The following is a 57,671-nucleotide window of genomic DNA, read 5'->3' on the forward strand; positions in this document are numbered from 1 at the left end:
GACCATCGAGCAGCTCGGCCTGTTCGGATCCCAGGTTCGCGCGACCATCAGCCTCGGGCTCGCCGAGGAGGGGCCGAAACAGAACAGTCAGTGGCGCAGCGCGGTCTCGCGAGTCATCGCTGCGGCGCGCGGCGCTCGCTCGGGCAACGCCGGGCCCGTGCACTTCGATATTCCACTGCGTGAACCTCTGGTTCCCGCCCTCGGCGATCCGGGGGCGCGGCCCGAAGGGCGTCCGGACGGGATGCCGTGGACGTCGACCACCCAGGCGACGCTGGACGTGCCGGTCGAGCTGGACCTGACAATCGACACCGTGGTCGTATCCGGGCACGGCGGCGCCGTTCGTCCTGAGCTTGCCGGCTTGCCGACCGTCGCCGAGCCGACCGCGCCGCTGCACGGAATTGCGTTGCACCCCTTGGCTCTGGCGCAGTTGAAACCGCGTCAGGCCGTCATCACCGGTCGTCCGACACTGCACCGCCAGGTCTCGGCGCTGCTTGCCGACCCCGCCGTCGACGTCATCGCGCTCACCACCGGACCGCGTTGGCCCGACGTCTCGGGCAACGTGTTGGCCACCGGCACCCGAGCGGTCACCACCGGTGCGCCCGACCCCGCCTGGATCGCCCGTTGCGCCACCCTGTCCGACAGGGCCGAACTGGCTGTGCACGAACAACTTCGAGAGCATCCCAAGCCGACGGGGCTGCACGTGGCCGACGTCGTGATGTCTGCGCTGCAGCCCGGCGATCAGCTGGTGCTCGGAGCTTCCAACCCTGTGCGCGACGCAGCACTCGTCTCGACTCCGATCCCGGGCGTGAAGGTCCTCTCCAATCGCGGCGTTGCCGGCATCGACGGCACCGTCTCGACGGCCATCGGTGCCGCGATGGCCGGAAAGCGGCGCACCATAGCGCTTCTCGGGGACCTGACGTTTCTGCACGACGCAGCGGGCATGCTCATCGGAACCGGCGAGCCGCGTCCCGACGATCTGACGATCGTCGTCGCCAACGACGACGGCGGCGGTATCTTCGAGCTGCTCGAGCAGGGGGATCCGCAGTATGCGGGCGTGTTCGAGCGAGTATTCGGTACGCCACACGGAATGGATCTCGGAGCGTTGTGCGCGGCCTACCGTGTGGAGCATCGCTTGGTCGAGTTGTCCGAGCTGGCAACCGAACTCACCGCGCATGCCGAGGGGATCAGGGTGTTGGAAGTGACCACGGAGCGATCGGGATTGCGGGATCTGCATGCGGCAATTCGCGCCCGGTTGTAGTAGGGGCGAGAGAGCGTGCCCGATCGGATGTTCGAGCATCCCCGGCTGACGGCCATCTACGATGCGCTCGAAGGCGATCGCTCCGATCTGGACGTGTACGTGTCTGCGGCCCAGGATGTCGATGCTCGCGATGTGCTCGATATCGGTTGCGGAACAGGGGCTTTGGCGCTGCTCCTGGCCTCTCGTGGGATAGCGGTCACCGCACTCGATCCGGCGGCCGGATCACTGGAGGTGGCCCGACGCAAACCGGGTGCCGAACAGATTCGGTGGGTTCAGGGGTACGCCGGGGACCTACCGGCACTCCAGGTCGATCTGGTGACGATGACGGGCAACGTCGCGCAGGCCATCGTCGACGACGACGACTGGTCGCTCACGCTGGCGCGAATCCACGATGCACTGCGTCCGGACGGATGTCTGGTGTTCGAGACTCGCATACCTGCTCGCACGGCCTGGACCGAGTGGAACAGACGAGACTCCTTCGCAGTGCGCGAGATTCCGGGTGTGGGCCGGGTGGAGAGCTGGCTGGAGACCACCGAGGTGAACGGGCCTGTGGTGAGTTTTCGGTGGACGTACGTCTTCGTCAGTGACGGTGAAGTTCTGACGTCGGATTCGACGCTGCGGTTCCGCGAGCGCGACGAGGTGGAGAGCGCCCTCGTCGAGCACGGGTTCACGATCCGCGAGGTCCGCGATGCTCCCGACCGGCCGGGTCGAGAGATGATCTTCTACGCCCGCAAGGATTCGGGCATCGGCATCGGCTAGCTCTGTTGCGCCGCAACCCATTCGAGAGTTTCGCCGGTCTCCTGATCGATCATGTCCTTGATCATCTTGTTGATCAGGTCCTCGATCTTGCCGCCGACGAGTGGAATCTTCACCGTCGATTCGCCCTTGACGATCAACTTCGCACCGGTTCCGTCGGGTCGAAGAGACAGCGTGCCGTTCACCTTCGCCGGTAGACCGGTGGTGCCGCCGATCAGCGTTCCTTCGGCGTGGTCGCCCTCGAGCGGTCCCCAATGATCGGTGCGGGAGACGATCAGCTTGCCCTTGATGACCTTCGTGACGAATCCGGGGAGTTCGGAGGTGCCGACCTCTTCGGTGATGTCGACCGTCAGACCGCCGTCGGCGTGCTTGGTCATCTCGTACCCGTCCGTCTTCTTCGCCTTGGCGAAGCGGGCTGCCCACTGGTCCTCGCTGGTGAGTGCAGCGTGCACTTCAGCGGGAGGATTGGGCGATTCGACGGTGAATTCGAAGCTGCGAGACATGAGAGCAGACGCTACCCGAGCCGAGCCCGATCGGCTGCGAAGTAATCTGTCGAAGTGACCGACACAGCCCGAGGAAGCCGAACCCTGCGCAGGACCCGGCTCGTCGTGCTCGTGGTCGCCACTTCGATTTCGGTGCTGGCGGTGTTGCTGGTGGTCGGAGCCTGGCGAAACGACGTCACCATCGATTCCGACAAGGGCACCGCCACCGCCGAAGTACTGTCGGCAGGCAAGCTGCGGTCCGCCGTCAGCTTCATCACTCCGGACGGCGTGACGCACAACCCGGCGCTCGGCGTCCTGTATCCCACCAACCTCGTCGCGGGCCAACGCATCGAGGTCGAGTACTACAAGGCCGATCCCGACGACGTCGAATTGCTGGTGCGGGTCGCAGGCCGTGACGCCACCGTCGCCATCGTTCCGGCCGGATCGGTCATCGTCGTCACATGGTTGATAGCCGGGCCTGTGTTGTTCTGGCTCCGTCGCAAGGAGGCAAAGTATGCGTAACGCCAAGCAGTGGGGCATCGCCGCTCTCGCCGCGGTGGCCGGGTTCGCGTTGGTGAATTTCGGCAACATCGCGTCGTCGATCGTCGTGATGGTGCTTGCCGTGGTGTTCCTACTCGTTCTGACGACTCCGGTGCTGTATCCGCGTTCTCTGTCCGACGACGCCTCGCGAGAGCTCGCGGCAGAGAAGTCGGTGCCGTTGATCTACTGGCGCCCGGGCTGCATCTTCTGCCTGCGACTGCGGGTGGCGCTGCTGCTACGCGGGAAGAAAGCAGTGTGGACGAGCATCCGCCAGGATCCTGCTGCGGCAGCGCGGGTTCGGTCGGTCAACGACGGCAACGAGACGGTCCCGACGGTGTTCGCCGCGTCCGAGCACCGCACCAACCCCGATCCGTCGTGGGTGCTCACGCAATTCGTGTGACGTTGGCCCATACGTAACGTTGTCCATACCTGGTCGACGGCGAGGCCGCCCACACTGAGGATCGTGCGAGTAGCCATCGTTGCGGAATCGTTCTTACCCAACATGAACGGCGTCACCCACTCGGTGATCCGTGTCCTCGAACACCTCGACAAGACCGGGCACGATGCCATCGTCATCGCCCCGGACAATCCGTCCGGCCCGAAGGCTGCGACGTGGCACGACAACGTTCCGGTGCATCGGGTGCCGTCCGTGATGGTTCCGAAGGTGAGCTCGTTGCCCGTCGGGGTCCCCGGACTCGGCATGGTGTCGGCATTGCGCGAGTTCGCCCCCGACGTCGTGCATCTGGCCTCGCCGTTCCTGCTCGGGGCCGGTGGCCTGGCCGCCGCCAACCGATTGGACGTGCCCGCCGTTGCCGTCTATCAGACCGATGTCGCCGGTTTCGCCGCGAGTTACGGCCTGGGCCTGACGTCCAAGGCGGCGTGGCGCTGGACCAGGAGACTGCACCGCGGGGCGGCCCGCACCCTGGCACCGTCCACCTCCGCCGTCGACGCTCTGGAGCTGCACGGCATCCCGCGCGTCCATCGTTGGGCCAGGGGAGTGGACGCCGTCCGCTTCGCACCCTCTGCCAAGTCGCAGACGCTCAGGAGCCAGTGGGGAGCAGGCGAGAAGCTGATCGTCGGCTTCGTCGGCAGGCTCGCCCCGGAGAAGCATGTCGAGCGGCTCGCCGTCCTCGCCGCAGACCCGTCGATCCAGCTGGTGATCGTCGGCGGCGGACCCGACACTGCAGCGCTGCAGAAATTGATGCCCACCGCGATCTTCACCGGTCAACTCGGTGGCGTCGAACTCGCGCAGGCGTACGCCAGTTTCGACGTCTTCGTGCATCCCGGCGAACACGAAACCTTCTGCCAGGCAGTGCAGGAAGCACTTGCCAGCGGAGTGCCCGTCATCGGACCCGACGCCGGCGGCCCGCGCGATCTGATCTCGCATTGCCGCAACGGCTATCTGCTGCCGGTCGAGAGGTTCACCGAGCTGCTGCCCAGCGCCGTCGGAGCGCTGGCCGAACCCATCGCCCGCACCCGCTTCGGCGACGCCGCTCGTAAGTCGGTTCTGCACCGCACCTGGCCGGCCATCTGCGACGAGCTGATCTCTCATTACTACGACGTGCAAGGCATCACAGCGCCGCGGGTGCAGAAGATTGCTTGAGTAGTCTGGACCTCGTGGCCCAGACATCACGCGCAACCCTGGCAAAAGAGCCCCACGAGGTGGCGTCGATGTTCGACGGCGTCGCCCGTCGATACGACATCACCAACACGGTTCTGTCGTTCGGGCAGGACCGCAGTTGGCGCAAGCTCACTCGTCGAGCGTTGGCTCTCGAACCCGGAGAGCGGGTACTCGACCTTGCAGCAGGTACCGGGGTCTCGACCGTCGAGCTCGGCCGCAGTGGAGCCTGGTGCGTGGCCACCGACTTCTCCAAGGGCATGTTGCAGGCGGGATTGCAACGCGGCGTTCCGATGGTAGCGGGTGACGCGATGGCGCTGCCTTACGCCGACGCCAGTTTCGATGCGGCCACCATCTCGTTCGGCCTCCGCAATGTCTCGGACTTCGACGCCGGACTGCGCGAGATCGCCCGCGTCACCAAACCCGGTGGACGCCTTGTGGTGTCGGAATTCTCCACCCCGGTATTCGGCCCGTTCCGCACCGTGTACATGGAGTACCTGATGAAGGCGCTTCCGAAAGTCGCTCGTGCAGTGAGCAGTAACCCCGATGCCTACGTCTACCTGGCCGAGTCCATCCGTGCCTGGCCCACGCAGGAACAGTTGGCGCAGCGCATCGCCGATGCCGGCTGGACGGATGTGCAGTGGCGCAACCTCACCGGTGGAATCGTGGCGCTGCACAAGGCAACTCGACCGTAGAGCGGTTCACGAAAATGGCGGCCGGGAGTCGATTTTCAGTGACCCGGTTCCCGATGCCCGCCAGGTGCGGGCGACGAGGTCACTGTCGGCCTCGGTGATGAGGTTGCCCATGCAGCGGACGGCAACTTTCATCAGGGCCCGCGAGCGCATGCCCACCGGTCCCGCTGCGGGCAGGAATCTCGGCACGGTCAACAGACCGGCGAGGCGTCGCGCAATGGAGAACGCCTGTCCGTAGTGCTCGCGCAGCAGGGTCGGCCAGGCGTCGGTGAGGTCGGGGTGATCGAGCAGGTCGATCACCATGCGGCCGCCCTCGAGTCCGTAGTCGATGCCCTCGCCGTTGAGTGGGTTCACGCACGCTGCGGCGTCGCCGATGATGGCCCAGTTGATGCCCGCGACACCGGAGACGGCACCGCCCATCGGAAGCAGCGCCGACGCCACCGCACGCAGTTCGCCTGTCAACGCCCATTCCGGACGCCGCTGTTGGGTGTAGAGGTCGAGTAACGGGCGCAACGCGCCGGGTGCCGGTTTCTTGGCCGTGGCCAGGGTGCCGACGCCGATGTTGATGTTCCCGTCGTTCAGCGGGAAGACCCAGCCGTAACCGGGCTGCAGAGTGCCTGCGGCATCACGTAATTCGAGGTGCGAGCTGATCCACTCGTCGTCGCTGCGTCCCGAGGTGATGTACGCGCGAGCCGCGACGCCGAAGGCGGTGTCCCGATGCCACTGCCGCCCGAGTTGCTTGCCCAGGGTGGAGCGGACGCCGTCGGCAACGATCAGTGTGCGGCAGGAGATCTCGTGGGTGCCTGTGGCGGTCTGCAACGTCACCGACCGGACGGAGTTTCCCTCTCGGGTGACGGCAACGGCCTTCGACCCCTCGGCCATGACCGCCCCGGATTCGACGGCAACCGCGCGAATTCGATCGTCCAATTCGGTTCGGGGAACGGCACTTCCGACAGTGGGCAGGGATTTGCTCGGCCACTCGAGCTGCAGTTCCTGGCCGAATCCGCTCAACCGCAGACCGCGATTGCGTGCTTTGCCGCGCACCCATTCGCCCAGGCCGAGCTGATCGAGTTCGGCGACGGCGCGAGGCGTCAGGCCGTCGCCGCAGGTCTTGTCGCGAGGAAAGACGGCTGCGTCGACGAGGACGACGTCGCGGCCGGATCGCGCTGCCCACGCCGCCGCGGACGATCCTGCAGGGCCCGCGCCCACGACCAGAACGTCGGTCGTGGTGGGTGGGGCCGGCTGGGGAGTGCTCACGTACTCCAGTATCCGGATTTACACGAACGGGTGCGTCGAGGGCCTCCGGTTAACGCCGTGTGAACGCTTGTTTCATAGATTCAGAATCTATGGACGGATCGTTCACGACGGGTCTAGCGTCTCTCACGTGCACCGACCGATCCTCCTACTCGACTTCGACGGCACCGTCTGCCTCGGCGACGACCCCGTGCGGGCGTACGCAGACGCTGTCGCCGACGGCCTCGACACGGCCTCTGCCGAAACACTCCGCGCCGGGTTGACGGCTTTCCTCGAGACCGGTGCGGGGGAGTACCTCGACGGCTACTCCGCCGTCCAGCACCTGTCGATGGGCGTCGATGCTGCCACCCTTGCCGCGGCGTACGCGCACTCCCGCGAACGCCTGGCGGCGGGCGAGCTCGAGGTGTGGGCTCCCGCCGGGCTCGCGGCATTCCTCGGCCGTGTGTCCGCCGAGGTCGTGCTGGCTACCAATGCCCCACAGCGCGGCGTGATGGAAACCCTCGAGCGTCTCGGTCTGACCGGGCGCATGGACCGTGTGTTCACCGATGCAGGTAAGCCCGAGAAAATGCCCGAGCTGGTGGAGTCGCTACTGGACACGCGGCCACCGCATCTACTGGCCAGCGTCGGCGACATCTGGCGCAACGATCTCGACGCGCCGCATCGTCGCGGCGCCGTCACCGCCTACATCGACCGTCACGGTCATCCTCGGCCGGAGGCGACGTTCTGCGCCTCGACGTTTCAGGCCATGTACGACGAACTCCTCGAATGGTCCACCGATCCAGCAGCATTCGCACTCACCCATGAAGGACAGTCATGAGAATTCGTACGCCCTTGCTCGCGGTGGTTGCCACCGGACTGCTCACTGCCTCGCTCGCCGGGTGCGGTGCCCGCGACGAGTCCACCACCGAGTCCTCGGCTGCGTCGCCCTGCACCGGGTCCAGCGCTGCAGACGCTGCCGACCCGTCCGAGCTGACGCTCGCACTCGTCCCCTCGGGGGATGCCAACAAGCTCGTCGAAACCGTCAAGCCACTGCAGGACGCACTGACCGAGCGCCTCGGCATCCCCGTCCGCGGCGTCATCACTCAGGACTACCAGGCGGCGGTGGAGGCCATCGGTGCGAACCAGGCGCAGATCGGCATGCTGCCACCGCTGCAGATGGTGCAGGCCTGCAACAAGTACGGTGCCGAGCCGGCTCTGCAGACGGTGCGTAAGGGCAAGACCACGTACGCGGCGCAGTTCTACACCAACAACCCCGACAAGTACTGCGACGACGCACCCGTCACGGGAGCCAACGGCCTGCTGTACTGCAACGGAACCGAAGGTGGCACGGGCCCAGCAGGACTCGACTCGCTGAGCAAGATGAAGGATGCCAAGACCGTCATGCTGCAGTCAGCGTCCTCGGCCGGATTCGTCTTCCCCTCCGCCGCGCTGAAGGCGGTGGGCATCGACTCCACCACCGACCTCGACCTGACGCAGGTCACCTCGCACCCGGCGGCGGTGCTGTCGGTGAACAACGGCGACGACGAGGTGGGTGTGTCGTTCTGGGACGCCCGCGAAACCGTCGTGAAGGACACCCCCGATGTGGCGAAGAATCTGGTGGTCTTCGCGCTGACCAACGAAATCCCCAACGACGGTGTCTCGATCAGCAGTTCGCTCAGCCCTGATCTACAGCAGCGCATCTCGGACGCGATGGAGGATTACGCGTCCACCCCCGAGGGCGTCGAGGCTCTGACGGCGATCTACCAGATCACCGGACTCGACAAGGCCGATCCCGCTGCGCTCCAGCAGGCGCAGACCGAGGCGGACTCCATCGGCCTGGGGAACTGATTCGGATGAGCGGCGACAGCATCGCATTCGACGACGTCTCGGTCACCTATGCGGGCGGCCACACCGCGCTCGACGGCGTGACGCTGGAGATTCCGGCGGGCCAGATGGTTGCCGTCGTGGGGTTGTCGGGCGCAGGAAAGTCCACGCTGATTCGCACCATCAACGGCCTCGTTCCGGCCACCTCCGGCACCGTGACCGTCGGTGATCGTGCTGTGAACAGCTTGAGCAACAAAGGTTTACGGGATCTGCGCGGCGACATCGGCATGATCTTCCAGGGCTTCAACCTCGCCAAGCGCACCAGCGTGTTGAACAACGTGATGATGGGCCGGCTGCACAGCTCGCCGATGTGGCGAACACTGCTCGGTGCGTGGTCGGCGGAGGACACCGAGTTGGGAATGCAGGCGCTCGAACGAGTCGAGATCGTCGGCAAGGCTTATCAGAAGGCGTCGTCGCTCTCCGGTGGGCAACAACAACGTGTTGCCATCGCGCGAGCATTGGCGCAGCAGCCGCGGGTGATCCTCGCGGACGAACCGGTGGCCTCGCTCGATCCGCCGACCTCGCACGTCGTCATGCGGGATCTGCAGCGCATCAACGCAGAGCTCGGCATCACCGTCGTCGTCAACCTGCACTTCCTCGATCTGGCCAGGCGCTATGGCGACAGGTTGATCGGACTGCGCGACGGCAAGGTCGTGTTCGACGGCCATGGCCGGGACGCCGACGAAGCGGTGTTCGAGAGTATCTACGGTCGCTCGCTGACCGCCGAGGACGTGCTGGAAGCCAAGGCCGAACTGTGAGTGCGCCGCTGGCAACTCGCCCGGTCAAGCCGCGGTCGGCCTGGAAAACCGTTGTGGCATTCGCCATTGTCGCTGTCATCACGGTCTGGGCCGGGATCGGTGTCGGTGCCGACCTCGGCGACATCATCGACAACTGGGGCAACGCGACCGGCAAACTCGTGCAGCTGATGCAGCCCGACTACTGGTTCTTCCCCGAAACCGTTGACGCGATCCTCGAGACGCTACAGATGGCCGTCATCGCGACCGCCATCGGTGCCGCCGTCTCCTTTCCGCTCAGTTTTGCGGCCTCACATGTCACCAACCCGAATCGACCGTTGCTGACGGTCGTGCGCGGAATCATGAATGTCGTTCGCGCCGTACCTGATCTGTTGTACGCGGCGGTGTTGGTCGCGGTGGTCGGGACCGGAGCGTTGTCGGGAATTCTGGCGCTGATCGTGTTCAACGTCGGCATCATCGTCAAGCTCGTCTCCGAGGCACTCGACTCCGTCGATCGCGGTCCGCAGGAAGCGGCCCTCGCTGCCGGAGGCACCTGGATTGCGGCCGATCGCAGTGCTGTTGCGCCGCAGATCTTTCCGGCGTTCGTCTCGCAGAGTCTCTACACGTTGGAGCTGAACGTCCGAGCCTCGGCGGTCATCGGACTCGTCGGCGCAGGTGGCCTCGGCATGCTCATCGACAACGTCCGCACCTTCTACAAGTATCACCAACTCAGCCTCATCATCCTCGAGATTCTCGTCATCGTCCTGGCGCTGGAACTGATCTCGTCCTGGGCCCGTCGAAAGTTGGTCGGATGAGCGTCATCGACCGCACCACCCGCGTCACCCCGGCTCGGCCGCGCAAACCACGCAACCCCCTGCGCACCGCGGTGTGGGTCGGCATCGTCGCACTGTTCGCACTGTCGTTGTACGGCATCGAGATTCGCTGGGACAGGCTGCTGGAGCTACCGCAGAACCTGGTGCGCTACGCGGGGCTGATGTTCGTCCCGCCGGACGTCTCCGCGCTGGGCAAGGCCGTCTCGGCCACCATCGAGTCGGTGCAGATGGCGTGGTTCGGAACGGTGCTCGGCATAGTCGTGTCGTTTCCGCTGAGCTTCCTCGCGGCCGCGAACATCGGGCCGCTCTGGCTGCGGTGGCCGCTGCGCGTGGTGTTCGCGGTCATCAGGGCGGTGCCCGAGGTGGTCATCGCAATTCTCATCCTCTCGGTCACCGGGCTCACCGCGTTCACCGGAGCGCTCGCCATTGCCATCGGCTCGGTGGGCACCCTCGGCAAATGGGGATACGAGGCCATCGAAGGTGCCGAGAAGGGGCCGATCGAAGCGGCTCGGGCCGCAGGTGGTTCGACGGCGCAGATCGTGCGGTGGGGACTGTGGACCGATGTCGCCCCCGAGGTGTTCGCGTTCTGGCTCTATCGCTTCGAGATCAATGTTCGTGCGTCGGCCATCCTGGGTTTGATCGGTGCAGGCGGTATCGGCAGCATGCTGGTCGACAATGTGCAGTACCGGCAGTGGGGTGCTGTGGGCATGCTGCTGATCGTCGTCGTGGTCATCACCGTGATCATCGATCAGATCTCCGGGCGGGTGCGTCGCCGCATCATCGACGGACACTGGGGCAGGAGCGGAGCCCGCGGAGCGACCAGATGGGGCAGGAGCGCAGCCCGCGGAGCGACCATATCGGGCCGGCAGAGAAAAGGTACGAGCAAGATATGAGCATGGATCTCGCGCCGGGTGGAGTCGTCCCGCACATCAGATCGATCATTCCGTCGTTGCTGCCGGCCGAGCGGGCCGTCGCCGAAGTCTTTCTCGAACGTCCCGCCGATATCGTCGAGATGTCCTCGCAGCAGGTCGCCGATGCAGCAGGCGCATCGCGGGCCTCGGTGGTGCGCACCTGTCAGAGTCTCGGCTTCGGCGGCTATCAGCAGTTGCGGGTGCTGCTCGCGCGTGACGCGGCGCGCGCGCTGCCCACCCAGGAGCGTTCGGCAGACGGCCCCTTCGCGATCGTCACGGAGACGTTCGCCCATGTCGGTGAGTCCATTGCGGCGATGACGGCTCTGCTCACCGCCGAGGACGTCACGCGCGCCGTGTCCACCCTCGCCGGTGCCGAGTCCATCGTGGTCATCGGAAACGGGCTTTCGGCTGCGCTGGCTGCCGATACCGATGCCCGGATGCGCTCGTTGGGTCTGCGCTCGCACGCTCCCACCGACTCCATCGCCCAGCAGGTTGCCGTTCGGCTTCTCACCGACCGTGATGTCGCCCTGATCATCAGTGGATCGGGCGCGACGAGCGCTTCGACCAAGGCCGCGCAGGCTGCTCGGGAACGAGGGGCAATTGTGGTGTCGGTGACCTCGTTCGCTCGCTCGACTCTCGCGGCCGCGTCGGACATCGCTCTGGTGGTGGGCATGCGAGATCTCAGTTTCCAGCGCGAACTCGCTGTCACCAGCCGGATTCCGCACGTGATCCTGCTGGAGGGACTGATGGCGGCGCTGACCGACGCGTTGGGGGACAGGGCGTCGGCAGCGATGGCCGCGACCCTCGAAGTCATTTCCGGCAACCTGGGTGAGTGAAGCGTCACCTGTGGTCGGTGACACCGTCGCACCGGTGTGCACGCTAGGTTCACTACGGTAGAAGGCGAGCAGCGGCGCTTGAGCTGCTCCCGCCGGCACGTCGACGACAGGACAGGGACCAACATCGTGAGTACAGACGACGCTGCCGTAGCAACGGTCGTTGCCGGAGTCGACCTGGGTGACCCGGAGCTCGCGCGATCCGTCGCCGACGGCCTCGCACGCGTCGAAGAGCTGATGATCAGCGAACTCTCCGATGGAGAAGAGTTCCTGACCGAGGCCGCGCTGCACCTGGCCAAGGCCGGCGGAAAGCGATTCCGGCCCCTGTTCACGGTGCTCACCGGCCAGCTGGGACCGTCACCGACAGACCCCGCGATCGTCACCGCCGCCACGGTCGTCGAACTGGTTCATCTCGCGACGCTCTATCACGACGATGTCATGGACGAGGCGTCGATGCGCCGCGGTGCGGAGAGCGCGAACTCACGCTGGGGCAACAGTGTGGCGATTCTCGCGGGCGACTACCTGTTCGCGCATGCGTCGCGGCTGGTGTCCACACTCGGTCCCGACGCCGTCCGCATCATCGCCGAGACCTTCGCCGAACTCGTCACCGGGCAGATGCGCGAGACGATCGGAGCCAAGGGCACCGAGGATCCCGTCGCGCACTACCTGAAGGTCGTGTGGGAGAAGACCGGATCGCTGATCGCGTCGTGCGGACGCTTCGGCGGAACGTTCAGTGGCGGCGACGCCGAGCACGTGGGACGCCTCGAGCGCCTCGGTGACGCCGTCGGCACCGCCTTCCAGATCTCCGACGACATCATCGACATCTCCTCGGCCACCGAGCAGTCCGGCAAGACCCCCGGCACCGATCTGAGGGAGGGCGTACACACTCTCCCGGTGCTCTTCGCGCTGCGCGAGGAGGGTGCGGACGGCGACCGGCTGCGCGAGATCCTGGCCGGCCCGGTCACCGAGGACGCCTTGGTCACCGAGGCCCTCGAGCTGTTGCAGCGCTCGCCGGGAATGGTCTCGGCCAAGAAGACGCTCGGTGAATACGCAGCTCGAGCCCACGCAGAGCTCGCGCAGTTGCCGCAGGGACCGGCCAACGATGCACTCGGCCGGTTGGTGAACTACACCGTCGAACGCGTGGGCTGACGACCTGGGCAAGGCCCGGGAACCGCAGCTCGGGGTCTTTTCGTTGAATCGGGTAGTAACACCCGGTACGAGGAGGCACTTCGGACATGAACGGTTATGCGAACGGCGCGAAGACTTTCGGCCTGTTGGTCGGAATGTCTGCACTCATCGTCTTCATCGGATCGCTGTTCGGTAACGCGACCATTCTGGTCGGCTCGATCGTCTTGGCCGTCGGGGTCAACGGCTATGCGTATTTCAACAGCGCGAAGATGGCCTTGCGGTCGATGCATGCGGTGCCGGTGACCGAGATCGAGCAGCCGGCAATGTATCGGATCGTGCGCGAGTTGGCGACGGCCGCTCATCAGCCGATGCCCGCGTTGTACGTGAGTCCGACCAACAATCCCAACGCTTTCGCCACCGGTCGAAACCCCCGCAACGCGGCCGTGTGCTGCACCGAGGGCATTCTGCGGATCCTCGACGAGCGGGAACTGCGCGCGGTGCTCGGCCACGAGCTGTCGCACGTCTACAACCGCGACATCCTGATCTCGTCGGTTGCCGGTGCGATGGCGTCGGTCATCTCGGGTCTGGCGAACCTGGCCTTCTTCGCCAACGTCTTCGGCGGACGCGGCAACGGGGGAGCGAACCCGCTCGCGCTGCTGCTGGTGTCGATGCTGGGGCCCATTGCGGCCAGTCTGGTTCGCCTGGCGGTCTCTCGCTCGCGTGAGTACCAGGCCGACCAGTCCGGTGCCGAGCTGACCGGCGATCCTCTGGCGCTGGCGTCGGCGCTCCGCAAGCTCGAGCAGGGTGTGCAGCTGGCACCGCTGCCGCCGGAGCCGCGGCTGGCGGCGGAGTCACATCTGATGATCGCCAATCCGTTCCGGATCGGTGACAAGGCGGGTGCGCTCTTCGCCACCCACCCGCCGATGGCCGACCGCATCGAGCGACTCGAACGGATGGCCGGCCACCGGCCGTATTGAGCGGCTGCGCCGCATGTGAGCGAAACTTCGACCACTGCTACGAAGGCCGGAGTGGAGCCTGCGGAACGACCGCAGGCTCAGCACTCACATGCGGCGCAGGAGTGGAGCCTGCGGAACGACCCAGGTGAGAAGCCGCTCTATCGGTAGTTGACGAACTGCAGTGCGATTCCGAAATCCTCGTTCTTGAGCAACTGCTGGATGGCCTGCAGGTCGTCGCGCTTCTTGCTGCTCACGCGCAGCTCGTCGCCCTGGATCTGCGCTTTGACGCCCTTGGGGCCGTCGTCGCGAATCTTCTTCGAGATCTTCTTGGCGTTCTCGGTGGTGATGCCCTGTACGAGCTTGCCGGTGACCTTGTAGACCTTGCCCGACGCGGCAGGATCGTTGGTCTCGAAGGCCTTGAGCGAGACGTCGCGTCGAATCAGCTTCTCCTTGAACACGTCCAGGGCAGCTTTGACCTTCTCCTCGGATTCGGACGTGATGACGATGGTCTCGGACTCGCCGCTGCCGGACCATTCGATGCTGGTGTCGGATCCGCGAAAGTCGAAGCGGGTCGCCAGCTCCTTCGCGGCCTGTCCCAGAGCGTTGTCCACTTCCTGGCGGTCGACTTTGCTCACTACGTCGAAGGACGAATCAGCCACTTCTCACACTCTCCAGTCGAATCGAAATATTTGATGTGGCGATGGGGTCGGCTCACATCCTGCAGGGACTTTATCGGCCCGCTACCGACCGTATCCACCCGGTTTGCGTTCCGGGGGGACGTTCGTTGTATTCTTCTCACCGCGCCGAAGAGCAGTACGAGCTTCGATCGCAGCACGGCAGATTGCCCGAGCGGCCAATGGGAGCGGACTGTAAATCCGTCGGCTTATGCCTACGTAGGTTCGAATCCTACATCTGCCACACCTGGAACCCCGGCGAGTGTTTCTCTCGCTGGGGTTTCCATGTGAAGAGGACAAGGATGGGTCGCTGACCACGCAATTTGGTACTGGGCGCTCGGAATGTGTAACCTCTTGAAGGCTTCAGCGCACGGCAACGTGAACTGATCCCGCCCCCTTAGCTCAGTCGGTAGAGCGTTTCCATGGTAAGGAAAAGGTCAACGGTTCGATTCCGTTAGGGGGCTCGCTGGATTGGATTGCTCGACGTCGCGTTCCTCACGTGGGATGGTAGACGATGAGCACCTGAGGCGGTGTAGCTCAGTTGGTAGAGCAAACGACTCATAATCGTTGCGTCGCCGGTTCAAGTCCGGTCACCGCTACACAGTAGGCAAGCACGACCAGTAGCACCCATGAACAGTCCTGATTGACCCAGATCAGATTTACCCGAAAGTAGGCGTCCAGTGGCCTCCTCCACCGATGTGCGGCCCAAGATCACCTTGGCCTGCGAGGTTTGCAAGCACCGCAACTACATCACCAAGAAGAACCGTCGGAACGATCCCGACCGTATCGAGTTGAAGAAGTTCTGCTCCAACTGCGGAACGCACCGGGCTCACCGCGAATCTCGCTAGATTGCACGGCTCGCTGGTTCGCAGTTCCGATCTCTAATCGGCGCCCGGCGTTAGGTCGCATTTTCTTCCCCTAACGGCTCTTGCGTCCAGGGTAGAAAAGGTCTCCACCGTGTCACAAGCTCCACATGACGTCCCGACCATGGATGCGTCCGCACACGCGGCGTCCATGGTCGGTTCTCATTTCCGCGTCGACGACTTCTACGAGGTCGGCCGCGAGAAGATTCGTGAGTATGCGCGTGCCGTCCAAGATTCTCATCCCGCGCACCACGACGAGGACGCAGCGAAGGGCCTCGGTTACGACGGTCTCCTCGCGCCCTTGACCTTCGTTTCGCTGCTCGGCATCATGTCGCAGACCCGGATGTTGCAAGAGGTCATCACCGGTTACGACCCCAGCCAGATTCTGCAGACCGATCAGCGGCTGGAATTCCATCGACCGCTCCAGGTCGGTGACCGGATCTTCTGCGACGTGTATCTCGAGTCGTTCCGGCAGATGAGCGGCAGCGACATCATGACCACCAAGAACATCATCACCGACCAGAATGGCGACCTCGTGCAGACCACGTGGACGACCATTGTGGCTCGTACCGGTGGCGAGATCGACGAGAACATCGCTCACGCGGTCAAGGAAGTGATCAGGCATGGCGCTTCGTAGCTTCGACGACGTCTCGGTCGGCGACGCCCTGCCCGAGCGGATCGTGTCTCTGACCCGCGGCGACCTGGTGAACTATGCCGGTGTGTCCGGCGATCCCAACCCGATCCACTGGAGCGACGAAGTAGTCGAGATGGCCGGACTGGACAACGTGATCGCGCACGGCATGCTCACGATGGGTCTCGGCGCAGGCTTCGTCACATCGTGGCTCGGCGATCCGGGTGCGGTCATCGAGTACAACGTGCGCTTCTCCACCCCGGTATACGTCTCGGCAGATTCCGCAGCGAAGGTCGAGTTCACCGGCAAGATCAAATCGATGGACGCCGACGCGCGAACTGCGACCGTTGCCATCGTCGCGAAGTCCGCGGGCAAGAAGATTTTCGGGCGAGCGACCGCAACGGTACGTTTGGCCTGAGCATGTCGATCCGGCTGAGGCAGTTCGTGGCCGGGACGACGGGATTTATCTGTTCCGAAGGGTGTGCAGTACACTGAGATTTCTGGGGTAATCCGGCGCTCTGCGCTGCCCGCGTCCTCTTCCTGAGGGTGCGTGGGTCTTCGCGTGAGTTGGATGGACACCAGAGCGGCCGAGAAGTTTCGGCCGAAGGGGCGTAGCTCAATTGGTAGAGCAACGGTCTCCAAAACCGTAGGTTGCAGGTTCAAGTCCTGTCGCCCCTGCCCAAGGTGTCAGCAACTGAGAGGAACGACGTGAGCGAGGAGCGCGGTAAGCGCGACGGTCGATCGGGGGAGTTCGAGGACTCTTCGACCCCAGACGACGTCGTACCTGGCTCCGAGGGCCGTCTCTCCGATGCTGATACGTCCGCCGGTGAAACCGCTGCAGATGCAGTGGTGCCCACCGGTAAACGATCGTCGAGCAGGTCACGCAGCAGTGCCGCGGTGTCGGTGACGAAGGCTCCCACCACGCCGGCGAAAGCCAAGTCCGGCAAGGGACGTTCGGGCAAGACCAAGGCGGACAAGCGTCCCAACGTTTTTCTTCGGCTGCTGCAGTTCTTCCGCGAGGTCGTTGCCGAGCTGCGCAAGGTCATCTGGCCGAACAAGAAGCAGATGGTCACGTACACCACCGTCGTGCTCGTCTTCCTGGCGTTCATGGTCGCGTACATCAGCGGTCTCGACGTGTTGTTCCTCAAGGGCGTCGGCTGGCTGTTCGGCTGACCGACACGGCTGACTTTTCGACGATCGAACCGAGCAGGAAACTAGAGAAAGGGTGCTGACGTGAGCACGCCGCACAACGACGCCACCGAAGTGGCCGCATTCGACGCCGATGTCGAGGCGACCAAGCAGGGCCTCGAAGCGGAGCAGGCCGCTCAGGACCGCGAGACCGACGAAGCAATCAAGGCCGACGTCGCAGCAGCGACCGGCGAGGAAGTTGCCGTCGACGGTGCCGACGCGGCCGATGCCGACGTCACTGCCGAACCCGAGGATCCCGTTGCCGAGATGAAGGCGGCTCTGCGCCGCGCTCCCGGCGACTGGTACGTCATCCACTCGTACGCCGGATACGAGAACAAGGTCAAGGCCAACCTCGAGACCCGTGTGCAGAACCTCGACGTCGGCGACTACATCTTCCAGGTGGAAGTTCCCACCGAAGAGGTCACCGAGATCAAGAACGGTCAGCGCAAGCAGGTCAACCGTAAGGTTCTGCCCGGCTACATCCTGGTCCGCATGGAACTCAACGACGAGTCCTGGGGCGCGGTGCGCAACACCCCCGGCGTCACCGGATTCGTCGGCGCGACGTCGCGTCCGTCACCGTTGACCATCAACGAGGTCGTCAAGTTCCTCATGCCGCAGGAAGGCGCCAAGAAGGACGCGAAAGCGACCGCGGGCGCAAGCGACCAGAGTGGCGACACCACGTCGAAGCCGACCATCGAGGTCGACTTCGAGGTCGGCGAGTCGGTCACCGTCATGGACGGCCCGTTCGCCACCCTCCCCGCCAGCATCAGCGAGGTCAACGCAGAGCAGCAGAAGCTCAAGGTGTTGGTATCGATCTTCGGCCGTGAAACCCCGGTCGAGCTCGGCTTCACCCAGGTCTCCAAGATCTAGAAGCCGCGCGCACAGACTTGCAGTAGCAACCGCAAGAAACCCGAGCGAATACAAGGAAAAAGAAATGCCCCCGAAGAAGAAGAAGCTAGCCGGGATCATCAAGCTTCAGATCCAGGCCGGTGCCGCCAACCCGGCACCGCCCGTCGGCCCCGCATTGGGCCAGCACGGCGTCAACATCATGGAGTTCTGCAAGGCGTACAACGCCGCGACGGAGTCGCAGCGCGGCAACGTCGTGCCGGTCGAGATCTCGGTCTACGAAGACCGCACGTTCGACTTCAAGCTCAAGACTCCTCCCGCTGCCAAGCTGCTGCTCAAGGCTGCAGGCGTGGCAAAGGGCTCCGGCGAGCCGCACAAGACCAAGGTCGCCAAGGTGACCATGGATCAGGTGCGCGAGATCGCCAAGACCAAGCAGGAAGACCTCAACGCCAACGACATCGATCAGGCCGCGAAGATCATCGCCGGCACTGCTCGCTCGATGGGCATCACGGTCGAAGGCTGATTTTCAGCCCTCAGCAGTAACAGCAATACACGTGGGAGAGCCGGCCAGGCTCGTCAACCACACTGAACTCGAACGAAGGACAGCAAGACATGGCAAAGCGCAGCAAGGCCTACCTCGAGCAGGCCGCAAAGATCGACCAGGACAACCTCTACTCGCCTCTCGAAGCCGCAAAGCTGGCCAAGGAGACCGCGTCGAGTAAGTTCGACCCCACCGTCGAGGTTGCAGTGCGACTCGGCGTCGATCCCCGCAAGGCGGATCAGATGGTGCGCGGCACCGTCAACCTTCCCCACGGCACCGGCAAGACCGCTCGGGTTATTGTTTTCGCCGCTGGTGAGAAGGCCGCAGAGGCCGAGGCAGCAGGAGCCGACGTCGTCGGAGCAGAAGATCTGATCGAGCGCATCCAGGGCGGATTCCTGGACTTCGACGCTGCGATCGCCACCCCTGATCAGATGGCCAAGGTCGGCCGCATCGCCCGTGTCCTCGGACCGCGTGGCCTGATGCCGAACCCGAAGACGGGCACGGTCACCAACGACGTGACCAAGGCTGTCAACGACATCAAGGGCGGCAAGATCAACTTCCGCGTCGACAAGCAGGCCAACCTGCACTTCGTCATCGGCAAGGCCTCGTTCGACGAGACCAAGCTGGTGGAGAACTACGGCGCAGCGCTGGACGAGATCCTGCGTGCGAAGCCGTCGTCGGCCAAGGGTCGTTACGTCAAGAAGGTCACCGTTTCGACCACCACCGGACCCGGCGTCCAGGTCGATCCGAACCGTACGCGCAACCTCCTCGAGGACGACGCGAACGCGTAATTCGACAGCTCCGAACCAAGGCCGGTCTCCCTGTGGGAGGCCGGCCTTAGTCGTATGTCTCGCCGAAGATCTAGGCCGCGTTCGCGCGAGCGAAGTTGGCCAGGATTATGCCGCTGATGCGGTCGAGCAACGCTGCCGGTAGATCGTGGGCCATGCCGTCGATCAGCGTCAGTTCGGCACCTGGGACGGCGCGGGCGATGGCCTTGCCGCAGGACGGTCGGACCAGTCTGTCGGCGGTGCCGTGGATGACGGTGGTCGGTGCGGTGATCTTCTTCGCGTAGGGCCGCAAACTTCCGGTGCCGGTGATCGCAGCCATCTGACGTACGACGCCCGACGGGTTGTAGTTGCGCTCGTACATCACCTGCGCGATCTCCAGTTGCTCCTCCAGTGGAGTGCGGAATCCGGGAGAGCCGATGGTGGACAGCGTCTTCGCCGAATGCGCGATGATCTGTTCTTTCGTGGCGTCCTTCCCGACGCCACCGAGCAGGGGCAGCAGAGCGCGTGGGTCCGGCGGAGGCAGGAACGGCTCGTTGGTGCTCGAAAAGAGAATGCCCACCGATTCGGTTCGTTCGGGGTAGCTACCGGCGAAGACCTGAGTGATCATCCCGCCCATCGACGCACCGACGACGTGCACGGTGTCGATGCCGAGGTGATCGAGTACTCCGACGGCGTCGGAGGCCATGTCGACGATCGTGTACGGGACGTCCGAGGACATCCCGAGCTCGTGTCGGATCATCCGAAGGATCTGGGATCCCCGCACCTTCTGCCCGGTCATCTTCGTGGACAGTCCGATGTCGCGGTTGTCGATCCGGATCACTCGGTATCCCGCATCGACGAGGCGGGTACAGAAATCCATGGGCCACAACGTCAATTGAGCGGACAGGCCCATGATGAGCAGGACCGCGGGATCCTCGACGGAACCCATGTCCTCGTACGCGATCTCGACGGAGTTCGCCGGCGCGATGCCTTGTTCGATTCTCATGATGTCGTTCCTACCAGCCCGGCTCGCCGAGTATCGGCACCACCAGGTAGCTCGGACTCTCCGGGTCGATGCTGATGTCCTGTTTGCGCAGCCGCGTACGCAGTAGGTCCGGCAAGATCGGGATGAACCGTGGTGTGTCGGTGGCGAATACGTCGACTCGCAGTCGGTGCCGCGTCGCGATGACGGCCTCGGTGGTGAGGATGTCGATGTCGAGAACTATGGCTTCACCGACGGGCACCGGAAGTAGCGCCGCCTCGGTGAGCGGGTGGTACGGCCGGGTGTAGTCGCCGTTCGGGGCGAACAGCGAACGCTCGTCGTCCACGGCCCGGCGCGAGGCGAGAAGTGCGCCGTTGCTGAGCACCGTCGAAGTCCCGTCCGGAGCGACGTCACAGATCATGATGGCCCACAACGCTTCCCGCGCGTGGCAGACCACGCGTAGATGCAGGTTCATCGGACCGGACACGACGGCGTCCGACTCGGCCGGACCGGTGGTGAAGGTGACGGCGGCACCTTCGGCGAATCGGTTGTCGTAGGTGAATCCACCACCCAACACGGCCGTCACGCCGGCGAGCACCTGCGTGGTGTCACGCGAGACGACGGCCCGCAACGAGGGCCGCACCGTCAGGACGTCGCGGGCCGTGGCCGGTGCGGCGGTGAGGCTGCCGTCGGCGACGGCATGGGCTGCGGTGCCCGAGGGCGCAGCCGACAGGTACAGCCTCCGGGGCTGCGCCTGCGGAGCCGGAAAGCGCCCGTGCGCAGTCCAATTGCCGCCCTGCTGACGCAGCGTGACGGGACCGTAGTTCTCGATCCCGTTGTCGACGTCGCGCAGCCACTTGTCGAACCAGGCTCGCTCGAGCACATCGAGGCGCGGTGGAAATCCGGGCTCGCCGAACCCGATGCCGGGGTTGCCGTGGTACCCGTCGCCGACGAGCAATTGCTTCGATCCACGTTCGAGTGGGAGCCGGTTGTAGATGTCGGGAGCGGATCCACCGAAGATGTCGTGCCAGCAGCCGTACAGGAAGGTCGGTACCGAGATGTCCTCGATGACGGCGTCGATGGCGTCGTAGTACTCGTTGTCGTAGATTCGCGGATCCCGGCCTGTGACAAAGCCTTTGGCCAGATCGAACAGATTGGTGGCCGGGGATCGAGCGCGATCGCGGAGCCAGGTGAACGTATCGACTCCGCCGATGGCCGGTGCCCATTTCAACCCGTTGACGGCGGCGAGCCACAGCGGGATGAACGCCGAGGTGGCCCCTCCGGTGGCGAAGATTTCACGCACGATGTCCACCGAGCCCTCGACGGCGAAGATCGCGTCGAGCCCGGCGGGTTGCTTGGCCGCGGCCTGCAGGGCATTGATCGCGGAGTACGAGATCCCGGCCATTCCCACCCTGCCGTTGCACCAATACTGGCGTCGGGCCCACTCGATCACCTCGAGCGAGTCGAGTTGTTCCCTGGTGCCCAGCACGTCCCAGGTGCCCGAGGAACTACCGGTGCCGCGGACGTCGACGATCATCTGCACGTACCCGCTGCGCACCAGGTGGCGGTTGACCGAGAGCAGATCGGCCGCCCCGCCTGCAACCACTCGGGTGATTTCGGTGATGCCGTCGAATCTCGTTCCGGTGAGATCGAATGCGGCCGAGAAGGCTCTGATGGAACGGCCGAGAACAGGCGTCTCGAGGATCGTGTCGATTCCCTTGATCAGCAGTTTGTTGTAGGGCGTGAGGTTCAGGACGGTGGGAAAACTGCCCTCCACCGCCTGACCCGCGGCGTCCGCGGGGCGGATGACGTACGCACGCAGCGCCGTGCCGTCGCTCATCGGGATGCGAACGTTCGCCGAGATCGAGACCTTCGGAAAGCGCGGTTGCTCGCGCACTATTTCCGCCCACGCCGCTGCCGCGTCACCGCCGCTGGGATCGCGTACGGGTTGCAGGAGGGGGTGGGGCTGCACGGCAGTCATGACAGTCGATTAGACCCTCGAACGACCCCATTTGTCCTGAGGAACACCGATCGGTCGTCATCAGCTCCAACAAAACGAGCGTCGTCCTGTGTTTTGTTGGGAACCCTCTCAACATAAGTTGAGCGACGTTATGGGGCGTACCAGACTTTTCTGGTCAGCGAGTCTCGAGCCCGCGGGATTGCTACGTTCTGCCGGTCCGAAGTGACATGGGACACCGATCGTTGCAGGGGAGCACGAATGCACGTAGAAGCACTGTTCGGAGACGGTTCGTTGCGTCCGGTCTGGCCGCACGTGGACGCACTGATCACCAATGAATGCCCGGGGCTTCGCTTCGGCGGAAAGTACGCGGACGTCGTTGCCCTGAGCAACGGTGATCCTACTGCGCTGCGGCCTTACATCGACGAGGAAACCCGCCGCCGGGTAGCGGCGATGGCACCCCCGGTCACCGAGACCGCGCTGGTGTTCGGTGCCAACGGCTTTCTCGGTGCCCATCTGATCGGCCGACTGACGCGTGATGCGGCGGTGGAGGTCGTATACGCCATGGTGCGCCCCACCGAGGAGGAGTCTGCTCTCGAGCGTCTTCAGCGCACGTTCGACCAGTACGAGATCGCGGTGGACACCGACAAGATTCGAATCGTCGAAGGCACCCCGACGGTATTCCGCTTCGGTCTCGACAAGGGTGCCTACTTCGATCTGGCAGCGGGAGTGGGGCAGATCTTCAACTGTGCCAGCTCGACCGACTACACCGAGAGTTATGCCGATCTGCGCGACGACTGGTTCGTCAGCGTGCTGCGCATCCTCGAATTCAGCATCACCTCCACGCGCAAGCACCTCACCTACGTGGGCAGCATCGGCGCTCACCTCTACCAGAAGCCCGAGGATTTCCGCCGCCCGGATTCGTGGTGGTACTCCGGCTACGCGCAGATGAAGTGGGTCAACGCAACGCTTCTCGGGTGGCTCTCGATGTCGGACACCTACTCCGTCACCCTGTGCGAGGCCCCCTACATTCTCGGCAGTACCGAACTCGGCCGTGATCCCGGACGGGTGTACAGCTTCTGGCGCATCATCGAACTGGCCATCGCCGCCGGTGCCATCTGGGACGGCCCGGGAATGAACTACGTTCCGGTGGACGTGATGTGCGACGTCATGGCCGGCAATGCGCTGCGCAGTCATCCTCTGACACGGCTACTGCCGAGCAACCCCACCGGCTACGGACACGACCTCTACGCCGAGCTGCTCGGACTCGACCTGGTGAGCTGGGACGAATTCAAAGAGCGCGTCAGTTCTCGAATTTCGCCTCGATTCGCCGAGACGATGCTGGCCGACAACATCGATCAGCTGATGCGCCTGGTGCACAAGCCCGAGGCCATTCTGCCTGTCGATCACGACATCTCGTGGTGCGATCACCGCCGACTCTTCGAGCTGTACTTCGAGAAGGCGCAGCTCAAGACGCTCACGCCCGCTGTCGCTCACTGACGTGGCGGACGGATTCGAGCCGACTTCGGTACGTCTGCGAGACGTGTCGATGCACCGCGAGGTGACCAATGGTGTTCTCTCGCTCGGCTTCTACGTCGTCTGCGGTCTCATCGGACTCCTGCCCGGCGCAGCGAGAACGAGGGCGGCCGACGCGTTCGTGGGCTGGTCGGAGAGTATCGACGAACAGCGGCACACCTGATGTCGGTCGCTCGATGGGTCGGCGGTATCGCTACGGTGACAGCTCTTCCGTTCGCGACGTTCGTCTACTGGCGCACGCGGTTCTTCTTTCGCGATCCGCATCGCGTACCGCCCGCCGATCCGCGGGCGGTGGTCGCTCCTGCAGACGGCTTCGTCACGTACGTGAAACGGGTGGAGGCAGGCAGTACCGCGTTCGCAGTCAAGAAGGGGCGAACCATTGCCCTCGACGAGATCGCCGGTGTCGCTGCAGCCGACAGCGGATATCTCATCGGCATCTACATGTCCGAATACTCGGTGCATCGCAATCGAATTCCCATCTCGGGCACCGTCGGGATGCGTAGGCACCGGTCTGCGGCACCGTTCAACAAGTCGATGGCCCGGGTCGGAGCCAATCTGTTGACGCGGCGAACTCCGTACGACGAGGGCTGCGACTATTTGCTCACCAACGAGCGTCTCACCGTGTCGGTCGAGCATGCGTCCGGAGCCGTGGTGACGGTGACGCAGATTGCCGATCTGTGGGTGAACCGCATCGTCGCGCACATCGCGGTAGGCGACACCGTCGAACGCGGCGAGCAGTACGGGATGATCAAATTCGGTTCTCAGTGCGACGTGTTCGTGCCGGACGCGCTGGTCGAGAGCATCTCCGCCAGGCCGGGGCAGTACGTGTTCGCGGGGGAGTCCGTCGTGGCTCGCTCGCCGATTTCCGTGTCCGACACACCATCTCGTGAGAAGGAACGATGATCACCGTCGAACAGGTCGTATCAGGAAAAGACTGGAAAGAATTCGAGGCCGTCGCCGATCTGGTGTACCGGGGCGACCCGCACCGACTGCCCGACGAGCCGATGGATCTCGATCGCATTCTGATCTCGCCGCCCGCCGCCATCGCACACACGCGAGACACGTGTGCCTTCGTCGCCCGTGAGGACGGCGTCGCTGTCGGACGGGTGGTGGCCATTCACGACAAGAGCTTCACCGAGTACACGGGTGAGTCGATCGGATTCTTCGGATTCTACGAGGCGATCGACGACCACGAGATCGCGGCAGGCCTGCTCGATGCCGCAGCGGCATGGTTGTCCGCGCGCGGGTTGGCCACCGTATCCGGGCCGTTCGGGCCGTCGATGTTCTACAGCGCGGGCATCGTCGTCGACGAAGTACCCGTCCTGCCGCTGGTGGGAATGCCGCACAACCCGCTGTACTACGCCGCTCACTTCGAGAAGTGGGGGCTGGTGGGCATCAAGGACTTCTACAGCTATCTGTTCGACGATCCGTGCGTCATCTACAACCGTCCCGAATACGCCCGGCACATGCAGATTTTCGAGAAGATCAAGGCGCGGTCCGAGGTCACGTTCCGGTCGATGAAGTATCGGACGCTGCGCCGCGACGCACGCATCGTGCGGGACCTCTACAACAAGACGTTCGTGAACTTCTGGGGCTACTCGCCGCTGTCGTTCGTCGAACTGTTCGAGCTGTTGAAGATGATGTTGCCCGTCCTCGATCGCCGCCTCACTCTCTTGGCGGAGTTGAACGGCAAGCCCGTCGGATTCCTGATGGGCATTCCGGACGTGAATCAGGCCGCGGCCAAGGCGGCGCACCTGAAGTCCAGGTGGTTGCGAGACCTCGTGACGCTCTGGCACGCCAAACGGCCCGGTCGAACCGACGTGATCGACGGGGTCCGTGTGGACATGTTGTTCGTCGATCCCGATTGCCCCGACCGAGCCGTGTCGTCGCTGCTCATCATGGAGATGTCGGTGCGGATGCGCGATCTCGGATTCACCAGGGTCGAGGCCGCGCCGGTACTCGACGACAGTCCCTGGATGAAAGGTTCGGTGCTCACTCGGATGGAGCAATCACCGCACCGGACCTACCGAATCTTCAGCCGCGAGCTCCCGCAGACATGACCGGGTCGGCAGTGCTGGAATCCGGCCGACGCCGGCGCAGTATCGGCGACCGTTGGGGCCGAACGGTCGCGCGACATCGGTGGGCGGTGCTGGCCGTCTGGTTGCTGCTCGCAGTGGGGTCCGCAATTCTGTATCCCGCGCTGCAGAACTCGTTGGTGGGAGCCAACTTCTCCGTACCCGGAACCGAGTCCAGCCGCGCCGACCGACTCGTCGAACAGCACTTCGCGTCGTTCGGGTCCGAACAGCTCGTCGTCACGTTCACCTCCGATACGGTCGACAGTCGGAACCCGGCCTTTCGCGAACGGGTGGGGGAGGTCGTCTCCTCACTGCGGCAGTCACCGGACGTACTGCGTGTCGTCGATCCCTACGAGAGCGCCGGATTCGTCCCGACGATCTCCGCGGACGGGACGTCGGCGCTGGCGTTCGTCGGCGTCGGCGGCGATCCGCGTGATCGCATCGCCGTGGCCGAACGGATCCAGGAGCTGATCGGTGGCTCATCCCGCGACGGCATCGAGGTGGCGGTCACCGGCTACTCCCCGATGACGGTGGACCTGACGAAGGTCGAATCCGACGACGCCGTGCGCGCGGAAAGCATCGGACTGCCCCTCGCATTCGTGTTGCTGGTCCTGGCTCTGGGTTCGGTGGTCGCCGGCATCGTTCCGCTCGTCACCACCGGAATCGGAGTGCTGGCCGCCTTCGGAGTTTTTGCACTCCTGTCCAACGTCATGACATTCGATGTGCTGGTGACGACGGTGGCGTCGATGTTCGGGCTCGGCCTCGGTATCGACTACGCGCTGTTCATCGTCAGCCGATTCCGCGAGGAGATGGACCGAGCAGTTCCGGGTGAGCCCGATGGCCGTGCCCGCACGGACGCGGCCGTCGGTGCCGCGATGGGAACGGCCGGGCACACGATCGTCATCTCCGGCTTGGTGGTTCTCATCGCCCTCGGTGCGTTGGCCATCGTCGATGTCCCTGCGGTGCAGAGTATTTCGTTCGTCGTCGCTCTGACGGTGGCGTGTGTCGTCATCGTGGCGTGGACTCTGCTGCCCGCCATCCTGGCGGTCCTGGGTTCGAGAATCTCCGGATTGTCGCTCCCACAGCGGTTTCAACCACCGTCGGTCGGCGAACACGCTGCAGCCGTTCCCACGTGGTGGTCGCGGTGGGCTCGGCACGTCATCGAACGGCCCTGGCGCTACACCGCCGTCACCGCGGCAGTCCTGTTCGCCTGCCTCGCACCGATCGGTTCCATTCAGTACGGTGTCGATCTCGGAGCCGACGCGCTGAGCGCCGAACCGAGTGGCAAAGCCAACGCGGTACTGACCGACAAGTTCGCTCCCGGCACCATCTCGCCCATCACCATCGTGTTCACCGGCGAGGACGACCGCCCACTCGATCCGGTCCAGACGGCAACGGTCGCGTCGTTCGCCGACGACGTTCGCGCCGATGGCCGCGTCGAGTACGCACTCGCCCAGCAGGACGGTGGTCGAACGCTGCTGATCGTGGTTCCGTCGGTGCCGATCGATTCGACCGACGCTTCCGACCTGGTCACGTCGATCAGATCGCAGGCGCTGCTGGCAGCAGAACGTGACGGGACGAACGTGTCCGTCGGTGGGACGACCGCTCTGGTGGTCGACGCCTCTGCGGAGATATCGAGCAAATTTCTTTGGGTCGTCGCCGCAGTCCTGGCCTTCTCTCTGGTGTATCTGGGCATCGTCTTCCGGAGCGTGGTGATTCCGGTGAAGGCAGTGGCCATGAACGTGCTGGTGACCGGTGCCGCATTGGGAGCCACCGTGGCGGTGTTCCAGTGGGGGTGGGGTTCGTCGCTCCTCGGATTCGAGAGCCCGGGCTACATTCAGGTGTACTTACCGGTCACCGTCTTCGCAGTCGTCTTCGGCCTCTCGATGGACTACGAGGTGTTCCTCATCGGCCGCATGCGAGAAGTGTTCGTGCGCAACGACGTAACCGGCACCGACACCGACAGGGCCAACGACACTGCGATCGTCGACGGGCTGGAACACACTGCCCGGCCGATCACCGCGGCAGCCGCGATCATGATCGCGGTGTTCGCGAGCTTCCTGACCGCCGACGTACTCGAGCTGCAACAGTTCGGCTTCGCGCTCGCCGTGGCTGTGCTCTTCGATGCCGTGTTGGTTCGGATGATGATGGTGCCGGCCATGATGAAGCTGTTCGGCGCGCGAAACTGGTGGCCCGGTTCGCGGGATCGTCAGGTGGTCGGCAACTGAGCCGACGCCAGCACGGAGCCGTCGGAACTGCGGATCTCGATCTCGGTGACGTCGCCGCGAAGAACGGCTGCATTCATGCGGCACTCGATGGTGACGTCGCTACCGAGAAACGTGCCGGACGTCAGTTCGGTGCCCGACCGATCGACGAGAACGACCTCGTACGGGCCCCGATCGGAGATGCCGTCCATGTCGAGGACGGTCTCGGTGCCCCACGTGTGGGCGACGAGGCCGCCCTCGATGTCCACGTTCGGCACGCTCGTGATGAAGGCGACCTGCTCGTAGGCACCGAGGGTCCCCGGTGGGCCGGTGATCGCGACAGAGGGCTCCGCGGGTTTCGGCTGAAAGGCGTCGACGCCGAGTACGACGCCACTGCCGACCACCAGTCCCACCAGTGCGGCTGCAGCTACCAGGCCGGCAGACCTACGTCGCCCACCGAATCGCGGCGCGTCCTTTTCACGAGGTGACCGCCACGCCGAGTCGCCCGTCGTACCCGTAACTCGCTCGCGCAGGTCGGGCGACGTCGAAAATTCGAGCCACGGTCCGGTCGGACCGCGAGAACCGAGAGTCCCGGTCAGCGCGCGTAGTTCGGCGATGTCGGTGTCGACGGTGGGATCCGACGCTGCGAGCTCGCGCAGTTCTGCGGTCTCGGTGTCGTCGAGGTCGTCGGCGACGGCAGCGGCGATCAGCTCGGCTCGGCGATCGTCTCGGGCGTTCATGCTTCCTCCTGTCCGTCGAGATGGTCTCGGAGCGCCCTCAATGCGTAGAAGGCGCGGGTGCGCAGTGTTCGTACGGCCACTCCCGTCGACTCGGAGAGCTCCGCGTAGGTCGTTCCGGCCAGGTGCACGGCGACGACGACCTGTCGGTGGTCGGGAGAGAGCAGCGCCAGCGCGGCGATGATGCGCAGCCGCTCGTCGACGTCGGGGCTGGTGTCCCGCGAGATCGCAACCGATTGCCGATCGACGTCCTCGATCCGTTCCGACGCCGACTTGGGCATTCTGCTCAGCGACCGTTGGACGTCGACGATGACGTTGCGTTCGATGGCGAACAACCATGTGCGCAGCGATCCTCGACCTGGCTCGAAGCGGGATCGCGCTCGCCACGCGCGAAGGAACGTCTCCTGGACGCAATCCTCGGCGAGCGTTCGGTCGCGTAGTGCATTGACGGCGAAACCGAGCATGGCCGACGCGTGCTCGTCGTACGCGGCAGCGACGTCGAAGTCCAGTTCGATCACGCTCCCGATGCTCATGACAGTGACTACGTCGACGGACGCCCGGGCGTTCATATCCGGGACTGGGATATTTCTTTACCGAGCTTTGAACATCGTGGCATCAGCGGTCGTACACCTTTGCACGGGCTCGCCTGCCCGATACTCCCACGGAAGGCACACGAGATGACCACACGCTCGATCACCCGCCCGGCAATGTCCGTCCGCGGCACCGCCGCTGCAGTCGTCGGTGGCACGGCCGCTGCTCTGATGCTGTTCACCGCCGCCCCCGCCGGGGCCGATACCCCTGTTGCCGAACCGGATTCGTTCACCAGCGCCTTCACTGCAATGGCAACCCCCGACCAGGTGCTCAACGGCGATGGTGTGGCCACGCCAGGTCAGCCGGGCGCAATGGGAACCTTCACGCTGCGTATCAATTCCGACCTCGACATCGTGTGTTACGACATCGCGCTCGACGGCGTCACCGGCGACTACATGAGCCCGGCCAAGACCGCCACGCACCTCCACCAGGCGGCGGCGGGTGCAGCAGGGCCGCCGCGGTTGGCGTTCCCGAACCCGACTCCTATCGGTGACGGCCCGCGTACCAGTAGTGGCTGCATGCAGGGACCGTTCACCACCGGCCTGACGCCGGCCGGGGCCAGCGCCGACAGCGGTACCGGATTCACCTTGGACCAGATCGAAGCCAACCCGGCCGGCTTCGCGGCCGACACCCACACCGTCGACTTCTCGGCCGGTGCGGTGCGTGGGCAGCTGACCCAGATTCCGGTCGGATCAGTGGCAACCGGAGGTGGCGGCGCGGCACTCGCCGCGGCATCCGATTCGGCGTCCAGTTCGGCAGCCCCCGTTGTCGGCGCGGTAGCCCTCGGCGCAATGGCGATCGCGGGAGTGACAGTGGTTGCTCGCCGCAGCGGAACGGCACGCAGCTGAGATACCGGCTTCTGGTTGCCGTGACGGCAGTGGTGGTGGTGACGGGCTGTACCGCCGCACCATCACCACCTGACGCACCATCACCACCTGCCGCACCATCACCACCTACCGAGTCGTCGGTACCGGCTGTGGCCGCGGTGGACGTGCCGCCGAGTTCGAGCAACGCACCGGAACCTGGCCCGTCGACGGACTCCGTGGGGCAAGCACCGACGCGGCTCAGCGCCCCGGCCATCGATCTCGACGAGCCCCTTATCGGCCTCGGTCTCACCGAAGACGGGCAGATGCAGGTGCCGAGCGACTACGACGACGTCGGATGGTTCACCGGCGGCGGCCGACCGGGCGCGATCGGTAGTCCGACGGTGCTTGCCGGGCACGTCGATTCCACGACCGGTCCCGCGGTGTTCGATCGGCTGTCCGAGCTGCGACCGGGAGATGTCGTCACGGTGGCGGACGGGACGGGTGGCCGAGCCGACTACCGCGTCGATCGGATCGGCGACTACGGAAAAGCAGAGTTCCCGACGGCGCTGGTCTTCGGGGCGGTGCCTGCCGACGAGATCCGGCTGATCACGTGCTCGGGTGATTTCGATACGTCCGTGGGGAGCTACGAGCGCAATCTCGTCGTCTACGGTATTCGGCAGTAGGAGGGGTACGGCAGTAGCTCGGCGTTTTGGAGTTGTCGTCGAGGGTGTTGTAGTCTGGTCGACGGTTCGGATCACGAGTGCTCGCACTCGAATCCAGATCGCCCAATCAAGTTCTACCCAAGACCGTTGGTCACCGCCTTCTCGAAGGATTCGCTTCCGGGAGTTGCGCGGTTGAAGGTCCGAGATCGCTTCGGACGGCCCACGCAGGAGAACGAGGTAGGGAACCTGTATGCAGCCCTCGCGGCTGCCCGCTCGTTCACGCCCCGTGTGCTTCTTGCGCCGGGGCGTTCGTCGTTTTCCGGCCCTCTCGCGATCGACACAACTTCCCACGAGAGGAGGCGAAGTATGGCAAAGCCCGAAAAGGTCTCAGCAGTATCGGAGATCACCGAACAGTTCAAGGGTTCGACGGCTGCCGTCGTCACGGAATACCGTGGCCTGTCGGTGTCCGGTCTGACTCAGCTCCGGCGTGCGCTCGGCGAAGGTGCCACGTACTCCGTCGCCAAGAACACCCTGGTCAAGCGCGCAGCTGCCGAAGCCGGTATCACCGGCCTCGACGATTTGTTCGTCGGACCGACCGCCATTGCATTCATCAAGGGCGAGCCGGTCGACGCTGCGAAGGCCATCAAGGCCTTCGCGAAGGACAACAAGGCCTTGATCGTCAAGGGCGGCTACATGGACGGCGCAACGCTGTCCGTGGACGAGATCAACAAGATCGCAGACCTCGAGTCGCGCGAAATCCTGTTGGCCAAGCTCGCCGGCGCCATGAAGGGCAACTTGTCGAAGGCTGCAGGCCTGTTCAACGCTCCCGCATCGCAGTTCGCGCGTTTGGCGTTCGCGTTGCAGGAGAAGAAGGCTGCCGGCGCACCCGCCGCAGCCGAGGCACCTGCAGAAGCAGAAGCACCGGCGGAAGCTCCCGCCGAAAGCTGATCCGCTGGTATTGGCGAACAGCTCAGCTCCACACCACCAACACCAAGTCGCGGATCAGCGACCAGGTACTTACAGGAAGGACCCGCCACCATGGCGAAGCTCAGCACCGAAGAATTGCTCGACCAGTTCAAGGAGCTCACCCTCCTCGAGCTCAGCGAGTTCGTGAAGGCATTCGAGGAGACCTTCGAGGTCACCGCAGCCGCTCCCGTCGCCGTCGCAGCAGCAGGCGCAGCCGGTGCTCCGGCTGAGGCTGCCGAAGAGCAGGACGAGTTCGACGTCGTCCTCGAGTCGGCCGGCGACAAGAAGATCCAGGTCATCAAGGTCGTCCGTGAGGTCGTCTCCGGCCTCGGCCTGAAGGAAGCCAAGGACCTCGTCGAGAGCGCTCCGAAGGCCATCCTGGAGAAGGTCGCCAAGGACGCAGCCGAGGCTGCCAAGGAGAAGCTGGAAGCTGCCGGCGCAAAGATCTCCGTCAAGTAAGACCGCTTCGTTGCAGTCGTACTTCGTGCTCTGATCGCACGAGCGCAGAAGGGGCCGTTCTCACCTCGGTGGGAGCGGCCCCTTTTCTGTGTTTCGAGCCCTGCCCTTTTCTGTGTTCCAGGCGTTGTATCGGGTGCATCGTTGTGATCGATCACTGACTCTGCCGGAACGCGTGACACCCCGATTCGGCCCCTGTTTACTCGACCTCGCCGAAGTCTGAAGCACGTCGAAGGGTTTCGGTTGGGTCCACTTGTGGTGTGTCACAGCATTTCGCCACTGGTACTTGTCACAGTTCTGGCGAGTCGCCGACCGTGTCGCGTGAGATGAGCCACACTGATGCAAGCTCTACAGCCTGACTCGGGGAAGTTCTTACTGGGCGGTAAGCTCCTGTGTCGGTGCGGACACCTGCATGGGATACAGTGACGCAACCCACATCCGGGTCGATGTGTACGAATTGTGGAGGTCAGCGTGGGAGTCGAGGTTTCGGTCGAAGGATTGACCAAGTCTTTCGGGGTACAGAAGATCTGGCAGGACGTGACGTTGACCCTGCCGAAGGGTGAAGTCAGTGCGCTCCTCGGTCCTTCCGGTACCGGCAAGTCGGTCTTCCTGAAGTCCTTGATCGGCCTGCTGCGTCCCGAACAGGGCAAGATTTTCATCGACGGAACCGACATCCTGCAGTGCTCCTCCCGTGAGCTCTACGAGATCAGGAAGCTGTTCGGGGTGCTGTTCCAGGACGGCGCGCTGTTCGGCTCGATGAACCTCTACGACAACGTCGCGTTCCCGCTTCGCGAGCACACGAAGAAGTCCGAGTCCGACATCCGCAAGATCGTCATGGAGAAGCTCGAGCTGACGGGTCTGCTCGGCGCAGAAGACAAGCTGCCCGGCGAGATTTCCGGTGGTATGCGCAAGCGCGCCGGCCTTGCCCGCGCTCTTGTGCTCGATCCCGAGATCATTCTGGTCGACGAGCCCGACTCCGGCCTCGATCCCGTTCGTACCACGTACATTTCGCAGACTCTGATCGACATCAACGCCAACATCGATGCCACGATCCTGATCGTCTCGCACAACATCAACCTCGCTCGAACGGTGCCCGACAACATCGGCATGCTCTTCCGTCGTCAGCTGGTCATGTTCGGCCCACGCGAGGTGCTTCTCACCAGTGACGAGCCGGTGGTCAAGCAGTTCCTCAACGGAACGATGATCGGTCCGATCGGCATGTCGGAGGAGAAGGACGAGGCGCAGATGGCGCACGAGCAGGCCCTCGTCGACGCCGGGCACCACGCCGGTGGCGTCGACGACGTGGAAGGCATCGTGCCGCAGATGAAGGCCACCCCCGGCACCCCGGTGCGGCAGGCTGTCGGACGCAGGCAGGAGCGGGTCCGTCAGATCATGCACACGTTGCCGCACAACGCGCAGGTCGCCATCCAGGAGAGCCTCGACACCACCGACCCCGGTCAGCAGTACCCCGCCTACGCCGGCCAGCAGGGGTACGACCAGCAAGGCTACGACCAGCAGGGTTACGACCAGCAGGGCTACAACCAGCAGGGGTACGACCAGCAGGGGTACGACCAGCAGGGATACGGCGGTCAAGGTCATGATCAACAGGGCTACCAAGCTCCTACGCAAGGTCGGGGTCAATAGCAGACATGGCGGGATCGAAGAAGTCCGCGTTCGCTCCGGCGAACGCCGCTCTGACACAAGCCGGCAATATCGTCGAACTGCTGGTCGAGGTCGTTCGGAACACCTTTCGTAGGCCGTTCCAGTTCCGCGAGTTCATCGAGCAGGCTTGGTTCATCGCCAGCGTGACGATTTTGCCGACTGCGCTCGTCGCCATTCCTTTCGGCGCTGTGGTCTCGCTGCAGACCGGATCGCTCATCAAGCAGCTCGGTGCGGAATCGTTCACGGGTGCAGCCAGCGTGCTCGCGGTCATCCAGCAGGGTTCACCCCTTGTGACGGCCCTTCTCGTTGCCGGTGCCGCAGGCTCGGCCGTCACCGCCGACCTGGGCTCACGGACGATTCGTGAGGAGATCGACGCGATGCGTGTCCTGGGCATCGACCCGGTGCACCGCTTGATCGTTCCGCGTGTGCTGGCCATGATCCTCATCGCGCTGTTGCTCAACGGCCTGGTGTCGGTGGTCGGCATCGCGGGTGGCTACTTCTTCAACGTGATTCTGCAGGGCGGTACCCCCGGTGCGTACCTGGCATCGTTCTCGGCGCTGGCACAGCTCCCGGATCTCTATGTCGCAGAAGCGAAAGCGGCGATCTTCGGTCTGATTGCGGGCATCATCGCCTCGTACAAGGGGCTCAACCCCAATCCCGGACCCAAGGGCGTCGGCGAGGCAGTGAATCAGACCGTGGTCATCACGTTCCTGTTGCTCTTCTTCGCCAACCTCATTCTGACCCTGGTGTACCTCCAGGTCGTTCCAGCGAAGGGAGCGTAACCGCGATGACTATCGCAAGAGGTCGCGGTGACCGCACACTGATGCGCGTCAAGCGCGTCGGCAATGCTCCGCTCAACGTGCTCGATCGCGCAGGCGAGCAGATGTCGTTCTACCTGCGGGCGATCGGGTGGATCCCCAAGACTGCAGTGCATTACAAGAAGGAGGTGCTCCGCCTGCTGGCGGAGGTCACCTTCGGCAGCGGCGCGCTGGCCGTCATCGGTGGCACCATCGGCGTGATCGTGATGATGTCGGGCTTCACCGGCATCGTCGTCGGCCTGCAGGGCTACGCAGCGCTCGAACAGCTCGGTAGCTCCGTGCTCACCGGGTTCCTCTCCGCGTACGTCAACACCCGTGAAATCGCCCCGATCGTCGCGGGCCTGGCGCTCTCGGCAACCGTCGGCTGTGGCTTCACCGCACAGCTCGGTGCCATGCGGATCTCCGAGGAGATCGATGCGCTCGAGGTCATGGCCGTGCCGAGTGTGCCGTTCCTCGTCACCACCCGCATGATCGCCGGCTTCGTCGCGGTCATCCCGCTCTACATCGTCGGTCTGCTTGCGTCCTATGTCGCGTCCAGAGGGATCAGCACGATCTTCAACGGACAGTCCTCGGGGTCGTACGACCACTACTTCAACCTGTTCCTGCCTCCGGAAGATGTGCTGTATTCCTTCCTCAAGGTGCTCATCTTCGCTTTCGTGCTGATCATGATCCACTGCTATTACGGCTATCACGCCTCGGGCGGACCGGCTGGCGTCGGCGTCGCAGTGGGCCGCGCCGTACGTACGGCCATCGTCACGATCGCCGTACTGGACTTCTTCCTGAGCCTCGCCATCTGGGGCACGACCACCACAGTGAGGGTTGCCGGATGATCGACTCGCCGTCGCGACTGCAGCGAGTACTGCTCGGACTTGCATTCTTCCTGGTGCTCATCCTGTTTCTCGGATGGAGCATCACCTCCTACAACAAGACGTTCAAGAGTGTGGTGAACGTGAGCCTCGAAACCGACTCGGTGGGCAACGCCCTGCCGATGAACGCGGACGTCAAGGTGCGCGGAATGATCGTGGGCGAGGTGCGTTCTGCGGCCACCGTCGACGGTGTCGTCACCTCGCAGCTGGCCATCGATCCGGACAAGGCACCGCTGATCCCGTCGAACGCGACGGCTCGGCTGCTTCCGAAGACATTGTTCGGCGAGCGTTACGTCTCGCTGATTGTGCCCGAGAACGATTCGGCGTCGCCGATCACCGACGGCACGGTTCTGCGTCAGGACACGAGCGGAAACGCGATCGAGGTCGGGCAGCTGCTCGACGGCTTGCTCCCGCTGCTGCAGGCGATTCCGCCGCAGGATCTGGCCAATACCCTCGGGTCACTGGCGCAGGGTCTCAGCGGGCGCGGCGAGCAACTGGGGCAGACCATCGACAATCTGACGAACATCGTGTCGGGTCTGAACACGGAGTTGCCGAACATCCAGCAGACCCTCGTCGGTCTCGCAGATTTCTCCCAGACCTATGCCGACGCGGCACCGGAGCTGATCTCGGCTCTGGACAACCTGCGCACGACGGGCAACACCGTCGTCGAGCGTCAGTCCGGTCTCGAAACGCTGTACGGCTCGCTGACGTCGGCCTCGAACGTCACCGCGGACTTCCTGCAGGCGAACTCCGAGAACTTGATCAGCCTGGCGTCGAATTCCCGTGAGGCACTCGAATTGCTTGCCGAGTTCTCACCGACGTTCGGCTGCACGTTCAGCCAGTTCGCCGAAGGAGCCAGGCGCGGCGCGATCGTGCTCGGCGAGGGCGACCCATACCCCGGCATCAACGTCTCCGCATCGTTCGTCAACCCGAAGGGCCGTTACTTGCCGAACCAGGACGAGCCGCGCTTGTTCGACGATCGCGGAGCTACGTGCTTCGAGCCTGCAGCACCCGGCGAGTTCTTCCCGCAGTACCCGGGAGGCTCGATCAACGACGGTTCGTACCAGGTCCCGACTCGTAACCCGGGCCCGCAGGTCATCCCCGGACAGGGCCCACCCAAGTCGGCTCAGAGTTCCATCGTTCCGGCCATCGCGGAATCCGCGGAGCCGGCGAGCTACGAGGGCTCGGACTTCGAACGCGACACTCTCGCCGTGATCTACGGTCAGGCGAGTGGCGTTGCACCGGACAGTATTCCGTCGTGGGCAGCCGCTATCGGCGCTCCGGCATTGAGGGGAGCGGAGGTGAGCGTGAAATGAGAGGCCTTCTCGCGCCGATCATCAAGTTGGTCGTGTTCGCGGTGGTCACGATCATCGCCACGGCCACCCTTGCTTTCACCATCGCCAATTCGAGTGGCGGCGGCGGCACCACGTTCTCGGCAATGTTCACCGACGTCACGTCCCTCAACAAGGGCGACGAAGTGCGTATCGCAGGCGTTCGCGTCGGCCAGGTGGACAACATCGAGATCGCCAACGAGCGCGAAGCGAAAGTGGACTTCACTCTCAGTAGCCGCGACTGGCTGCCGGCAAGCTCGACGGCGACCATCCGTTTCCGAAACCTGGTGGGCCAGCGCTACATCGCCATCGAGCAGGGCTCGGGGGACCAAGGTCAGAAGATCAACGGGGGTGCGACGATCCCGCTGGAGCGGACCAAGCCTGCGGTCAATCTGACCACGCTGTTCGACGGCTTCCGGCCGCTGTTCACCACGCTCAGTGCAGACGACGTCAACAAGCTGTCCTACCAGATCATTCAGGTGTTCCAGGGGGAGTCGGGCACCATCAACGAGCTGGTGACCAACACGGCGAGTCTGACGAACACGGTCGCAGACAAGGATCAGGTCATCGGCCAGGTCATCACCAATCTCAACAACGTTCTGGCGACGGTCAATCAGAACGACGGTCAGCTCGACAGTCTCATCGTCAACACCCAGAAGCTGGTCTCCGGACTGTCGGCCGATCGTGATGTCGTGGGTTCGGCGGTCACGTCGTTGGCCGGTCTGACCAACGCAACGGCCGATCTGCTCGAGCCGACGAGGCCGTCGATCCAGGGATCGGTGACGGCACTGAACACGTTGTCGGAGACCGTCAACCGCCGCAGCGACGACGTCGACAAGGTCCTGGGAATTCTGCCGAACAAGCTGGACAAGCTCATCCGCACGGCCCAGCAGGGATCCTGGTTCACGTTCTACCTCTGCGGCATCGACATCGTTGCCGGACCGGGGTCTTCGCCGAACCTGAACTTGCCGACCGGGCTTCCGACCGTAAACCAGCCGCTTTACACGAACTCGGCAGAGCGCTGCAAAGCTGGGGGGATCAAGCAATGAAATCTCGTCGTAGTCCGGCAACCATCGGTGCGCTGGGAATCGCAATCATCCTGCTCGCCACGATGTCGGTCTTCTTTCTCGACCGACTTCCGATCATCGGTGCAGGCTCGGTGTACACCGCAGAGTTCAGCGAAGCAGCAGGTCTCAAGCCGTCCAACGAGGTCCGTATCGCGGGCGTCAAGGTCGGCAAGGTGACCGATGTGCGTCTCGAGGGCGATCGAGTACTCGTGGACTTCACGGTGCAGGACGCCTGGGTCGGCAACGAGTCACGGGCGGCCATCGCCATCAAGACGCTGCTGGGTCAGAAATACCTGGCCCTCGACCCCAGTGGCCCGGACACGCTGAGCCCCAAGGACACGATTCCACTCGATCGCACCACGTCTCCGTACGACGTCATCGATGCGTTCTCAGCGGCGGCATCGACCATCAACGACATCGACACCGATCAACTCGCGAACAGCATGCGAACCCTGTCCGAGGCGTTCTCGGAGACGCCGGCGAACATTCGTGCCTCCTTGGACGGCGTGACTCGGCTGTCGCAGACGGTGGCAAGCCGCGACGAGGAACTGAAGAAGCTGTTCGCCGCTACCGGCGAGACATCGAAGGTGCTGGCCGACCGCAACGAGCAGTTCAACAAGTTGATCACCGATGCAGGCCCGTTGCTCGAAGAGCTCAACAACCGGCAGCAGGCCATCTCGCAGCTCCTCACCGGCACGCAGCGCGTATCTCAGGAGCTGACCGGTCTGGTCCGCGACAACGAGGCCACCATCAACCCGATGCTGCAGCAGCTCAACGGAGTCATCGAGATCCTGCAGCGCAACAACGACAATCTGGACCGGGCACTCAAGTTGTACGAGCCGTTCATTCGCCTCTACACCAACGTGACCGGTAACGGCCGGTGGCTCGATATCGTCCTGGCCAACCTCACACCACCCGGAGTTCCGTTGATACCTGGTTACCGCGAGCCCTCGGTCGACAAGTTGGCGGGGAACTGATGACAGACACTCAGGCAGCGCCGCGAAACAAGAACAAGCTCGCAATCATCGCGGTCGTCGTGGTGGTGGCACTGGTCGTAGCGGTCGCCGGTTGGTGGCTGTTCACCAGGGCCGGAACAACCAAGATCACCGCTTACTTCGACAAGTCGGTCGGCATCTATTCGGGTTCCGAGGTGCGTGTACTCGGCGTCAAGGTCGGTACCGTCGATTCCGTCACCCCGATGGGCGACGACGTCGAGGTCGTCCTCCGAGTCGACCGGGGCATCGACATCCCGGCCGATGCGAAGGCCGTCCAGGTCACCCCGTCACTCGTCGCCGATCGCTATGTTCAGCTCGCACCCGCGTACACGGGCGGCGACACCATGGCCAGCGGAACGACCATCGGTCGCGATCGCACGGCCACACCTGTCGAGGTCGACGAGCTCTACTCGTCGATCAACGACCTGTCCAAAGCTCTCGGACCCGACGGGGCCAACAAGGACGGCGCGCTCACGGACTTCGTGAACACCGGTGCCGCCAACCTCGAGGGCAACGGTGAAGCGCTGGGCAACAGCATCACTCAGCTCTCGGCGGCCGGTCGGACCCTGAGCGACTCGCGTACCGATGTGTTCGACACGATCAAGAATCTGCAGACCTTCGTCAGTGCTCTGTCCGTGAACGATCAACAGGTGCGCAACTTCAACACCCAGTTGGCCGACCTGACCGGTTTCCTGTCCGGTCAGCGTGAGGATCTCGGTGCTGCGCTGCAGCAACTCTCGGTGTCGCTCGGTGACGTCGCCACGTTCGTCGCGGACAACCGAACCGAACTGACCGACGCGGCCAACGGGCTCGTACAGCCCACTCAAACCCTGGCCGACAACCGTGAGCAGCTGGTGCAGACCTTGACGTTGCTGCCACTGGCGATCAGCAACCTGGTCAATGCGTACGACGCCGAGTCGGGCACGCTCGCCTCGCGCGCCAATCTGCAGAACGAGACCCAGGATCCTCTCGGCACTGTCTGCCGGTTGATCGACCTGGGCAAGTTGGTACCCGGTGATCCTCGCTTCGAGGCTCTGGGAGCGCAGATTCAACCGATCATCGATCAGTGCGCCAACATCACCACCATGATTCAGGCCCCTCTCGCCGACCAGAACCGGATTGTGCTGCCGTTCGGTGTTCTCACCAACGACATCCAGCAGAACCAGTCCGTGCCGGGCACGGTCCCGGGCGTGGTCTCGCCCAAGCTCGGAACCAGCTCGATGCCGGGTCTGGAGCAGTCGTACATCGGAGGTGGGGGACAGTGAGTACCTCTGTGAAGCGGAATCGAGCTCGCGTGAAGCGTTCGTTGTCCCTCGGCGCAGGACTGTGCGTGGTGGCCCTGTCTGCCGGTGCGTGCTCGTCGGCGGGCATCTACGCCATCCCGCTACCGGGTGGTGCCGATGTCGGAGACAACCCGTTCAACCTGACGGTGCAATTCGACGATGTGCTGGACCTCGTCCCGCAGTCGACCGTCAAGGTCGACGGTGTGGCCGTCGGCCGCGTCGACACGATCACGGTTCCGAACGACGGTTGGACCGCCGACGTCAACGTCATCCTGAACTCCGACGTCGACCTGCCGGCCAACGCGATCGCGTCGGTCCAGCAGACCAACCTGCTCGGCGAGAAGTTCGTGCAGCTGTCCGCGCCTCCGGGTGACGAGGAAGCCGCGCGTTTGCAGGACGGTGCCACGATCCCGCTCGATCGAACTCGCCACGCCACCGATATCGAACAGGTCCTCGGTGCGCTCTCGCTGCTGCTCAACGGCGGAGGCGTCGGTCAGCTCTCGCCCATCGTCAAGGAACTGAGTACGGCGTTCGACGGTCGGGAAGGTAAGACCAAAGAGCTTCTGCAGCAGGCGAACACGCTGATCGATGGACTCAATCAGCAGCGTGACGACATCACCCGTGCCATCGACGGTCTCGACACGCTCAGCGGGCGCGTCAACTCGCAGACCGACAAGATCGACGGGGTGCTCAAGGACCTGCCGATCGCCACCGATGTACTCGAGCAGCAGCGACCGCAGCTGACGGAGATGCTCGGTGCGCTCGATCGTCTCGGCTCGGTCGGCACCGACGTGATCAACCGATCCAAGGACGATCTGATCGCAGACCTGCGGGCGCTACGTCCCACGCTGCAGGCACTGGCCGATTCGGCGGACGACGTGGTGACGTCGCTGTCGGTGATCCCCACACTGCCGTTCGCCGACGGCACGGAGAAGATCATCGAGGGCAACTCGGCCAACCTGTTCCTGTCGCTGGACCTGTCGATCGGAACGGCGCTTCGCAACTTCGGTGTGGGCGAGGGAGATCCGGTCTACGTCCAGCCGAAGTACGGCAACACGCTCCCCGTCGTCGATCCGTCCAATCCGTACTACAACGGAAACGGACCGCGTCCGGGCTGGCCCACGATCTCGTTGCTGCCGTTGCCGCCGATCATCCCGTCACCGGTTCCCGGACCGGGTGCACCGAGCGGTCAGGCCGCCGGGGCAGAGCCTGCGCCGCTGACCCCGTTGGCCCCGTTGAATGATCTGCTCGAACAGTTCGGAGTTGGCCAGTGAGATCGAAGCTCGTTCGGTACCAGTTGGTGGTATTCGTCGTGATCGCCCTCGTCGGGTTGATCTTCGTCGGCGGAAAGTACGTTCGTCTGGACAACATGCTCGGGTTCGGGCAGTACAAGGTGGCGCTCAATCTCGCCGATTCCGGTGGAATCTTCACCAACGCGGAGGTCACGTACCGCGGGGTGCCGGTGGGTACCGTCGGTGGCTTGCAGTTGACACCGGACGGTGTCCAGGTGGAGCTCAAGCTCGACAACGGCGGTCCCGACATCCCGTCCGACACGAAGGCCGTCGTGGCGAACAGGTCCGCGATCGGCGAGCAATACGTCGACCTTCAGCCGCAGACCGATCAGGGACCGTTCCTGGTCGACGGTTCTCAGATCGCGGCCGCCGACACCTCGACACCCGTTCCGGTGGAGGACGTGCTGGCCAACACCAACACGTTGGTGAGGTCGGTACCGCTGGAGAACTTGACCAAGGTCGTCAACGAGCTCGGCGTGGCGTTCGACGGCAAGGGCAACGATCTGCAATCGCTCGTCGACTCGCTCGGCAACATCTCCGAGGCGGGCAACGAGGCACTCCCGCAGACGCTGGCATTGGTGCGCGACGCGGTGCCGGTGCTCGACACACAGTCCGAGCAGTCGGATCTGATCCGCGAGTTCAGTACCAGCTTGGATCAGGTGACGGCTCAGCTGAAGTCCAGCGATCCCGACATCCGTCGGCTCATCGACACCGGAACCGCTGCGGGTGATCAGCTCGGTGGTCTGATCACCGATGCCGGTCCGGCCTTGACGACCGACATCAACAACCTTGCGCTGGTCGCCGCTCAGGCCGAGCCGCGGTATCTCGCTCTTCGGCCGTTCCTGACATTCCTGCCTGCGCTCGGTGCCGGCATCTCCACCATCGTCCCGAACGACGGCACGATCCATCAGGGTCTGCTGCTCGAGGTCAACAACCCGCCGCCCTGCACGGTCGGCTACGAGGGCTCGCAGGCGATCCTGGACGAGGAGAAGCGGAAGAACCCGAACTTCGACCCGACCCGAGAGAACTACCCGCTGAACCTCGACGCGAACTGTGCAACGCCACAGGGCAGCGTGACGGGCGTTCGCAGCGCGAACCGAATCGTCTTTGCCGATCCGGACGTGCCGCAGCCGTGGGACCTCAACCCCAAGGTCGATCCCGAGAAGCTCAACCTCAACCCCATCGCCACCCAGTTGGCACCGCTCATCGGCGTCACGCCGAAGTAGCGACATCGGAAGAACTGCTGCTCAGCACTATCGTCGGGCCGAGAGTGGTTCGGCCGGATATTACCGAGTAGTAGGGTGAAATTGTGAACTCGAGCACCGAAGCCCTGGAGTCCCCAGCGACTCCAGGGCAGAACAAGACAGCGAAAATTCTTCTTGCCGTCGTCACGGTGATCGCCGTGGCTGCTCTCGCAGCGGCAGTGTTCTTCGGCTACGGCTGGGGCACGGCGTTGTTCAGCCAGAAGCCGACGGAAGATACTCGCGACTCTGCCCTCACCGGTGCCCAGCAGGCGGCGGTCAACCTGAACACGGTCGACGCCGCCAACATCGATCAGTCGTTCGACAACATGAAGTCGTCCATCACCGGTGACTTGATGCTCAACGACCTCGAGCAGACGCGTTCGGGTATCACCGATCAGGTCCGTCAGTCCGGTGCCAAGAGTGAGGCCGAGGTATTGCATGCCGCGGTGACCGAGCTCAGTACCGACGAGAACACCGCCGAGGCTCTCGTAGTCATCAAGACGACTACGACGTGGCCCGACCGCGTCGAGCGAAGCAAGCTCACGATGCGACTGGCCATGGAAGAGGTCGACGGGGTGTGGAAGACCAACAAGGTCGACCCCATCGGTTCGCGGATCTCGTTGGACAACCCCAACACCAATCCCGTCATCCCGAGTGAACCGGGTGCTACCGACCCGAATGCAGCCGACCCGAATGCGGCTACCCCCAGCGCGGAAGCGACGCCGGCCCCACAGCCGGATTCCGGTGGCAACTGACGTTCCCCGGGCAGTGTCTTTTCCGTCTGTAGTGCAGTGAGTTTCAGTGCAGTGAGTTTCGAAGGAGTTCTGTAGTGCCTCCCCAGCGTCGCAAGATCGTCCCACCCACCACCACCAGCAAGGTGCGCCGCAAGGTGGCCGGCACCGGTAAGCCCGCAGCGTCCGACGCGGGTTCGACCACCGCGGAGGGTTCGGACACGACCGAGACGACCGCGATCACAACGCCGGCACCGAGCACCCCTGCGGTCGACAAGACGGTTGCCGACAAGACGGTCGCCGACAAGACTGCGTCCGACAAGACCGCTGCCGACAAGAGCGCGACTTCGAAGCCCTCATTGGCCAAGGCTGCCACCAAGCCCGACGCCACCAAGTCCGACGCCACCAAGTCCGATGCGACCGAGTCCGATGCCACCGAGAAGGCCGCCACTCCGCTGGACTCCGTGACGTCAGGGGCTTCCGACGCGGACGCGGACCAGGCTGTCACCTCGCGCAAGGCGTCGGGTATCGGTTACAAGCACGTGATCGTCGTCGCGATCATCGCCGTGGTGCTCGGTGCATTCGCTGCTGTTGCGGCGTTCAAGCCGTTCGCCACGATCGACAATGCTGCCTGGGTCGATTCTGCAGCCACCCAGGAAGTCACCTCGGCGGCGACCGACGCGCTTCAGACTCTGTACACGTACAAGGCCGATACGATCGATGCCGATTTCGATGCTGCCCGTGCGGTGCTCAATCAGTCGATGCTCGATGAGTTCAACTCCACCGCGGACACCACCAAATCCGCTGTGGTGCAAACGAAGACGGGAACCGAGGCCATGGTTACCGACATCGGCGTCTCGCGGCTGGAGGACGACAAGGCCGAGTTGATCGCCAACGTGAACATCAGCGCCACGCAGGACGGTGTGGCGTCGGGTAGTGCCGAGGGCCCGTTGACGGTCAACATGGAGAAGGTCGACGGCACCTGGAAGCTGTCGGCCATCGACGACCAGTAGTACCGGTACCCGCTGGCCCCGCTCGGGTATTCGGCCACGCTCTTCGATTAAGCCCCGTTCGACGCAGAAACTCTGCTCGAGCGGGGCTTTTTCGTGCGTTGTGTACTCATCTGTCGCATGCGCACGACCGGATTACCATCGCGTTTGCGTCCTGGCTTGGGACGAGCCCTGGTTGTTCGGGACAACCATTTCGACGCTCGACAGCCAGGGATGGATCCGATGAAAACGGAGCATGCTGGTCATGACTGACACAACTATCGATCTATCCGTGCTGGAATCGAGGTCCGGTCGCTCGGGCTTCGCCGAGAACGTCAATCCCGAACTGTACCGATTGTTGTCCGCCCTCGATCTGGATCGCGAGTACGTGCGCGGCGACGGGACCGTCTTGTTCGACGCCTCGGGCCGACGTTATCTCGATTTCGCCGGTGCGTATGGGGCACTTCCGTTCGGGCACGGCCCCACGCCGATCTGGCAGGCGATCAACGATGTTCGGTGCAGTGGAGAGGCAATTTTCGTGCAGCCCTCGGTGCTGACGGCAGCAGGCGAACTGGCAGATCGGTTGGGGCGGATCGCACCCGACGGGTTGACGCGAACGACGTTCGTCAACAGTGGTGCCGAGGCCACCGAGGTTGCGCTCAAGCTCGCGCGAGCGCACACCGGACGACTGGGAGTGTTGACCACCGGCAACAGTTTCCACGGCAAGACGCTCGGCGCGCTGTCTGCGACCGGAAACATCAAGTATCAGAGTGGATTCGGGGCACCGGTGGCCGGCTTCGATCACATCGCCTTCGGCGACGCGGATGCACTCGATGCGGCCCTGACGGCCGCGCCGAATCACTATGCAGTCTTTCTCGTGGAACCGATTCAGGGTGAGGGCGGAGTGGTGTGTCCGCCCGACGGATATCTGCGGCGTGTGCGGGATGTCTGTGATCGGCACGGTGTGCTCCTCGCGTTCGACGAGGTGCAGACCGGGCTCGGCCGGACCGGGCGAATGTTCGCCGCGGAACACGAGGGGGTGGTGCCCGACATTCTGACCGTGGCGAAGGCGCTCGGTGGCGGCATCGTGCCGGTGGGTGCGGTGTTGTGTGCGCCGAAGCTGGTGGACGAGAGCTTCGCACTTCGTCACACGTCGACGTTCGCGGGCAACGCGCTGGCGGCTCGGGTGGGTATCGCAGTCATCGACGAGCTCACCAGGGACGACTGCGCGGTGGTGACGAACGCGGCCGTGCTCGGTCGGGAGTTGACGAAGGATCTCGGTGCGTTGGCCGAGAAGTATCCGTCCGTGGTCACCGACGTTCGCGGACGCGGCTTGTTGCTCGGAATCGAGCTGACTGCGGACGTGAACTTCGTGGGGCGTCAGTCGCTGCTGGGTTCGATTGCCGAGCAACACAATCTGACTGCGGTGATCTGCTCCTACCTGCTCAATGTCGAAGGGATCCGGGTTGCTCCTACGCTGTTCGGTACCAGGGTGATTCGGATCGAGCCACCGCTGACGGTCTCGGCGGCGCAGTGTGCACGTCTGGTGGCCGCGTTGGATCGGGCGCTGGGCTACGCGGCGGTAGGGGACCTGGACGGATTGTTCGGGCACCTGCTGGGCCGCCCGACCGTCGGCACCCCACCCTCGCTCACCGCACTACGTCCGGGCCGCACCCCCGATATCGCCGTGCGCTCCACGGATCGCCGGTTCGCGTTCATCGCGCACCCTTTGGATCTGGGGTTCTTCGCCGCCTTCGATCCTGCGCTCGAGGTGTTCGATCATTCCGAACGACAGGATCTGCTTCGCCGGTTCGCTGCATCGACGTCCGAGCTCGACCCCGCGTCGTTCGTCATCGGCAGTGGCCGGGTCGTCGGGGGAGGGGACGCAACGGCACACGGTGACCTGATCGGGTTGCCCTACACCTCGGAGCAGTTGCTGCATCTGCCGACCGAGCAGGCGCTGCGGGTGGTGGGCGGTGCCGTCGAACTCGCGATCTCGCGGGGCGCGACGGTAGTGGGGTTGGGCGGCTACTCGTCGGTGATCACCGGGAACGGGTTGGGTCTCGGGGCAACGTCTCGGCCTATCACCACCGGCAACACGTTCACCGCCGCGGCGAGTCTGCGGGCTGTCCGACGCGTGTGCCGCGAACGAGGAATCGACGTCGCGCAGGCCAGGGTGACGATTCTCGGTGCTGCCGGTGCCATCGGGCGCACTATCGGCAAGCAGCTGGCCGGCGAGGTCGGCAGTATCGCTCTGGTCGGTCGGCAGGGTGAGAGCTCGGTCATCGCGCCGAAGTTGTGGGCGGCGGCGCAGGAGATGGTGGCGAGTGCGACGGGCGGATCCGGCTCAGGGGATCTCGCCGGTGCTGCACTCGAGATGCGTGGTGACCTGGATGATCTGATCAGGTCCGGGCACATCGAGTTCTTCACCGATCCCGTTGCTGCGGTGCAAGATTCGTTGATCGTGATTGCGGCGACATCGGCACCGCACGCACTGATCGACCCGACCGATCTGATGGACGGTGCCATCGTCTGCGATGTTGCGCAGCCGCCGAACATCGGCCGCGATGTGCGCGGTGAGCGGCCGGACGTGACGGTGTTCGACGGCGGCATCGTGCGGGTGCCGTCGGGTTCGGATTTCGGTTTGACCTACGGGTTGGCTCCGGGCCTGACGTATGCCTGCATGGCCGAGACGATGCTGATCGCGTTGTCGGGTGAGTTCGACCTCCGCAGCATCGGCACCAGTCTCGACGGAGACAGCGTCGAACGGTTGGGTGAGCTGGCCGACGTCCACGGGTTCGCGCTCGCCGAGGCCACCCGATGGCGCGAAGGTAGTCAGTAGTCGGCTGGGGCCGGAGTTCCCGGAACCTCGTGGACTCCGGCCCCGTCCTGACCGGCCCCGCCCTGCCTGGTCTCCGTCGATCGTTTCGGGGTGGGATGGAGCCACCAGTTCGCATTTCCCATCAGCGTGACGAGGGCGGGCACGAGCATCATCCGCACGATGGTGGCGTCGATGACGAGACCGACGATGATGCCGATGCCCACGAGTCGCATCATCGACAGTTCGGACAACGAGAAGAACGCGGTGACGCTGATGAGCAGCAGCGCAGCGGCCGTCACGATGCGTCCGGTGCGAGCGGCCCCGATGCGGACTGCGTCTGCGGTGGTGGCTCCGTTGTCGTGTGCCTCGACGATGCGTGAGAGCAGGAAGATCTCGTAGTCGGTGGAGAGGCCGAATACGACGGCCATGACGAGGATGCTCATCGTGGACTGCAAAGGGCCGGCAGTGACGCCGATCGGCCCGCTGCCGTGGCCGTCGTGAAAGATCCAGGTGAGCACACCGAAAGTGGCCGCCAGGCTGACCATCGCCATGGCAATTGCCTTGAGGCTGAGCACGATCGAGCGAAAAGCCAGTGTCGTCATCGTGAAAGTGGCCAGCACCATGATGGCCAACATCCACGGAATGGTGGAGTAGATCGCGTCGATGCCGTCCTCGCTCTGCGCGGTGGTGCCGCCCACTCTCAGCGTGGTCCCGGCCGGAGCGGGGATCGATCGAATCGCATCGACTGTCGCCAGTGCGGCCGGGGTGCGATCGGCCGAGGTCATGATGGCATCGACGACGGTCAGATTGTCGGCGGTGCCGCTGGGAAACGCTGCCGCGACTCCGTCCGCGCGGCCGATGGCGTCCGTGACTTCTGCGACCGCGGCAGGGCTCGGCGGTGCATCGGTGACCGATTCGACGACGACGGTGACGCCGCTGTTGGCGAGCGTGAAATCGGTGATCAGCTTCTGCGTGGCGATCCGGGCCGGCGAGTCCGGGGGCAGACCGGTGTGGTCGAGGTCGCCCAGAGCTACGCCGGAGATGGGCGCGCTGAGCACGGCCAGCACACCGATGATGGCACCGGCGACGAGGATGGGCCTGCGCATCACGCGGTCTGCCACCGTGCCCCAGAACTTCTGCGCCCGTGCCTCGCCGCGGTCGATTGCACCCTTGCGCCAGCTCAGCGAATCGATGCGGGGGCCGAGGAGGACGAGTGCGGCGGGGAGGGCGGTCAGCGAGATCACGGCGGCGACGGCCACTGCTGCCATGCCGCCGAAGCCCAGCGAGCGGATCATCGCCTGCGGGAAGATGAGCATTCCGACGAACCCGCAGATCAACAGCAGTGCCGAGAACGCCACGGTTCGGCCGGCGGTGGACATCGTGCGGCGTACCGCGTCCGCCGTTCCGCGCCCGTTGCGCAACTCCTCGCGGAACCGGGTGATCACGAACAGGCTGTAGTCGACGGCCATTCCGAGTCCGACGAGGGACGCGATATTGGTCGCGAACACCGACACTTCGGATACACTGTTCACTGCTCGCAGCACGGCCAGGGACGCCAGCACGCTCAGTCCGCCGATCACCAACGGAGTTCCTGCGGCGACGAGTCCGCCGAAGACGATCAGGAGCAGAACCAGCAGAATCGGGAAGGTGATGGTCTCGGCTCGCACCAGATCTGCTCGCGCCTGCTCGTTGTACGCGTCGACGACGGCCGAGAATCCACCGAACTGCACGGTCACGCCATCGATCGTCAACTCCTCGCGCAGGTCCTGGTAGGACTTGACGCGCTTGTCCTCGTCGCCGGTCAGCGTCAGCACCGCGAGGGCAGAGTTCCCGTTCGACGATCGCAGGCCCGAAGCAAAGGCGTCGGGCACCGTCCAATAGGTGACGGGGTCGCGGGCCAGCACTCCGGCGTCGATACCGGCGAGGCTCGCGCCCACGGTATCGGCAATCTCGTCGACCGTTCGTCCGTCCGTCGGGGTGTAGACCACCGCGATGTCCGCAACGTCGCGGCCGAACCGGGATTCGACGAGAGCGTCGACCTTCGCCGACTCGCTGTCGGGGTCGCTGTAGCCACCGAGGCTGAGTTCGTCGACGACGCCCAGGCCCCAGGTTCCGCCGAGCAGAACGGTCGCAATTACGACGGCCAGGACCCAGCGAGCACGGGCAACGAGGAAGTCGACGACGGGCGAACCCCTGGTCACGCGGGACTACCGAAGGCTCGACACCTGCATCCGGCGTCGACCACTACCACCGTAATCATGTTGTCCCCCCGCGAGACGTGATGTGAGTGCTCCGTGAATATCCCTGTGGCACAGAGGAGATCTGTCACGCGGCGAACCCGATCACCTGACGACGCCACCCCCGGTTGCGACAGAAGAAATACAAGCAGAAGCCGCGCTCGATTGCCATAGCGGCGGCGGATTCACTCGGACCTCTTGACGAAGGAAGACGCAGGGTTCACTCTTGTCGTGAAGGAGCACCCCCGTGGTGGCGACCGGACACGATCGTTCACCACAGCTTTCTGTTCGCCGCAGCTGTTCGTCATCGGTTGCAGGCCCGTATGTCGTCCGCTCAGCGGGCGCTCTCGATCGGGTCGCGGCGAGGAAGGTCGACACGCTGCTGCCGACTCGGCGCGCGGACGGACCTCGGGTGCTACTTTTGATGCCCCCGTTGCGCTGTGCGCACATTTGGGGTACCTTTGGACGTTGCGCTGGCTGCCTCCTGTCCACCTCTCGATCGCTGTTACCCGAAAGCACGTTTTCGGGCCGCTGTGATGGGGATTCGGTCTGGTTGCGACCAGCCGAAATTCGCCCCACATATAGCAAACAGATACAGCGGCGGTCGCCATGTCGTGTCAGCTGACAGGTCCTGTCAGTCGACGGAACGGCGCGACCCGCGTGAGGTGCTGGAAGGACGCATCTTGGCAGTCTCTAGCCAGACCAAGGCAGTTGTCGGAACACCGGGAGCCCCGAGGAGGGTTTCGTTCGCGAACATTCGCGAGCCGTTGGAGGTACCCGGTCTCCTCGATGTACAGACGGATTCGTTCGAATGGCTGGTAGGTGCGCAGAGTTGGCGCGACCGTGCCGCCGCCCGCGGAGACAGTGGTGTCTCCGGCGGACTCGAGGACATCCTGACCGAGCTCTCTCCGATCGAGGACTTCTCGGGCTCGATGTCGCTTTCCTTCTCCGACCCACGATTCGACGAGGTCAAGGCCTCGACCGATGAGTGCAAGGACAAGGACATGACGTACGCAGCTCCGCTGTTCGTCACCGCCGAGTTCATCAACAACAACACCGGCGAGATCAAGAGCCAGACGGTCTTCATGGGTGATTTCCCGATGATGACCGACAAGGGCACCTTCATCATCAACGGCACCGAGCGTGTCGTCGTCTCGCAGCTGGTGCGTTCTCCGGGCGTCTACTTCGACCATTCGATCGACAAGACCACCGAGAAGGACCTGCACAGCGTCAAGGTCATTCCCGGCCGTGGTGCTTGGCTCGAGTTCGACGTCGACAAGCGCGACACCGTCGGTGTCCGCATCGACCGCAAGCGTCGCCAGCCCGTCACGGTGCTGCTGAAGGCTCTCGGCTGGTCCACCGAGCAGATCACGGAGCGCTTCGGCTTCTCCGAGATCCTCATGGCCACGCTGGAGAAGGACAACACCGCCGGTACCGACGAGGCTCTCCTCGACATCTACCGCAAGCTGCGTCCGGGCGAGCCGCCGACCAAGGAGTCGGCGCAGACCCTGCTGGAGAACCTGTTCTTCAAGGACAAGCGTTACGACCTCGCTCGCGTGGGTCGCTACAAGATCAACAAGAAGCTCGGCCTCAACTCGGGTCAGCCCATCGTGGCGTCGACCCTCACCGAGGAAGACATCGTCGCGACCATCGAGTACCTGGTGCGTCTGCACGCAGGTGAGACCTCGATGACCGCACCCGAGGGCGTCGAGGTTCCCGTCGAGGTCGACGACATCGACCACTTCGGCAACCGTCGTCTGCGTACCGTGGGCGAGCTCATCCAGAACCAGATCCGCGTGGGCTTGTCCCGCATGGAGCGCGTCGTGCGCGAACGTATGACAACTCAGGACGTCGAGGCGATCACGCCGCAGACCCTGATCAACATCCGTCCCGTCGTCGCTGCGATCAAGGAGTTCTTCGGAACCTCCCAGCTCTCGCAGTTCATGGACCAGAACAACCCGCTGTCGGGTCTGACGCACAAGCGTCGCCTGTCGGCACTGGGACCCGGCGGTCTCTCTCGTGAGCGCGCCGGCCTCGAGGTCCGCGACGTGCACCCCTCGCACTACGGCCGCATGTGCCCCATCGAGACCCCGGAAGGCCCGAACATCGGCCTGATCGGATCGCTCTCGGTGTACGCACGCGTCAACCCGTTCGGCTTCATCGAGACCCCGTACCGCAAGGTCGTCGACGGCAAGGTGACCGACGATGTCGATTACCTGACCGCTGACGAGGAGGATCGCCACACGCTCGCGCAGGCGAACTCTCCGGTCGACGATTCGGGTCACTTCATCGAAGAGAAGATTCTCGTCCGTCGTAAGGGTGGAGAGGTCGAGTTCGTCTCGTCCGACGACATCGACTACATGGACGTCTCGCCTCGTCAGATGGTGTCCGTCGCCACCGCGATGATTCCGTTCCTCGAGCACGACGATGCAAACCGTGCCCTGATGGGCGCGAACATGCAGCGTCAGGCTGTCCCGCTGGTTCGCAGCGAGGCTCCGATCGTCGGTACCGGCATGGAGTTGCGTGCCGCTGTCGACGCCGGTGACGTCGTCATCACCGAGAAGACCGGTGTGGTCGAAGAGGTCTCCGCCGACTACGTCACGGTCATGGCCGACGACGGATCGCGCAAGACATACCGGATGCGCAAGTTCGCGCGTTCCAACCAGGGCACCTGCGCCAACCAGCGTCCGATCGTGGACGAGGGACAGCGCGTGGAGTCCGGCCAGGTCCTCGCCGACGGCCCCTGCACCGAGAACGGTGAGATGGCACTCGGCAAGAACCTGCTGCTGGCGATCATGCCGTGGGAGGGCCACAACTACGAGGACGCGATCATCCTGTCGCAGCGCCTCGTGGAAGAGGACGTTCTCACCTCGATCCACATCGAGGAGCACGAGATCGATGCTCGCGACACCAAGCTCGGTGCCGAAGAGATCACTCGCGACATCCCGAACGTCTCCGACGAGGTCCTCGCAGACCTCGACGAGCGCGGCATCATCCGTATCGGTGCCGAGGTTCGTGACGGCGACGTGCTGGTCGGAAAGGTCACGCCGAAGGGCGAGACCGAGCTGACCCCCGAAGAGCGCCTGCTGCGCGCCATCTTCGGTGAGAAGGCTCGCGAAGTTCGCGACACCTCGCTCAAGGTTCCGCACGGCGAGAACGGAAAGGTCATCGGCATCCGCGTCTTCTCGCGCGACGACGACGACGATCTGCCTCCCGGCGTCAACGAGCTGGTCCGCGTCTACGTGGCTCAGAAGCGAAAGATCCAGGACGGCGACAAGCTCGCCGGCCGTCACGGCAACAAGGGCGTCATCGGCAAGATCCTCCCGCAGGAGGACATGCCGTTCCTGCCCGACGGCACCCCGATCGACATCATCCTCAACACCCACGGTGTTCCGCGTCGTATGAACATCGGTCAGGTCCTCGAGACCCACCTGGGTTGGATCGGCAAGACCGGTTGGAACGTGCAGATCGCCGCGGACGGCAGCAAGCCCGATTGGGCCGAACGCCTGCCCGAGGAGATGCTGGCGGCTCCGGCCGACAGCAACATCGCCACCCCGGTGTTCGACGGTGCCAAGGAGAATCAACTCGCCGGCTTGCTGGAGAGCACGATTCCGAACCGCGACGGCGAGCAGATGGTCGGATCCGACGGAAAGGCCACGTTGTTCGACGGCCGCTCCGGCGAGCCGTTCCCGTACCCGGTGTCGGTGGGCTACATGTACATCATCAAGCTGCACCACTTGGTCGACGACAAGATCCACGCTCGTTCGACCGGGCCGTACTCGATGATCACGCAGCAGCCCCTCGGTGGTAAGGCTCAGTTCGGTGGACAGCGCTTCGGTGAGATGGAGTGCTGGGCCATGCAGGCCTACGGTGCCGCGTACACGCTGCAGGAGCTTCTCACCATCAAGTCGGACGACGTTGTCGGCCGCGTGAAGGTGTACGAGGCGATCGTCAAGGGCGAGAACATCCCGGAGCCCGGTATCCCCGAGTCCTTCAAGGTGCTCCTCAAGGAGCTCCAGTCGCTGTGCCTCAACGTGGAGGTGCTGTCCTCGGACGGTGCTGCCATCACGATGGCCGACGGTGACGACGAAGACCTCGAGCGTGCCGCAGCCAACCTGGGAATCAACCTCTCCCGCAACGAAGCTGCCACGGTCGACGACCTCGCTCAGTAGTTCTGTGGTCTGCCGGATCCGCCCAGTGCGGATCCGGCAGGCGTTTCTCTCATTTGCTCTTCCAGCACAACACCCATAACGGGGAAAGGAAGTTACGTGCTCGACGTCAACTTCTTCGATGAACTTCGCATTGGCCTTGCCACTGCGGACGACATCCGTCAGTGGTCCTACGGCGAGGTCAAGAAGCCGGAGACCATCAACTACCGCACGCTCAAGCCCGAGAAGGACGGCCTCTTCTGCGAGAAGATCTTCGGCCCCACTCGGGACTGGGAGTGCTACTGCGGCAAGTACAAGCGCGTCCGCTTCAAGGGCATCATCTGTGAGCGCTGTGGCGTCGAGGTCACTCGCGCCAAGGTGCGTCGTGAGCGCATGGGCCACATCGAACTGGCCGCTCCGGTCACGCACATCTGGTACTTCAAGGGTGTGCCGTCGCGTCTGGGCTACCTGCTCGACCTGGCTCCGAAGGATCTCGAGAAGATCATCTACTTCGCTGCCTACGTCATCACCACGGTCGACGACGAGCTCCGTCACAACGAGCTCTCGACGCTCGAGGCCGAGATGGAGGTCGAGAAGAAGGCCGTCGCAGATCAGCGTGACGCCGATCTCGAGGCTCGTGCGCAGAAGCTCGAAGCCGACATCGCCGAACTCGAAGCCGAGGGTGCCAAGTCCGACGTGCGTCGCAAGGTCAAGGACGGCGGCGAGCGCGAGATGCGTCAGCTCCGTGACCGCGCGCAGCGTGAGCTCGATCGTCTCGAAGAGATCTGGACCACGTTCACCAAGCTTGCTCCCAAGCAGCTCATCGTCGACGAGCTCATCTACCGCGAGCTCATCGACCGGTACGGCGAGTACTTCACCGGTGCCATGGGTGCCGAGTCGATCCAGAAGCTCATGCAGACCTTCGACATCGATGCCGAGGCGGAATCTCTTCGCGAGACCATCCGCAGTGGCAAGGGTCAGAAGAAGCTGCGCGCGCTCAAGCGTCTGAAGGTCGTCGCTGCATTCCAGGCGGGCCGTAACTCGCCGATGGGCATGGTCCTGGACGCTGTCCCGGTCATCCCACCGGAGCTTCGTCCGATGGTGCAGCTCGACGGTGGCCGTTTCGCGACGTCCGACCTCAACGACCTGTACCGCCGCGTCATCAACCGCAACAACCGCCTCAAGCGTCTGATCGATCTCGGTGCACCCGAGATCATCGTCAACAACGAGAAGCGGATGCTGCAGGAGTCGGTCGACGCCCTGTTCGACAACGGTCGTCGTGGACGTCCGGTCACCGGACCGGGCAACCGTCCGCTGAAGTCGCTCTCCGACTTGCTCAAGGGCAAGCAGGGTCGATTCCGTCAGAACCTCCTCGGCAAGCGCGTCGACTACTCGGGCCGTTCGGTCATCGTCGTCGGCCCGCAGCTCAAGCTGCACCAGTGCGGTCTGCCGAAGCTGATGGCTCTCGAGCTGTTCAAGCCGTTCGTGATGAAGCGTCTGGTGGATCTGAACCACGCGCAGAACATCAAGTCGGCCAAGCGCATGGTCGAGCGTCAGCGTCCGCAGGTGTGGGACGTTCTCGAAGAGGTCATCGCCGAGCATCCCGTGCTGCTGAACCGTGCACCCACCCTGCACCGGTTGGGCATCCAGGCGTTCGAGCCGCAGCTCGTCGAGGGCAAGGCCATCCAGCTGCACCCGCTCGTGTGTGAGGCGTTCAACGCTGACTTCGACGGTGACCAGATGGCTGTCCACCTCCCGCTGTCCGCCGAGGCTCAGGCCGAGGCACGCGTGTTGATGCTGTCCTCGAACAACATCCTCTCGCCTGCATCGGGCCGTCCGCTCGCCATGCCGCGTCTGGACATGGTGACGGGTCTGTACCACCTGACGCGTCTCGATGCCGGTGCTGTCGGCGAGCGCGCCGACGCCAAGACCGATCACGCAGAGTTCGGGGCGTACTCCTCCCCGGCCGAGGCGCAGATGGCCGTCGACCGTGGATCGCTCACGGTGCAGTCGCAAATTCGGGTTCGTCTCACCACGCAGCGCCCTCCGCGTGAGATCGAGAACGAGCTGTTCCCCGAGGGCTGGAACCGCGGCGAGGCATGGACCGCGGAAACCACTCTGGGACGCGTGCTCTTCAACGAGCTGCTTCCGGCGGACTACCCGTTCGTCAACGAGCAGATGCCGAAGAAGCGTCAGTCGACCATCATCAACGATCTCGCCGAGCGTTACCCGATGATCGTCGTCGCGCAGACCGTCGACAAGCTCAAGGACGCAGGCTTCTACTGGGCCACGCGTTCGGGTGTCACCATCTCGATCTCCGACGTCCTCGTGCCGCCGGAGAAGCCGCAGATCATGGAGACCTTCGAGGCTCAGGCCGATCAGATCGAGAAGAAGTACCAGCGTGGCGCACTCGACAAGGTCGAGCGCAACTCCGCACTGGTCAAGATCTGGCAGGACGCAACCGAGCAGGTCGGTAAGGCCATGGAGGCCCACTTCCCCGACGACAACCCGATCCCGATGATCGTGAAGTCCGGCGCAGCCGGAAACATGACTCAGGTTCGCTCGCTCGCCGGCATGAAGGGCTTGGTGACGAACCCGAAGGGTGAGTTCATCCCGCGTCCGATCAAGTCTTCCTTCAAGGAAGGCCTGACGGTCCTCGAGTACTTCATCAACACGCACGGTGCTCGTAAGGGTCTGGCCGACACGGCGCTTCGTACCGCCGACTCGGGCTACCTGACGCGTCGTCTGGTCGACGTCTCGCAGGACGTCATCGTTCGGGAAACCGACTGTGGCACCGAGCGCGGCATCGTCACGACGATCGCCGAGAAGACCGCCGACGGCAAGATGATCCGCGACGCTCACGTCGAGACCAGCACGTACGCCCGCACCTTGGCGAACGACGCTGTCGACGAGAACGGCACGGTCATCGTCGCTCGCGGACACGATCTCGGTGACCCGGCCATCGACGCGCTGCTCGCTGCGGGCATCACGTCGGTCAAGGTTCGCTCGGTGCTCACCTGCACCACCGGAACCGGCGTCTGCGCCACTTGCTACGGCCGCTCGATGGCCACCGGCAAGCTGGTCGACATCGGTGAGGCCGTCGGTATCGTTGCCGCACAGTCCATCGGTGAGCCCGGAACCCAGCTGACCATGCGTACCTTCCACCAGGGTGGTGTCGCCGGAGATGACATCACCGGTGGTCTGCCTCGCGTGCAGGAGCTGTTCGAGGCACGTGTGCCGAAGGGCAAGGCTCCGATCGCGGACGTGTCGGGACGCATCCAGCTCGAGGACGGCGATCGTTTCTACAAGATCACCATCGTCCCGGACGACGGCGGCGAAGAGGTTGTCTACGACAAGCTCTCCAAGCGTCAGCGTCTGCGCGTCTTCAAGCACGACGACGGCACCGAGCGCCTTCTGGCGGACGGTGACCACGTCGAGGTCGGCCAGCAGCTCATGGAAGGTGCTGCCGATCCGCACGAGGTTCTGCGTGTGATGGGTCCCCGTCAGGTGCAGATCCACCTCGTCAACGAGGTCCAGGAGGTGTACCGGTCGCAGGGTGTGTCGATTCACGACAAGCACATCGAGACGATCGTGCGCCAGATGCTCCGTCGCGTGACGATCATCGACAGCGGCTCCACCGAATTCCTGCCCGGTTCACTCACCGAGCGCAGCGAATTCGAGTCGAGCAACCGTCGTGTCGTCTCCGAGGGTGGCGAGCCCGCAGCCGGACGTCCGGTCTTGATGGGTATCACCAAGGCGTCGCTGGCCACCGACTCGTGGCTGTCGGCAGCGTCCTTCCAGGAGACCACTCGTGTGCTCACCGATGCGGCGATCAACTGCCGCAGCG

52 protein-coding genes and 4 tRNA genes (2 of these 56 only partly in view) are annotated in these 57,671 nt (G+C 64.1%); 48 read left to right on the forward strand and 8 right to left on the reverse strand.

Annotation, left to right across the window (positions count from 1 at the left end; genetic code table 11):
• On the forward strand, positions 1–1,258 hold the 3' portion of the coding sequence (gene menD / locus CH286_RS14510; RefSeq protein WP_094609520.1) for a 2-succinyl-5-enolpyruvyl-6-hydroxy-3-cyclohexene-1-carboxylic-acid synthase. Its footprint begins 353 nt before the window's first position; 1,258 of the gene's 1,611 nt are visible here — the last part of the coding sequence; its start codon lies off the left edge, out of view; its stop codon occupies positions 1,256–1,258.
• A gap of 15 nt (positions 1,259–1,273) precedes the next feature.
• Positions 1,274–2,017, forward strand: a complete 744-nt coding sequence (locus tag CH286_RS14515; RefSeq protein ID WP_094609521.1) for a class I SAM-dependent methyltransferase — start codon at positions 1,274–1,276, stop codon at positions 2,015–2,017.
• Here CH286_RS14515 and CH286_RS14520 read toward each other — a convergent pair.
• Positions 2,014–2,517: a DUF2505 domain-containing protein gene (locus CH286_RS14520; protein ID WP_094609522.1), complete on the reverse strand. Its 504-nt coding sequence runs from the start codon at positions 2,515–2,517 to the stop codon at positions 2,014–2,016. The two genes, CH286_RS14515 and CH286_RS14520, sit on opposite strands and share 4 nt — an antisense overlap.
• 54 nt (positions 2,518–2,571) lie before the next feature.
• Between CH286_RS14520 and CH286_RS14525 the strand changes: the two genes are divergently transcribed.
• The 4 genes from CH286_RS14525 (at position 2,572) to CH286_RS14540 (ending at position 5,349) form a co-directional block, all read left to right on the forward strand.
• The gene (locus CH286_RS14525; protein WP_052058672.1) at positions 2,572–3,018 is read left to right on the forward strand and encodes a DUF3592 domain-containing protein; all 447 of its coding nucleotides are present in this window, start codon (positions 2,572–2,574) and stop codon (positions 3,016–3,018) included.
• Positions 3,011–3,436 carry a glutaredoxin domain-containing protein gene (locus CH286_RS14530; protein WP_094609523.1) on the forward strand — a complete coding sequence of 142 codons (426 nt, stop codon included), beginning with the start codon at positions 3,011–3,013 and terminating at the stop codon, positions 3,434–3,436. Before CH286_RS14525 ends, CH286_RS14530 begins: the two co-directional genes overlap by 8 nt.
• 63 nt (positions 3,437–3,499) lie before the next feature.
• Positions 3,500–4,639 carry a glycosyltransferase family 4 protein gene (locus tag CH286_RS14535; RefSeq protein WP_217902927.1) on the forward strand — a complete coding sequence of 380 codons (1,140 nt, stop codon included), beginning with the start codon at positions 3,500–3,502 and terminating at the stop codon, positions 4,637–4,639.
• Between the two features lie 14 nt (positions 4,640–4,653).
• Positions 4,654–5,349, forward strand: coding sequence for a demethylmenaquinone methyltransferase (locus CH286_RS14540; protein ID WP_052058671.1), 696 nt, complete (start codon positions 4,654–4,656; stop codon positions 5,347–5,349).
• A gap of 6 nt (positions 5,350–5,355) precedes the next feature.
• Here CH286_RS14540 and CH286_RS14545 read toward each other — a convergent pair whose 3' ends face one another.
• A complete protein-coding gene (locus CH286_RS14545) occupies positions 5,356–6,603 on the reverse strand; it encodes a geranylgeranyl reductase family protein (protein ID WP_094609525.1) in 1,248 nt (415 codons plus the stop codon).
• A 127-nt stretch (positions 6,604–6,730) separates the two neighbouring features.
• Here CH286_RS14545 and CH286_RS14550 point away from each other — a divergent pair, with 127 nt between their 5' ends.
• The 8 genes from CH286_RS14550 (at position 6,731) to htpX (ending at position 13,879) form a co-directional block, all read left to right on the forward strand.
• Positions 6,731–7,417 carry an HAD family hydrolase gene (locus CH286_RS14550; protein WP_052077431.1) on the forward strand — a complete coding sequence of 229 codons (687 nt, stop codon included), beginning with the start codon at positions 6,731–6,733 and terminating at the stop codon, positions 7,415–7,417.
• Entirely contained in the window at positions 7,414–8,427 is a 1,014-nt protein-coding gene (phnD, locus tag CH286_RS14555; RefSeq protein ID WP_032401918.1) for a phosphate/phosphite/phosphonate ABC transporter substrate-binding protein, read from the forward strand. The genes CH286_RS14550 and phnD overlap by 4 nt, the downstream gene beginning before the upstream one ends.
• A gap of 5 nt (positions 8,428–8,432) precedes the next feature.
• The gene (gene phnC / locus CH286_RS14560) at positions 8,433–9,221 is read left to right on the forward strand and encodes a phosphonate ABC transporter ATP-binding protein (protein WP_052058668.1); all 789 of its coding nucleotides are present in this window, start codon (positions 8,433–8,435) and stop codon (positions 9,219–9,221) included.
• Positions 9,218–10,012: a phosphonate ABC transporter, permease protein PhnE gene (phnE, locus tag CH286_RS14565; RefSeq protein ID WP_217902928.1), complete on the forward strand. Its 795-nt coding sequence runs from the start codon at positions 9,218–9,220 to the stop codon at positions 10,010–10,012. The genes phnC and phnE (CH286_RS14565) overlap by 4 nt, the downstream gene beginning before the upstream one ends.
• Entirely contained in the window at positions 10,009–10,923 is a 915-nt protein-coding gene (gene phnE, locus CH286_RS14570; RefSeq protein ID WP_094609526.1) for a phosphonate ABC transporter, permease protein PhnE, read from the forward strand. Before phnE (CH286_RS14565) ends, phnE (CH286_RS14570) begins: the two co-directional genes overlap by 4 nt.
• Positions 10,920–11,777: a MurR/RpiR family transcriptional regulator gene (locus tag CH286_RS14575; RefSeq protein ID WP_037153681.1), complete on the forward strand. Its 858-nt coding sequence runs from the start codon at positions 10,920–10,922 to the stop codon at positions 11,775–11,777. Before phnE (CH286_RS14570) ends, CH286_RS14575 begins: the two co-directional genes overlap by 4 nt.
• A 126-nt stretch (positions 11,778–11,903) precedes the next feature.
• Entirely contained in the window at positions 11,904–12,923 is a 1,020-nt protein-coding gene (locus CH286_RS14580) for a polyprenyl synthetase family protein (protein WP_032380443.1), read from the forward strand.
• A gap of 86 nt (positions 12,924–13,009) precedes the next feature.
• Positions 13,010–13,879: a zinc metalloprotease HtpX gene (gene htpX, locus CH286_RS14585; protein ID WP_032401921.1), complete on the forward strand. Its 870-nt coding sequence runs from the start codon at positions 13,010–13,012 to the stop codon at positions 13,877–13,879.
• A 137-nt stretch (positions 13,880–14,016) separates the two neighbouring features.
• On the opposite strand, the gene CH286_RS14590 is transcribed toward htpX, so the two are convergent.
• Positions 14,017–14,517: a YajQ family cyclic di-GMP-binding protein gene (locus CH286_RS14590; protein ID WP_032401922.1), complete on the reverse strand. Its 501-nt coding sequence runs from the start codon at positions 14,515–14,517 to the stop codon at positions 14,017–14,019.
• Between the two features lie 176 nt (positions 14,518–14,693).
• On the opposite strand from CH286_RS14590, the gene CH286_RS14595 reads away from it, so the two are divergent.
• The 11 genes from CH286_RS14595 (at position 14,694) to rplA (ending at position 19,392) form a co-directional block, all read left to right on the forward strand.
• A tRNA-Tyr gene (locus CH286_RS14595) sits at positions 14,694–14,776 on the forward strand.
• A 147-nt stretch (positions 14,777–14,923) separates the two neighbouring features.
• Positions 14,924–14,996, forward strand: a tRNA-Thr gene (locus CH286_RS14600).
• 62 nt (positions 14,997–15,058) lie between these two features.
• Positions 15,059–15,131: transfer RNA gene (locus CH286_RS14605), tRNA-Met, on the forward strand.
• Positions 15,132–15,212: 81 nt separating this feature from the next.
• On the forward strand, positions 15,213–15,380 hold the full coding sequence (gene rpmG, locus CH286_RS14610; protein ID WP_027498281.1) for a 50S ribosomal protein L33: 168 nt from the start codon (positions 15,213–15,215) through the stop codon (positions 15,378–15,380).
• 139 nt (positions 15,381–15,519) lie between these two features.
• Complete coding sequence (gene hadA / locus CH286_RS14615; RefSeq protein WP_052058666.1) at positions 15,520–16,032, forward strand: (3R)-hydroxyacyl-ACP dehydratase subunit HadA; 513 nt, start codon at positions 15,520–15,522, stop codon at positions 16,030–16,032.
• A complete protein-coding gene (hadB, locus tag CH286_RS14620) occupies positions 16,019–16,444 on the forward strand; it encodes a (3R)-hydroxyacyl-ACP dehydratase subunit HadB (protein WP_094609528.1) in 426 nt (141 codons plus the stop codon). Before hadA ends, hadB begins: the two co-directional genes overlap by 14 nt.
• 187 nt (positions 16,445–16,631) lie before the next feature.
• Positions 16,632–16,704, forward strand: a tRNA-Trp gene (locus tag CH286_RS14625).
• A gap of 30 nt (positions 16,705–16,734) precedes the next feature.
• On the forward strand, positions 16,735–17,199 hold the full coding sequence (gene secE / locus CH286_RS14630; RefSeq protein WP_037153882.1) for a preprotein translocase subunit SecE: 465 nt from the start codon (positions 16,735–16,737) through the stop codon (positions 17,197–17,199).
• 60 nt (positions 17,200–17,259) lie between these two features.
• Positions 17,260–18,084: a transcription termination/antitermination protein NusG gene (gene nusG, locus CH286_RS14635; RefSeq protein ID WP_032401923.1), complete on the forward strand. Its 825-nt coding sequence runs from the start codon at positions 17,260–17,262 to the stop codon at positions 18,082–18,084.
• A gap of 64 nt (positions 18,085–18,148) precedes the next feature.
• Positions 18,149–18,583: a 50S ribosomal protein L11 gene (gene rplK, locus CH286_RS14640; protein WP_008713829.1), complete on the forward strand. Its 435-nt coding sequence runs from the start codon at positions 18,149–18,151 to the stop codon at positions 18,581–18,583.
• An 89-nt stretch (positions 18,584–18,672) separates the two neighbouring features.
• Positions 18,673–19,392 (forward strand): 50S ribosomal protein L1, encoded by a 720-nt coding sequence (gene rplA / locus CH286_RS14645; protein ID WP_027498276.1) that lies wholly within the window; start codon positions 18,673–18,675, stop codon positions 19,390–19,392.
• 70 nt (positions 19,393–19,462) lie between these two features.
• Here the strand turns inward: rplA and CH286_RS14650 are convergent, their stop codons facing one another.
• A complete protein-coding gene (locus CH286_RS14650; RefSeq protein ID WP_032380448.1) occupies positions 19,463–20,374 on the reverse strand; it encodes an alpha/beta fold hydrolase in 912 nt (303 codons plus the stop codon).
• Between the two features lie 10 nt (positions 20,375–20,384).
• Positions 20,385–22,331: a CocE/NonD family hydrolase gene (locus CH286_RS14655; protein ID WP_094609529.1), complete on the reverse strand. Its 1,947-nt coding sequence runs from the start codon at positions 22,329–22,331 to the stop codon at positions 20,385–20,387.
• Between the two features lie 237 nt (positions 22,332–22,568).
• Between CH286_RS14655 and CH286_RS14660 the strand changes: the two genes are divergently transcribed.
• The 5 genes from CH286_RS14660 to CH286_RS14680 are packed head-to-tail and all read left to right on the forward strand — an operon-like array spanning position 22,569 to position 28,146.
• Positions 22,569–23,807 carry an SDR family oxidoreductase gene (locus CH286_RS14660; RefSeq protein WP_037153672.1) on the forward strand — a complete coding sequence of 413 codons (1,239 nt, stop codon included), beginning with the start codon at positions 22,569–22,571 and terminating at the stop codon, positions 23,805–23,807.
• Position 23,808: 1 nt separating this feature from the next.
• Entirely contained in the window at positions 23,809–24,006 is a 198-nt protein-coding gene (locus CH286_RS14665; protein WP_032380451.1) for a hypothetical protein, read from the forward strand.
• Positions 24,006–24,746, forward strand: coding sequence for a phosphatidylserine decarboxylase (locus CH286_RS14670; RefSeq protein ID WP_037153670.1), 741 nt, complete (start codon positions 24,006–24,008; stop codon positions 24,744–24,746). The genes CH286_RS14665 and CH286_RS14670 overlap by 1 nt, the downstream gene beginning before the upstream one ends.
• Complete coding sequence (locus tag CH286_RS14675) at positions 24,743–25,903, forward strand: hypothetical protein (RefSeq protein ID WP_037153669.1); 1,161 nt, start codon at positions 24,743–24,745, stop codon at positions 25,901–25,903. The genes CH286_RS14670 and CH286_RS14675 overlap by 4 nt, the downstream gene beginning before the upstream one ends.
• Positions 25,900–28,146: an MMPL family transporter gene (locus CH286_RS14680; RefSeq protein WP_037153668.1), complete on the forward strand. Its 2,247-nt coding sequence runs from the start codon at positions 25,900–25,902 to the stop codon at positions 28,144–28,146. Before CH286_RS14675 ends, CH286_RS14680 begins: the two co-directional genes overlap by 4 nt.
• Here CH286_RS14680 and CH286_RS14685 read toward each other — a convergent pair.
• Positions 28,128–28,862: a hypothetical protein gene (locus CH286_RS14685; protein WP_094609530.1), complete on the reverse strand. Its 735-nt coding sequence runs from the start codon at positions 28,860–28,862 to the stop codon at positions 28,128–28,130. The genes CH286_RS14680 and CH286_RS14685 overlap by 19 nt on opposite strands.
• Positions 28,859–29,392: an RNA polymerase sigma factor gene (locus CH286_RS14690; RefSeq protein WP_032402116.1), complete on the reverse strand. Its 534-nt coding sequence runs from the start codon at positions 29,390–29,392 to the stop codon at positions 28,859–28,861. The genes CH286_RS14685 and CH286_RS14690 overlap by 4 nt, the downstream gene beginning before the upstream one ends.
• A gap of 144 nt (positions 29,393–29,536) precedes the next feature.
• On the opposite strand from CH286_RS14690, the gene CH286_RS14695 reads away from it, so the two are divergent.
• The 16 genes from CH286_RS14695 (at position 29,537) to CH286_RS14770 (ending at position 47,460) form a co-directional block, all read left to right on the forward strand.
• Entirely contained in the window at positions 29,537–30,298 is a 762-nt protein-coding gene (locus tag CH286_RS14695; RefSeq protein ID WP_094609531.1) for a CHRD domain-containing protein, read from the forward strand.
• Between the two features lie 128 nt (positions 30,299–30,426).
• Positions 30,427–30,939 carry a class F sortase gene (locus CH286_RS14700; RefSeq protein WP_255182658.1) on the forward strand — a complete coding sequence of 171 codons (513 nt, stop codon included), beginning with the start codon at positions 30,427–30,429 and terminating at the stop codon, positions 30,937–30,939.
• Positions 30,940–31,284: 345 nt separating this feature from the next.
• Positions 31,285–31,866, forward strand: a complete 582-nt coding sequence (gene rplJ, locus CH286_RS14705) for a 50S ribosomal protein L10 (RefSeq protein WP_032380459.1) — start codon at positions 31,285–31,287, stop codon at positions 31,864–31,866.
• A 90-nt stretch (positions 31,867–31,956) separates the two neighbouring features.
• Positions 31,957–32,343 carry a 50S ribosomal protein L7/L12 gene (rplL, locus tag CH286_RS14710; RefSeq protein WP_032380460.1) on the forward strand — a complete coding sequence of 129 codons (387 nt, stop codon included), beginning with the start codon at positions 31,957–31,959 and terminating at the stop codon, positions 32,341–32,343.
• Positions 32,344–32,811: 468 nt separating this feature from the next.
• Complete coding sequence (locus tag CH286_RS14715) at positions 32,812–33,984, forward strand: ATP-binding cassette domain-containing protein (protein ID WP_176458240.1); 1,173 nt, start codon at positions 32,812–32,814, stop codon at positions 33,982–33,984.
• 5 nt (positions 33,985–33,989) lie between these two features.
• Positions 33,990–34,784, forward strand: a complete 795-nt coding sequence (locus CH286_RS14720; protein WP_032401934.1) for an MlaE family ABC transporter permease — start codon at positions 33,990–33,992, stop codon at positions 34,782–34,784.
• Positions 34,785–34,789: 5 nt separating this feature from the next.
• Positions 34,790–35,650: an MlaE family ABC transporter permease gene (locus tag CH286_RS14725; protein WP_032365270.1), complete on the forward strand. Its 861-nt coding sequence runs from the start codon at positions 34,790–34,792 to the stop codon at positions 35,648–35,650.
• On the forward strand, positions 35,647–37,002 hold the full coding sequence (locus tag CH286_RS14730) for an MCE family protein (protein WP_094609532.1): 1,356 nt from the start codon (positions 35,647–35,649) through the stop codon (positions 37,000–37,002). The genes CH286_RS14725 and CH286_RS14730 overlap by 4 nt, the downstream gene beginning before the upstream one ends.
• Positions 36,999–38,066 carry an MCE family protein gene (locus CH286_RS14735; RefSeq protein ID WP_094609533.1) on the forward strand — a complete coding sequence of 356 codons (1,068 nt, stop codon included), beginning with the start codon at positions 36,999–37,001 and terminating at the stop codon, positions 38,064–38,066. Before CH286_RS14730 ends, CH286_RS14735 begins: the two co-directional genes overlap by 4 nt.
• A complete protein-coding gene (locus tag CH286_RS14740) occupies positions 38,063–39,061 on the forward strand; it encodes an MCE family protein (RefSeq protein WP_094609534.1) in 999 nt (332 codons plus the stop codon). The genes CH286_RS14735 and CH286_RS14740 overlap by 4 nt, the downstream gene beginning before the upstream one ends.
• Positions 39,061–40,344 carry an MCE family protein gene (locus CH286_RS14745; protein ID WP_032380466.1) on the forward strand — a complete coding sequence of 428 codons (1,284 nt, stop codon included), beginning with the start codon at positions 39,061–39,063 and terminating at the stop codon, positions 40,342–40,344. Before CH286_RS14740 ends, CH286_RS14745 begins: the two co-directional genes overlap by 1 nt.
• Positions 40,345–40,373: 29 nt before the next feature.
• Positions 40,374–41,636, forward strand: a complete 1,263-nt coding sequence (locus CH286_RS14750; protein ID WP_094609535.1) for an MCE family protein — start codon at positions 40,374–40,376, stop codon at positions 41,634–41,636.
• Positions 41,633–42,880, forward strand: a complete 1,248-nt coding sequence (locus CH286_RS14755) for an MCE family protein (RefSeq protein WP_032401938.1) — start codon at positions 41,633–41,635, stop codon at positions 42,878–42,880. The genes CH286_RS14750 and CH286_RS14755 overlap by 4 nt, the downstream gene beginning before the upstream one ends.
• Before the next feature lie 83 nt (positions 42,881–42,963).
• Entirely contained in the window at positions 42,964–43,653 is a 690-nt protein-coding gene (locus CH286_RS14760) for a hypothetical protein (RefSeq protein WP_032380469.1), read from the forward strand.
• Between the two features lie 74 nt (positions 43,654–43,727).
• Positions 43,728–44,642 (forward strand): hypothetical protein, encoded by a 915-nt coding sequence (locus CH286_RS14765; RefSeq protein ID WP_094609536.1) that lies wholly within the window; start codon positions 43,728–43,730, stop codon positions 44,640–44,642.
• 241 nt (positions 44,643–44,883) lie between these two features.
• On the forward strand, positions 44,884–47,460 hold the full coding sequence (locus CH286_RS14770; protein WP_094609634.1) for an aminotransferase class III-fold pyridoxal phosphate-dependent enzyme: 2,577 nt from the start codon (positions 44,884–44,886) through the stop codon (positions 47,458–47,460).
• Here the strand turns inward: CH286_RS14770 and CH286_RS14775 are convergent.
• On the reverse strand, positions 47,454–49,640 hold the full coding sequence (locus CH286_RS14775; RefSeq protein WP_094609537.1) for an MMPL family transporter: 2,187 nt from the start codon (positions 49,638–49,640) through the stop codon (positions 47,454–47,456). The genes CH286_RS14770 and CH286_RS14775 overlap by 7 nt on opposite strands.
• Positions 49,641–50,341: 701 nt before the next feature.
• On the opposite strand from CH286_RS14775, the gene rpoB reads away from it, so the two are divergent.
• On the forward strand, positions 50,342–53,848 hold the full coding sequence (rpoB, locus tag CH286_RS14780) for a DNA-directed RNA polymerase subunit beta (protein ID WP_032380471.1): 3,507 nt from the start codon (positions 50,342–50,344) through the stop codon (positions 53,846–53,848).
• A gap of 96 nt (positions 53,849–53,944) precedes the next feature.
• Positions 53,945–57,671 carry the 5' portion of a DNA-directed RNA polymerase subunit beta' gene (locus tag CH286_RS14785; RefSeq protein ID WP_032401941.1) on the forward strand. 230 nt of this gene lie beyond the right edge of the window, so the window shows 3,727 of its 3,957 coding nt (coding positions 1–3,727); the start codon lies at positions 53,945–53,947; the stop codon falls past the right edge of the window.

Source organism: Rhodococcus sp. WWJCD1, assembly GCF_002258735.1.
In the GTDB taxonomy this organism is placed as follows: Bacteria; Actinomycetota; Actinomycetes; order Mycobacteriales; family Mycobacteriaceae; genus Rhodococcoides.

Bases quoted from the DNA above. Each gene is read 5' to 3' on its own strand.
- CH286_RS14745 (WP_032380466.1), top strand. From the start codon at position 39,061: ATGACAGACACTCAGGCAGCGCCGCGAAACAAGAACAAGCTCGCAATC.
- CH286_RS14720 (WP_032401934.1), top strand. From the start codon at position 33,990: ATGGCGGGATCGAAGAAGTCCGCGTTCGCTCCGGCGAACGCCGCTCTG.
- CH286_RS14690 (WP_032402116.1), bottom strand. From the start codon at position 29,392: ATGAGCATCGGGAGCGTGATCGAACTGGACTTCGACGTCGCTGCCGCG.
- CH286_RS14520 (WP_094609522.1), bottom strand. From the start codon at position 2,517: ATGTCTCGCAGCTTCGAATTCACCGTCGAATCGCCCAATCCTCCCGCT.
- hadA (WP_052058666.1), top strand. From the start codon at position 15,520: ATGGATGCGTCCGCACACGCGGCGTCCATGGTCGGTTCTCATTTCCGC.
- htpX (WP_032401921.1), top strand. From the start codon at position 13,010: ATGAACGGTTATGCGAACGGCGCGAAGACTTTCGGCCTGTTGGTCGGA.
- CH286_RS14660 (WP_037153672.1), top strand. From the start codon at position 22,569: ATGCACGTAGAAGCACTGTTCGGAGACGGTTCGTTGCGTCCGGTCTGG.
- CH286_RS14770 (WP_094609634.1), top strand. From the start codon at position 44,884: ATGACTGACACAACTATCGATCTATCCGTGCTGGAATCGAGGTCCGGT.
- rplJ (WP_032380459.1), top strand. From the start codon at position 31,285: ATGGCAAAGCCCGAAAAGGTCTCAGCAGTATCGGAGATCACCGAACAG.
- rplA (WP_027498276.1), top strand. From the start codon at position 18,673: ATGGCAAAGCGCAGCAAGGCCTACCTCGAGCAGGCCGCAAAGATCGAC.
- CH286_RS14650 (WP_032380448.1), bottom strand. From the start codon at position 20,374: ATGAGAATCGAACAAGGCATCGCGCCGGCGAACTCCGTCGAGATCGCG.
- CH286_RS14675 (WP_037153669.1), top strand. From the start codon at position 24,743: ATGATCACCGTCGAACAGGTCGTATCAGGAAAAGACTGGAAAGAATTC.
- CH286_RS14685 (WP_094609530.1), bottom strand. From the start codon at position 28,862: ATGAACGCCCGAGACGATCGCCGAGCCGAGCTGATCGCCGCTGCCGTC.
- CH286_RS14695 (WP_094609531.1), top strand. From the start codon at position 29,537: ATGACCACACGCTCGATCACCCGCCCGGCAATGTCCGTCCGCGGCACC.
- hadB (WP_094609528.1), top strand. From the start codon at position 16,019: ATGGCGCTTCGTAGCTTCGACGACGTCTCGGTCGGCGACGCCCTGCCC.
- CH286_RS14655 (WP_094609529.1), bottom strand. From the start codon at position 22,331: ATGACTGCCGTGCAGCCCCACCCCCTCCTGCAACCCGTACGCGATCCC.
- CH286_RS14575 (WP_037153681.1), top strand. From the start codon at position 10,920: ATGAGCATGGATCTCGCGCCGGGTGGAGTCGTCCCGCACATCAGATCG.
- phnC (WP_052058668.1), top strand. From the start codon at position 8,433: ATGAGCGGCGACAGCATCGCATTCGACGACGTCTCGGTCACCTATGCG.
- CH286_RS14730 (WP_094609532.1), top strand. From the start codon at position 35,647: ATGATCGACTCGCCGTCGCGACTGCAGCGAGTACTGCTCGGACTTGCA.
- CH286_RS14740 (WP_094609534.1), top strand. From the start codon at position 38,063: ATGAAATCTCGTCGTAGTCCGGCAACCATCGGTGCGCTGGGAATCGCA.
- CH286_RS14670 (WP_037153670.1), top strand. From the start codon at position 24,006: ATGTCGGTCGCTCGATGGGTCGGCGGTATCGCTACGGTGACAGCTCTT.
- CH286_RS14680 (WP_037153668.1), top strand. From the start codon at position 25,900: ATGACCGGGTCGGCAGTGCTGGAATCCGGCCGACGCCGGCGCAGTATC.
- CH286_RS14735 (WP_094609533.1), top strand. From the start codon at position 36,999: ATGAGAGGCCTTCTCGCGCCGATCATCAAGTTGGTCGTGTTCGCGGTG.
- CH286_RS14725 (WP_032365270.1), top strand. From the start codon at position 34,790: ATGACTATCGCAAGAGGTCGCGGTGACCGCACACTGATGCGCGTCAAG.
- phnD (WP_032401918.1), top strand. From the start codon at position 7,414: ATGAGAATTCGTACGCCCTTGCTCGCGGTGGTTGCCACCGGACTGCTC.
- rplK (WP_008713829.1), top strand. From the start codon at position 18,149: ATGCCCCCGAAGAAGAAGAAGCTAGCCGGGATCATCAAGCTTCAGATC.
- phnE (WP_094609526.1), top strand. From the start codon at position 10,009: ATGAGCGTCATCGACCGCACCACCCGCGTCACCCCGGCTCGGCCGCGC.
- CH286_RS14530 (WP_094609523.1), top strand. From the start codon at position 3,011: ATGCGTAACGCCAAGCAGTGGGGCATCGCCGCTCTCGCCGCGGTGGCC.
- rplL (WP_032380460.1), top strand. From the start codon at position 31,957: ATGGCGAAGCTCAGCACCGAAGAATTGCTCGACCAGTTCAAGGAGCTC.